Annotated in this window: 52 protein-coding genes (1 of these 52 cut by a window edge); 28 read left to right on the forward strand and 24 right to left on the reverse strand. The window is 64.3% G+C overall.

Features of this window, described 5'->3' with window-relative positions; all coding sequences use genetic code 11:
* Both D769_RS09165 and D769_RS09170 read left to right on the forward strand, forming a co-directional pair.
* A partial coding sequence (locus D769_RS09165) for a tripartite tricarboxylate transporter substrate binding protein (RefSeq protein WP_152414950.1) occupies positions 1-987 on the forward strand: 987 nt, incomplete at its 5' end.
* Between the two features lie 45 nt (positions 988-1,032).
* The gene (locus tag D769_RS09170) at positions 1,033-1,809 is read left to right on the forward strand and encodes an aldolase (protein WP_008644268.1); all 777 of its coding nucleotides are present in this window, start codon (positions 1,033-1,035) and stop codon (positions 1,807-1,809) included.
* A gap of 58 nt (positions 1,810-1,867) precedes the next feature.
* Here the strand turns inward: D769_RS09170 and D769_RS09175 are convergent, their stop codons facing one another.
* Entirely contained in the window at positions 1,868-2,665 is a 798-nt protein-coding gene (locus D769_RS09175) for a GntR family transcriptional regulator (RefSeq protein ID WP_008644269.1), read from the reverse strand.
* Positions 2,666-2,808: 143 nt separating this feature from the next.
* Here D769_RS09175 and D769_RS09180 point away from each other — a divergent pair, with 143 nt between their 5' ends.
* The 6 genes from D769_RS09180 to D769_RS09205 are packed head-to-tail and all read left to right on the forward strand — an operon-like array spanning position 2,809 to position 9,203.
* The gene (locus D769_RS09180) at positions 2,809-4,233 is read left to right on the forward strand and encodes an MFS transporter (protein WP_008644270.1); all 1,425 of its coding nucleotides are present in this window, start codon (positions 2,809-2,811) and stop codon (positions 4,231-4,233) included.
* A 43-nt stretch (positions 4,234-4,276) separates the two neighbouring features.
* Entirely contained in the window at positions 4,277-5,146 is an 870-nt protein-coding gene (locus tag D769_RS09185; protein ID WP_008644271.1) for an isocitrate lyase/PEP mutase family protein, read from the forward strand.
* Positions 5,147-5,149: 3 nt separating this feature from the next.
* Positions 5,150-6,547: a 3-isopropylmalate dehydratase large subunit gene (gene leuC / locus D769_RS09190; RefSeq protein WP_008644272.1), complete on the forward strand. Its 1,398-nt coding sequence runs from the start codon at positions 5,150-5,152 to the stop codon at positions 6,545-6,547.
* A 1-nt stretch (position 6,548) separates the two neighbouring features.
* Complete coding sequence (gene leuD, locus D769_RS09195; protein ID WP_008644273.1) at positions 6,549-7,196, forward strand: 3-isopropylmalate dehydratase small subunit; 648 nt, start codon at positions 6,549-6,551, stop codon at positions 7,194-7,196.
* A complete protein-coding gene (locus tag D769_RS09200; protein ID WP_008644275.1) occupies positions 7,190-7,756 on the forward strand; it encodes a YbhB/YbcL family Raf kinase inhibitor-like protein in 567 nt (188 codons plus the stop codon). The genes leuD and D769_RS09200 overlap by 7 nt, the downstream gene beginning before the upstream one ends.
* Positions 7,757-7,772: 16 nt before the next feature.
* A complete protein-coding gene (locus tag D769_RS09205) occupies positions 7,773-9,203 on the forward strand; it encodes an MmgE/PrpD family protein (RefSeq protein WP_008644277.1) in 1,431 nt (476 codons plus the stop codon).
* 8 nt (positions 9,204-9,211) lie between these two features.
* Here the strand turns inward: D769_RS09205 and D769_RS09210 are convergent, their stop codons facing one another.
* On the reverse strand, positions 9,212-10,972 hold the full coding sequence (locus D769_RS09210) for a tetratricopeptide repeat protein (RefSeq protein WP_008644279.1): 1,761 nt from the start codon (positions 10,970-10,972) through the stop codon (positions 9,212-9,214).
* A gap of 200 nt (positions 10,973-11,172) precedes the next feature.
* On the opposite strand from D769_RS09210, the gene D769_RS09215 reads away from it, so the two are divergent.
* Complete coding sequence (locus tag D769_RS09215; protein ID WP_008644280.1) at positions 11,173-12,942, forward strand: hypothetical protein; 1,770 nt, start codon at positions 11,173-11,175, stop codon at positions 12,940-12,942.
* Between the two features lie 101 nt (positions 12,943-13,043).
* Here D769_RS09215 and D769_RS09220 read toward each other — a convergent pair whose 3' ends face one another.
* Genes D769_RS09220 through D769_RS09230 form a run of 3 tightly spaced genes read right to left on the reverse strand, consistent with a single transcriptional unit; the run spans position 13,044 to position 18,057 of the window.
* Positions 13,044-13,553, reverse strand: coding sequence for an acetone carboxylase subunit gamma (locus D769_RS09220; protein WP_008644281.1), 510 nt, complete (start codon positions 13,551-13,553; stop codon positions 13,044-13,046).
* Positions 13,554-13,576: 23 nt separating this feature from the next.
* Positions 13,577-15,901: a hydantoinase B/oxoprolinase family protein gene (locus D769_RS09225; protein WP_008644283.1), complete on the reverse strand. Its 2,325-nt coding sequence runs from the start codon at positions 15,899-15,901 to the stop codon at positions 13,577-13,579.
* 11 nt (positions 15,902-15,912) lie between these two features.
* Entirely contained in the window at positions 15,913-18,057 is a 2,145-nt protein-coding gene (locus tag D769_RS09230; RefSeq protein ID WP_008644287.1) for a hydantoinase/oxoprolinase family protein, read from the reverse strand.
* A 325-nt stretch (positions 18,058-18,382) separates the two neighbouring features.
* On the opposite strand from D769_RS09230, the gene D769_RS09235 reads away from it, so the two are divergent.
* Complete coding sequence (locus D769_RS09235) at positions 18,383-20,368, forward strand: sigma-54-dependent Fis family transcriptional regulator (protein ID WP_008644289.1); 1,986 nt, start codon at positions 18,383-18,385, stop codon at positions 20,366-20,368.
* Between the two features lie 50 nt (positions 20,369-20,418).
* On the opposite strand, the gene D769_RS09240 is transcribed toward D769_RS09235, so the two are convergent.
* The 4 genes from D769_RS09240 to D769_RS09255 form a co-directional block, all read right to left on the reverse strand.
* Positions 20,419-21,528 carry an alkene reductase gene (locus D769_RS09240; RefSeq protein ID WP_008644290.1) on the reverse strand — a complete coding sequence of 370 codons (1,110 nt, stop codon included), beginning with the start codon at positions 21,526-21,528 and terminating at the stop codon, positions 20,419-20,421.
* 7 nt (positions 21,529-21,535) lie between these two features.
* Entirely contained in the window at positions 21,536-22,171 is a 636-nt protein-coding gene (locus tag D769_RS09245; RefSeq protein ID WP_008644292.1) for a TetR/AcrR family transcriptional regulator, read from the reverse strand.
* A gap of 99 nt (positions 22,172-22,270) precedes the next feature.
* On the reverse strand, positions 22,271-23,257 hold the full coding sequence (locus tag D769_RS09250; protein ID WP_008644294.1) for a tripartite tricarboxylate transporter substrate binding protein: 987 nt from the start codon (positions 23,255-23,257) through the stop codon (positions 22,271-22,273).
* A gap of 47 nt (positions 23,258-23,304) precedes the next feature.
* Entirely contained in the window at positions 23,305-24,063 is a 759-nt protein-coding gene (locus D769_RS09255; RefSeq protein WP_008644296.1) for an enoyl-CoA hydratase/isomerase family protein, read from the reverse strand.
* Between the two features lie 189 nt (positions 24,064-24,252).
* Between D769_RS09255 and D769_RS09260 the strand changes: the two genes are divergently transcribed.
* On the forward strand, positions 24,253-24,936 hold the full coding sequence (locus tag D769_RS09260; protein ID WP_008644299.1) for a GntR family transcriptional regulator: 684 nt from the start codon (positions 24,253-24,255) through the stop codon (positions 24,934-24,936).
* A gap of 14 nt (positions 24,937-24,950) precedes the next feature.
* On the opposite strand, the gene D769_RS09265 is transcribed toward D769_RS09260, so the two are convergent.
* On the reverse strand, positions 24,951-26,186 hold the full coding sequence (locus D769_RS09265; RefSeq protein ID WP_040010962.1) for a CoA transferase: 1,236 nt from the start codon (positions 26,184-26,186) through the stop codon (positions 24,951-24,953).
* Positions 26,187-26,272: 86 nt separating this feature from the next.
* Entirely contained in the window at positions 26,273-26,983 is a 711-nt protein-coding gene (locus D769_RS09270) for a YoaK family protein (RefSeq protein ID WP_008644301.1), read from the reverse strand.
* 95 nt (positions 26,984-27,078) lie between these two features.
* Between D769_RS09270 and D769_RS09275 the strand changes: the two genes are divergently transcribed.
* The gene (locus D769_RS09275; RefSeq protein ID WP_008644302.1) at positions 27,079-28,203 is read left to right on the forward strand and encodes a porin; all 1,125 of its coding nucleotides are present in this window, start codon (positions 27,079-27,081) and stop codon (positions 28,201-28,203) included.
* A gap of 108 nt (positions 28,204-28,311) precedes the next feature.
* On the opposite strand, the gene wrbA is transcribed toward D769_RS09275, so the two are convergent.
* From wrbA to D769_RS09295, 4 genes are all read right to left on the reverse strand, one after another.
* Positions 28,312-28,911 carry an NAD(P)H:quinone oxidoreductase gene (gene wrbA, locus D769_RS09280; RefSeq protein ID WP_008644303.1) on the reverse strand — a complete coding sequence of 200 codons (600 nt, stop codon included), beginning with the start codon at positions 28,909-28,911 and terminating at the stop codon, positions 28,312-28,314.
* A gap of 87 nt (positions 28,912-28,998) precedes the next feature.
* Entirely contained in the window at positions 28,999-29,364 is a 366-nt protein-coding gene (locus D769_RS09285) for a nuclear transport factor 2 family protein (RefSeq protein WP_008644304.1), read from the reverse strand.
* A 50-nt stretch (positions 29,365-29,414) separates the two neighbouring features.
* Positions 29,415-29,837: a DoxX family protein gene (locus tag D769_RS09290; protein WP_008644305.1), complete on the reverse strand. Its 423-nt coding sequence runs from the start codon at positions 29,835-29,837 to the stop codon at positions 29,415-29,417.
* Positions 29,838-29,889: 52 nt separating this feature from the next.
* Complete coding sequence (locus D769_RS09295; RefSeq protein ID WP_040010965.1) at positions 29,890-30,588, reverse strand: pirin family protein; 699 nt, start codon at positions 30,586-30,588, stop codon at positions 29,890-29,892.
* A gap of 179 nt (positions 30,589-30,767) precedes the next feature.
* Here D769_RS09295 and D769_RS09300 point away from each other — a divergent pair, with 179 nt between their 5' ends.
* Positions 30,768-31,685 carry a LysR substrate-binding domain-containing protein gene (locus D769_RS09300; protein ID WP_008644309.1) on the forward strand — a complete coding sequence of 306 codons (918 nt, stop codon included), beginning with the start codon at positions 30,768-30,770 and terminating at the stop codon, positions 31,683-31,685.
* A 28-nt stretch (positions 31,686-31,713) separates the two neighbouring features.
* Here D769_RS09300 and D769_RS09305 read toward each other — a convergent pair whose 3' ends face one another.
* Complete coding sequence (locus D769_RS09305; RefSeq protein ID WP_008644310.1) at positions 31,714-32,949, reverse strand: NADH:flavin oxidoreductase/NADH oxidase family protein; 1,236 nt, start codon at positions 32,947-32,949, stop codon at positions 31,714-31,716.
* A gap of 96 nt (positions 32,950-33,045) precedes the next feature.
* Here D769_RS09305 and D769_RS09310 point away from each other — a divergent pair, with 96 nt between their 5' ends.
* From D769_RS09310 to D769_RS09325, 4 genes are all read left to right on the forward strand, one after another.
* Entirely contained in the window at positions 33,046-33,459 is a 414-nt protein-coding gene (locus D769_RS09310; protein WP_008644311.1) for a MerR family transcriptional regulator, read from the forward strand.
* 250 nt (positions 33,460-33,709) lie between these two features.
* Positions 33,710-34,981 carry a paraquat-inducible protein A gene (locus D769_RS09315; protein WP_008644312.1) on the forward strand — a complete coding sequence of 424 codons (1,272 nt, stop codon included), beginning with the start codon at positions 33,710-33,712 and terminating at the stop codon, positions 34,979-34,981.
* A complete protein-coding gene (locus D769_RS09320; protein WP_008644314.1) occupies positions 34,978-36,603 on the forward strand; it encodes an MlaD family protein in 1,626 nt (541 codons plus the stop codon). The genes D769_RS09315 and D769_RS09320 overlap by 4 nt, the downstream gene beginning before the upstream one ends.
* Positions 36,600-37,202 carry a PqiC family protein gene (locus tag D769_RS09325; protein WP_008644315.1) on the forward strand — a complete coding sequence of 201 codons (603 nt, stop codon included), beginning with the start codon at positions 36,600-36,602 and terminating at the stop codon, positions 37,200-37,202. Before D769_RS09320 ends, D769_RS09325 begins: the two co-directional genes overlap by 4 nt.
* A 60-nt stretch (positions 37,203-37,262) precedes the next feature.
* Here D769_RS09325 and D769_RS09330 read toward each other — a convergent pair whose 3' ends face one another.
* From D769_RS09330 to D769_RS09340, 3 genes are all read right to left on the reverse strand, one after another.
* Positions 37,263-37,997, reverse strand: coding sequence for a hypothetical protein (locus tag D769_RS09330; protein WP_008644318.1), 735 nt, complete (start codon positions 37,995-37,997; stop codon positions 37,263-37,265).
* Between the two features lie 99 nt (positions 37,998-38,096).
* Positions 38,097-39,476: an alkaline phosphatase gene (locus D769_RS09335; RefSeq protein ID WP_234707035.1), complete on the reverse strand. Its 1,380-nt coding sequence runs from the start codon at positions 39,474-39,476 to the stop codon at positions 38,097-38,099.
* A 59-nt stretch (positions 39,477-39,535) separates the two neighbouring features.
* Positions 39,536-41,020 (reverse strand): alkaline phosphatase, encoded by a 1,485-nt coding sequence (locus tag D769_RS09340; protein WP_040010963.1) that lies wholly within the window; start codon positions 41,018-41,020, stop codon positions 39,536-39,538.
* Positions 41,021-41,252: 232 nt separating this feature from the next.
* Between D769_RS09340 and D769_RS32285 the strand changes: the two genes are divergently transcribed.
* From D769_RS32285 to D769_RS09375, 9 genes are all read left to right on the forward strand, one after another.
* Entirely contained in the window at positions 41,253-41,408 is a 156-nt protein-coding gene (locus D769_RS32285) for a hypothetical protein (RefSeq protein ID WP_160172199.1), read from the forward strand.
* A 95-nt stretch (positions 41,409-41,503) separates the two neighbouring features.
* Positions 41,504-41,797: a GYD domain-containing protein gene (locus D769_RS09345; RefSeq protein WP_008644323.1), complete on the forward strand. Its 294-nt coding sequence runs from the start codon at positions 41,504-41,506 to the stop codon at positions 41,795-41,797.
* A gap of 164 nt (positions 41,798-41,961) precedes the next feature.
* The gene (locus D769_RS32290; RefSeq protein ID WP_160172198.1) at positions 41,962-42,105 is read left to right on the forward strand and encodes a hypothetical protein; all 144 of its coding nucleotides are present in this window, start codon (positions 41,962-41,964) and stop codon (positions 42,103-42,105) included.
* Positions 42,106-42,272: 167 nt separating this feature from the next.
* Positions 42,273-42,488, forward strand: a complete 216-nt coding sequence (locus tag D769_RS09350; RefSeq protein WP_008644324.1) for a hypothetical protein — start codon at positions 42,273-42,275, stop codon at positions 42,486-42,488.
* 473 nt (positions 42,489-42,961) lie between these two features.
* On the forward strand, positions 42,962-44,116 hold the full coding sequence (locus tag D769_RS09355) for a BamA/TamA family outer membrane protein (protein WP_008644326.1): 1,155 nt from the start codon (positions 42,962-42,964) through the stop codon (positions 44,114-44,116).
* A 759-nt stretch (positions 44,117-44,875) separates the two neighbouring features.
* Positions 44,876-46,303, forward strand: coding sequence for an OFA family MFS transporter (locus D769_RS09360; RefSeq protein WP_008644327.1), 1,428 nt, complete (start codon positions 44,876-44,878; stop codon positions 46,301-46,303).
* A 21-nt stretch (positions 46,304-46,324) separates the two neighbouring features.
* Positions 46,325-46,456, forward strand: coding sequence for a hypothetical protein (locus tag D769_RS09365; protein ID WP_008644328.1), 132 nt, complete (start codon positions 46,325-46,327; stop codon positions 46,454-46,456).
* Between the two features lie 245 nt (positions 46,457-46,701).
* Positions 46,702-48,000, forward strand: a complete 1,299-nt coding sequence (locus tag D769_RS09370; protein WP_008644330.1) for a TAXI family TRAP transporter solute-binding subunit — start codon at positions 46,702-46,704, stop codon at positions 47,998-48,000.
* A 201-nt stretch (positions 48,001-48,201) separates the two neighbouring features.
* Entirely contained in the window at positions 48,202-48,996 is a 795-nt protein-coding gene (locus tag D769_RS09375; protein ID WP_008644332.1) for an SDR family oxidoreductase, read from the forward strand.
* A gap of 62 nt (positions 48,997-49,058) precedes the next feature.
* On the opposite strand, the gene D769_RS09380 is transcribed toward D769_RS09375, so the two are convergent.
* The 5 genes from D769_RS09380 to D769_RS09400 form a co-directional block, all read right to left on the reverse strand.
* The gene (locus D769_RS09380; protein WP_008644334.1) at positions 49,059-50,033 is read right to left on the reverse strand and encodes an acyl-CoA dehydrogenase family protein; all 975 of its coding nucleotides are present in this window, start codon (positions 50,031-50,033) and stop codon (positions 49,059-49,061) included.
* 179 nt (positions 50,034-50,212) lie between these two features.
* A complete protein-coding gene (locus tag D769_RS09385) occupies positions 50,213-51,373 on the reverse strand; it encodes an acyl-CoA dehydrogenase family protein (protein ID WP_008644342.1) in 1,161 nt (386 codons plus the stop codon).
* Positions 51,374-51,415: 42 nt separating this feature from the next.
* Positions 51,416-52,426: a tripartite tricarboxylate transporter substrate binding protein gene (locus D769_RS09390; protein ID WP_008644343.1), complete on the reverse strand. Its 1,011-nt coding sequence runs from the start codon at positions 52,424-52,426 to the stop codon at positions 51,416-51,418.
* A 67-nt stretch (positions 52,427-52,493) separates the two neighbouring features.
* On the reverse strand, positions 52,494-52,955 hold the full coding sequence (locus D769_RS09395; protein ID WP_008644344.1) for a MaoC family dehydratase: 462 nt from the start codon (positions 52,953-52,955) through the stop codon (positions 52,494-52,496).
* A 36-nt stretch (positions 52,956-52,991) separates the two neighbouring features.
* On the reverse strand, positions 52,992-54,167 hold the full coding sequence (locus D769_RS09400) for a CoA transferase (protein WP_008644345.1): 1,176 nt from the start codon (positions 54,165-54,167) through the stop codon (positions 52,992-52,994).
* Positions 54,168-54,279: 112 nt separating this feature from the next.
* Here D769_RS09400 and D769_RS09405 point away from each other — a divergent pair, with 112 nt between their 5' ends.
* Positions 54,280-55,173, forward strand: a complete 894-nt coding sequence (locus tag D769_RS09405; protein ID WP_008644346.1) for a LysR family transcriptional regulator — start codon at positions 54,280-54,282, stop codon at positions 55,171-55,173.
* A 186-nt stretch (positions 55,174-55,359) separates the two neighbouring features.
* Positions 55,360-57,049 carry the 5' portion of a carboxyl transferase domain-containing protein gene (locus D769_RS09410; RefSeq protein WP_008644347.1) on the forward strand. Its footprint extends 1,619 nt past the window's final position, so the window shows 1,690 of its 3,309 coding nt (coding positions 1-1,690); it begins with the start codon at positions 55,360-55,362; its stop codon lies beyond the right edge, outside the window.

The following is a 57,049-nucleotide window of genomic DNA, read 5'->3' on the forward strand; positions in this document are numbered from 1 at the left end:
CGCCCTACCCGCCCCCACCGCCGCCGTAGCCTGTCATCCATGGCCAGCCTGGCTGCCGCCATGCTGCTGAGTATCCCGTTCACCGCCAATGCCACCGGATACCCCGACAAGCCAATCACCCTGGTCGTGCCGTTCGGCGCCGGTGGCATTACCGACCTTATCGCGCGAGCGACGGGCAAGGCGCTCTCCGAGCAGCTTGGCCAGTCGGTGGTGGTAGAGAATCGGCCCGGCGCCGGCGGCAACATCGCGGCCGACTTCGTGCGGCGCGCGCGCCCCGATGGCTACACGCTGATGTTTGCCACCGTTGGCGTGCTGGCCGTCAATCCGCATACGGACGTCAAGGTCAACTTTGATAGCGCGAAGGATTTCACCTACATCTCGCTTGTGGGGTCCACGCCATTCCTCGTCGTGGTTGGCGCGGATGTTCCGGCTAACACTCTGCCCGCACTGATCAAGCTCGCTCAGCGCAAGCCCGATGCCATCAGCGTCGGCACCGCCGGCGTGGGGAGCGCGCCCTATCAGGGAATGCGCATTTTCCAGGACGTGGCGAAGGTCGAATTCCTGCATGTGCCATTCAAGAGCGGCGCGGAATCCGTCACCAACGTCGTATCGGGCCAGGTCAACATGACATTCGAGGCCACGCCCCAGGTGATGCCGTTCGTGACGTCCGGCAAGCTCCGCGCGCTGGCCGTGGCAAGCCCGCACCGGCTCTCCACCGCGCCGCAGGTACCCTCCACAGCAGAGCTTGGCTTTCCATCACTGGTATCCGGCTCCGTGGCCGGCCTGATCGGACCCGCGGGACTTGATCCGGCCATCGTGAAAAAACTCAATGCCGCCGTGGCGAAGGTGGCTGCCGATCCGAAGTTCAAGGCAACGCTTACCGCGCAAGGGACCGAGCCCGCCGCGTCATCACCCGAACAATTCCGCAAGCTGATCAGCGACGAGAATCAGCGATGGTCTGCCCTGCTTGGCGCAGGCAACAAGTAAAGCCACCTCCTATCCCGACTCCAGCACATCCCTGAAGGACACAACATGGCCAATACCATGCAGTTGAGCAAGAGCGAAATCGTCGCGTCTTCGCTCGAAAAAATGCAGACCGAACTCCGCGCGGACAGGATGCCGCTGCGCGAAGCTGTCGCCGAGACCTGCCGGATCCTGTTCACGTTCGGGCACGATTCCGTGCTCTCCGGCCAGATCACGGCGCGGGCGGAACAACCGGGCACGTACTACACGCAACGCCTGGGTCTTGGCTTCGACGAAATCACGGCGGACAACCTCCTGCTCGTCAATGAGGATCTCGAAGTGATTTCGGGAAACGGGATGCCAAACCCCGCCAATCGCTTCCATTCATGGCTCTATCGCGCGCGTCCCGATCTGAACTGCATCGTGCACTCTCACGCGCCGCACGCTTCCGCACTTGCCATGCTGGAAGTGCCGCTGACGATCTCGCATATGGACACGTGCGTGCTGTACGACCAGACCGCGTTCCTGGAAAAATGGCCAGGCATTCCAGTCGGCAATGAAGAGGGCGAACTCATCGCGGGCGCACTGGGCGGCAAGAAAGCGATTCTGCTGTCGCACCACGGCCTGCTGGTGGCGGGCGCGTCGGTGGAAGAAGCCTGCGTGCTGGGCGTGATGTTCGAGCGCGCCGCTCGCCTGCAACTGCTGGCGATGGCCGCCGGGGAGATCCAGCCGATCCCGCCCGAACTCGGTCGCGAGGCTCAACGCTGGGTCAGCACGCAGAAGCGATTCGAAGCGACCTTCGCCTACTATTCGCGCCGCGCGCGCCGCCAGCTCGACGCGCAGTAAGGTTGGCGTAGTCCCCTCGACTGCCACAACGCCGCAGCCCGACCAGGCGGCCAGGCGGCTAGGCGGCGGCGTCGTGGACGATGCTTCCGGTCGCCGGCGTATTCATGGCCCCGACCGCGATATCCATCAGCACCCTGCTGCGCTCCGGCGACATCACGACCACAAGGTATTGCACGGGGTGCTGCTGATCGTCATAGATCAACCGGTTGATACCGATCAGCGGCTGGCCCGGGGGTACCTGCAGCAGCCGCGCCTGCGCCGGCGATGCAGCGATCGCGGTGAACTCCTGCGCCACGCGCCCAAACCGGATGCCCCGCTTCATCAGCAGCTCGAACAGCGGCTCCGTTTCCAGATCCGACTGGTTGATCTCTCCGATATACGCCTCCGGCACCCATGTCTCGGTAATCATCACGGGCACTGCGGCCTTGCGGCGCAGACGCGTCACGTGCAGCAGCGGCGACGCCTCCTCGATCCCCAGTAGCTGCGCGATATCCCCTGCCGCCAGCAGCCGCTCGAAGTTCAGCACTTCGACCTGCGTTTCATCCGAAATCTGACGTAGCGATTCGAGATACCCAAGCGTGGCCATCGGGCGCATCGCCGGCAGTTCAAGGCGAACGAACGTGCCCTTGCCCTGGCGCTTTTCGACCAGCCCTTCCGCTTCCAGATCGGCCAATGCGCGCCGCACGGTGATGCGCGAAACGCCAAACATGGCGCAAAGCTCTTCCTCCTTCGGAATCATCGCGCCGGCGCGGTACTGGCCGCGCACGATCAGATCGCGCAGGACCGTGAACATCTGCCGGTGCAACGACGTGCCCGGGCTACGCTTTAGCGCGCTATGCATCACATCCGATGTCATTTGTGGCGAATCCCTCCTGTCAGTCCGGAGCTTATCTGAAATTCCCCTTGCTGTGCCGTATCTATGACATCATAATAATATAACAACATTAATTGCGGACGAGGCAGCGCATGCCAAGTCCGTACAGATAAGACGGAGACAACATGACTGATCGGACGCTGTCCGCGGCATCGCAGGCCGCCCCCGCACGCATCAGTGCCGGCGAACTGGCCGCACGGATAGACCGCCTTCCAGCCACGCGCAGCACCTGGAGCCTGGTCCTGCTGCTCTCGCTGGGGGCCTACTTCGAGTTCTATGAGCTCTTCTCCACGGCCTATGTGCTGCCCGGGATCATCCACAGCGGCGTGCTCAGCGCGACCACGGAAGGCTTCTTCGCCCTCGACGGCGCGGCGAGCTATATCGCCGCGACGTTCCTTGGCCTCCTGATCGGCGTACTGGCATTCGGGTCGATTGCCGATCGACTTGGGCGGCGCTCGGTATTCACCGTCGCCCTGCTCTGGTATTCGGCGTCGGCGGTATGCATGGCGTTCCAGCACGACGCGGCCTGGCTGAACTTCTGGCGGTTGATGACGGGCATCGGCCTTGGCGTGGAGTTGGTCACCATCGACGCCTACCTGAGCGAACTCGTGCCGGCGCGCATCCGTGGCCGCGCGTTCGCGGTGAGCGCGGTGATTTCCTACCTTGCCGTGCCGTCAGTCGCGCTGATGGCCTGGTGGTTCGTGCCGCGCACCGTGCTGGGTCTCGACGGCTGGCGCGTGGTGGTGCTTATGGGCGGCGTCGGGGCACTGTTCGTCTGGCTGTTGCGGCTGGGCCTGCCGGAAAGTCCTCGCTGGCTGGCCAGCCATGGCCGATTGCAGCAGGCCACGGCAGTGGTCGAGCAACTGGAAGCAAAAGCCCGCCAGCAGAGTGGCCGTCCCTTGCCGGCACCTCTTCCTCCGCGCGAGGTGCCCGTTGGCAAACCGGCCGCCTTCCGCGAGATCTGGCGCGCGCCGTACCGACGCCGGACAGTCATGCTCGTGCTGTTCCACGCCGCTCAGGCCATTGGTCTCTATGGATTTTCGAACTGGATGCCCACGTTCCTGGTGCAGCGTGGCGTGGGGCTTTCCTCGAGCCTCGAGTACGGCTTGATGGTCTCCCTCGTCGCACCGCTTGGCCCGCTGCTGGCAGTGGCCTTCGTCGATCGTGTCGAGCGCAAGACCCTGATCGTGGTCTCCGCGCTGGTAATGGCCGGCGCAGGCACGATGTTCGTGAACCTGAACAGCGGCGTCGCCATCCTGATGACCGGCGCGCTGCTGACACTCGGGGGAACCATGATTTCGCTGGGCTTCCACTCGTACCAGGCCGAGCTGTATCCGACGCGCCACCGCGCCAAGGCGATCGGCTTCGTCTATGCCGTGAGCCGTGTCTCGGGCGCATTGAGCGGATTCCTGATCGCCGCATCGCTGAAGCACGCTGGCGTGCCCGGCGCGGTGGGGCTGATCGTCGCCTGCATGCTGCTGGTCGCCCTGAGTATCGGCCTGCTCGGACCGCGTACCTCCGGCCTCTCGCTCGAGGAGATCAGTCAGTGACCCAACCCTTCGCATCATCCTCAAATCAAGCCAGGAGACCTCGATGAACGCTGCCACCCAGCTGCGCCAACTGCTCGCCCGACCGGAAATCGTGGTCGCACCGGGCGCTTATGACGGCCTCACCGCCCGCCTCGTTCAGCAGGCAGGATTCAGCGCCGTGTACATGACCGGTGCCGGCACCGCCGCTGCCCGCGGGTTCCCGGACTTCGGCCTGCTCGGCATGAGCGAAATGGTCGAGAACGCCGCCGTGCTCGCGCGTTCGGTGGACATCCCGCTGATTGCCGATGCCGACACCGGCTATGGCAACGAGCTCAACGTCACGCGCACCGTGCGCGAGTTCGAATCCCGCAACGTCGCGGCCATCCATATCGAGGACCAGGTCTTCTCCAAACGCTGCGGCCACCTGGACGGCAAGGAGATCGTGGAACGAAACGAGTTCCTCGCCAAGATCCGCGCCGCCGTGGCCGCGCGGCGGCATCCGGACTTCACGATCATCGCGCGGACCGATGCGCGCGCCGTGGTCAGCCTCGAAGAGGCCATCACCCGCGCGAACCTCGCACTCGAGGCCGGCGCCGATATGGCATTCGTGGAAGCGCCGCAAACCCGCGAAGAAGTCGCCACCATCCCGCGCGAAGTCGGCGGGCCTTGTTTGCTCAATCTGGTCCCCACCGGACGCACGCCGCTGCTGCCATTCGCAGAAGCGGGGGAACTCGGATATCGCATGGTCATCCTTCCCGGTCTTCTGCTCAAGGCCACCATCGAAGCCTGCGACGCCGCGCTGCAGGACGTGCAGCGCGAGGGGCAAATGCCCGCGCCCCGGATGGACGCGACCGTCGCCGCGCTGTTCCGCCGGCTGGGTGCCGACGAATGGAGCGCGCTCCGGCAGCACTTCCAGCAAAGCCATCAGGAGTGAAGCATGGGTCGAACGCTTTTTGACAAGGTCTGGGATGCGCATGTCATCAAGGACCTCGGTGACGGCTGGGCGCTACTGCACATTGACCGGCATCTGCTGCACGATCTCTCCGGCGCGCCGGCCCTGGGGGAGCTCGCCAAGCGCAAGCTGCCGCCGCACAACCCGGAACTGTGCTTTGCAACGCCCGATCACGTCGTCTCCAGCGCGCCCGGCCGCACGGAAACAACGTATCCACTTGGTGCCATGCTCTGGGCCGGGCTCAAGCAGGGGAGCGAGAAAGGCCGCATTCGTCTGTTCGATCTCGGCCAGCCGGGTCAGGGCATCGTTCACGTCATGGCGCCCGAACTGGGCATCGCGCTCCCCGGCACGACCCTGGTCTGCGGTGACAGCCATACGTGTACCAACGGCGGCCTTGGCGCGCTGGCCTTCGGTATCGGCTCGTCCGAAATCGTGCATGTGCTGGCTACACAGACGCTGCGCCAACAAAAGCCGCGGCGTATGCGCGTGCGTGTCGATGGACGACTGCCCAGGGGCGTGACACCGAAAGACCTGGCCCTGCATATCATCGCAACACTCGGGGCATCCGCCGGCGTCGGCCACGCCGTGGAGTTCGCCGGACCGGCGATCGAATCCATGCCGATCGAGGGCCGGCTGACCTTGTGCAACCTCGCGGTGGAGCTGGGCGCCAAATTCGCCATGGTCGCACCGGACGACGCGACGTTCGACTACCTGCGCGACCGGCCATTCGCACCAAAAGGCGAGTTGTTCGAACGTGCCGTCGAGACGTGGCGGTCCCTTGCCGGCGACGCGGACGCCGTGTTCGATCGAGAAGAACGCATCGTTGCCGAAGCCGTGCGTCCGGTGATTACGTGGGGCACCAGTCCGGACCAGGCAGTCGCCATCGACCAGTGCGTTCCCCACCCGGACAGTGCCCCAAGCCCGGCCGTAGCGGAGGAATGGCGCGCAGCGCAGGCGTACATGGGGCTCGAGGCCGGACAGGCATTGGCAGGCACGCCCGTCGACTGGGTTTTCATCGGCTCTTGCGCCAACTCCCGGCTGTCGGATCTGCGCGATGCCGCGCACGTCGTGCGTGGCCGCAGCGTAGCCGCCGGCGTGACAGCCTGGGTGGTGCCCGGCTCCGAGCTGGTCAAGCGCGCCGCCGAGGCCGAAGGGCTGGATCGCGTCTTCGAAGATGCTGGATTCCAGTGGCGGGAGCCCGGCTGCAGCATGTGCGTGGCGGCGAACGGTGAACAGGTGCCTCCGGGCGCGCGAGCGGTCTCCACCTCGAACCGCAATTTCGTCGGCCGTCAGGGACCGGGCGCCCGCACGCATCTGGCCAGCCCGGCCATGGCAGCGGCTGCGGCGATCACTGGGGTGTTGACCGACATTCGGAGCTTCTGAGATGCAACCGTTCCATACACTTGCTGGCCTTGCGGCGCCGTTGCCCCGCGCCAACCTCGATACCGATGTCATCATCCGCATCGATCGCCTCACCACCGTACCCAGAGACCAACTTGGCGTGCACGCCTTCGAGGCGATTCGTTACCTGGCCGATGGCAGCCCCGATCCGGCATTCCTTCCGGCCCAGCCTGAGTTCTCCGGCGCGCCGATTCTTGTCAGCGGTGCCAATTTCGGCTGCGGCTCGTCGCGCGAGAGCGCCGTCTGGGCGCTGCAGTCGATGGGCTATCGGTGCATCATCGCGCCAAGCTTCGGCAGCATCTTCTACAACAACTGCTTCCAGAACGGCATCCTGCCCTTGATTCTCGACGAGGCGCTGGTCAGCGAACTGATGAACCTCGCGCGCCATGCCATCCCGTTCAAGGTGGATCTCCAGCACAAGGTGGTCGAAGCCGGCGATCGCCGCTGGAGCTTCGATATCGACCCACTCCGCCGGGAGATGCTCCTCCAGGGCCTCGACGAGATCGGGGGCACGCTGCTCGAAGACAACCAGATCCGTGCCTGGCAGGCCGCCGACCGTCAGCGCCGGCCCTGGGTATGGGACCTGTCCGAAGCCAATGCCGATAGCGGAAGCGGAGTCAAATCATGCTGAGCCGCCTGCTGGGACGTCTCCTGAAAGGACGAAGGGCCGGAGAGCAACGCCTTGCCTGGCATCACCCGGCCGTTGCCTCTGCCCCCGCTCTGCTGGAACTCAGCAGCGGCAGCTTCGGCGCCGGGCAAACGATTCCGGTCGCGCACGCCGGCAAGGGCGTCGGCGAGAATCGCTCGCCCGCACTCGCCTGGCGCGGCTTGCCTTCGGAGACCGAGGAACTGGTGCTGATCATCGAAGATGCCGATGCGCCCTTGCCACGCCCATTCGTGCACATGATCGCCACCGGCATCGACCCCAACCTGCCCGGCCTGCCGGAGGCCGCCTTCAATCCACCGGCAAGCATCCATGCCGTGCTGGGCCGCAACAGCTTCGGCAAAACCGCCTATGCCGGCCCGAGAGCCCTGCCCGGCCACGGCCCCCATCGCTACTCCTTCCAGTTGCTGGCACTCAACGGGAAACTGCATTTCGACAAACCGCCGACGCTGCCCGAAGTGCTGGCGCAGCTTGACCGATCGGTCCTCGCTCGGGGCCGTCTGGATGGCATTTTCGAACGTATCTGAAAACATGGAGAACAGCATGAGCGAACAGGCTCGACGACAGGCCAGCGATCCCTCGGGCCCGACCGGCCAACTGGCTACCTGGCTGGCCAACTTCGACTTGAGCGCGGTGCCTGACACCGTGCGCGAACGGGCCAGGTTGCTGCTGCTGGACGGCGTGGGTTGCGCGCTGGTTGGCGCCCAGTTGCCGTGGTCCCGCACCGCGGTTGAATCGGTCATGGCCCTCGAAGCCGAAGGGCCGTGCAGCATCATTGGATGGGGTCGCAAGGCGACTGCTCCGGTGGCCGCCTTGCTCAATGGCACCTTTATCCAGGGATTCGAGCTCGACGACTTCCACCCGCTGGCGCCGCTGCATAGCGCGTCACTGATCCTGCCTTCGCTGCTCGCCACGGCGGAAAGACTCGGCGGCATCCGTGGCGATCGGATGCTGGCGGCGGCGATCGCCGGCTTCGAGGTGGGTCCGCGCGTCGGCCTGGCCCTGCACGGTGGCCAAATGTTGTCGCGTGGATGGCATTCGGGTCCGGTGTTCGGCACGCACGCGGCGGCGGCGGCCGTGGGCTCGCTGCTGCAACTGGATGCCGCGGGCTTCGAAGACGCCCTTGGACTGGCGGCAACGCAGTCCGCCGGTCTGATGGCCGCGCAATATGAAGCGATGTCGAAGCGTATGCACCACGGCTTTGCCGCGCGTAACGGACTCTACGCCGCCCATCTGGCGGCCAGCGGCTACAGCGGTATCCAGCGCGTTTTCGAGCGCGAGTACGGTGGCTTTCTCTCGACCTTCGGCGAGGGGCACAACCCCGATGCCACACAGATCGCGCACGGACTCGGCGAGCACTGGGAGACGCCCCGCTTCGTGCTCAAGGCCCATGCGGCGATGGGCGGGCTGCACGCGGGCATCGACGCCCTCCTCGATCTCGTCGCCACGCACCGGTTCCGCGCCGAGGATGTGGAGCGCATCGACGTCGACCTTTCCCACGCCGTCTATCACCACGGCTGGTGGGACCTCGCGCGGCCAATCACGCCGATTGCCGCCCAGATGAACATCGCCTACGCGCTTGCGGTAACCCTGCTGGACGGCGAAGCCATGGTGCGACAGTTCGCGCCCGAGCGCATCGACCGCGATGACGTGTGGGCACTCATTCCACGGATTCGCGCGCACCACGACGCCGGATTCGACCAGGCCGGCGCGCTTGGCCGTGGCCGGACCCGCCTGCGCATTCGCCTGCGTGACGGCACCGAGTTGCAGGCCGAACAACCTGCCCCCAAGTCCGCCCTGCAACCGATGAGCCGCGAGCAGGTGGTGGCCAAGTACCGCCGACTCACCGACGGCCTGCTACCCGCGCAGCGCCAGCGCGCCATCGAGGATTGCCTGCTGTCGCTGGATGACCTGGAGGATTCGGGCACGCTCACCGAACTACTGGCGGGACCGGTAGGATCGGCGATGTCGTAGCGCCGATCTCACCCTGCCAAGACCACGTTCAAGGCCTCGTTCACCGCGGCGATCACGGGCAGCCAGTCGCCCGGCGTGGTCTGCCTGACCAGCCGTGCAGACGGATACCAGCGACTGTGCGTCGCATCCTGCCGCCAGCGCCAGTCAGCGGCCACGGCGAGCATCAGCCACAGTGGCTTGCCCATGGCACCGGCAAGATGCGCAATGGCGGTGTCGATCGACACAACGGCGTCGAGCGTTCCGATGATCGCCGCGGTGTCGGCCATGTCCTCGATGTGATGCCTGAAATCATGCAGCCGTCCGGTGCCGGCGTACATGGCAAGGTGTTGCGCATCATCGGCGGGGATGTCCCGCTGCAGCACAATCCAGTCGATGTCATCGCGCGCGAATAGCGGCGCGAGCAGATGCAGCGGGATGGCGCGGTTCTCGTTGGCGCGTATCCGTCCCGACCAGGCGATGCCGACGCGACGGCGCTTCAGGCCCGACAATCTGGCGCGCCACGTCTCGCGGCTGGCCTCGGGCACCGGCAGCGGCGCCGGCATGTCCGGAATGCTGTCCATCGACGTGCCAAGCATGAGCGGCAGACTCATCAGCGGGCACCACGCTTGCGCCTCGGGCGGCGCATCGTCCAGCGCGACGATTGAAACTCCCCACTGCAACGCCAGCGGCTTGAGCAGCCGCAGCAATGCCGATTGCACACGCAGGACCACCTTGCCCACACGGTCGCTTGCAAGTGGCACGAAGCGCAGGAAATGGAGCGTGTCGCCGAGGCCTTGTTCTGCGTCGACGACCAGGCAGCCGTCGAGCGGCGCGCCCGACCAGCGCGGCCACTGTGGCTCGCCAGCGTAGGCATCGAGCTTCAGGCGCCACTCGTATTCCGGCAGTCCACGCGCGAAATCTCCCGCCGACAACCAGTTCATCGCCCGGTGGAAATGGGCGACGGGCCAACCCGGCCGCAGTGCCAGCACGCGCTGGAACGCAGCTTCGGCTTGCACGTAGTGCCCGAGCGCGAGGTGTGCGATACCGAGGTTGAACCACGCGGGCGAGCATTGCGCATCGTGTTGCGTTGCCAGCCCCAGTTGCTCGATGGCCTGCGCGTACCGCTCGATCGCGCACAAGGTGGTGCCGGCACCCAGACGCGCCTCGACGGAGGTAGGATCGAGCATGATGGCGCGCAAGAACGCCTCCGCCGCAGGAACGCCATGCCCCGCCCCTTGCAACGCATGGCCAAGCAGCGTGTGGAGTCGCGCCTGACCCGGGGCAACTGCGATGGCCCGACGGGCAGCCACTACTGCCTCAGCATGAAGGCCGAGCGCCAACCTTGCCGAAGCGAGGTTGGCCAGCGCTGCCGCGTCCTGCGGCTGTAGCCGGATCACCGCCTCGAAACTCTCCACTGCCTCGGCGGCCTTGCCGGCGGCCATCCACGCTAGCCCAAGGTTGAAATGCGCTGCCGGCATGGCAGGTGCGAGTTGCGTCGCCCGGACGAGGCACGTCACCGCAGCGGCAAAATCGCCGGCTGCCTTGCAGGCGATGCCGAGGTTGACGATCACACCAGCATCGCCAGGGGCGAGCACGGCGGCGCGCCGCAATTGCGCCACGGCTTCGGCCGGTCGGCCCGCCTGGTGGCACAGCAGACCAAGATGGTGATACGCACCCGCGTGTCGAGGGTCCGATGCCAGCGCGACGCGATACAGGCGCTCCGCGCTTGCGAGGTCGCCGTGCCGGTGCGCATTCATGGCTTGCTCGAAGGCGGGTGTCTTGGCTTGCATGGACTGAAGGTGAATCCTGGCGATATCGGCATTTTTTGCCCATTTTGTAGTTCCAGTGCTCCTGTCGCACACCTGATCGCCGGGATTCCGGGCGAATTGTGGGTTCACCCGCGAAGGAGGGGTAGAAAAGCCGCCACGTCTTGCCGTCAGTGTCCGCGGACCATTCCGGTCGTATTTCCCCTCGCAGGAGACTTTCAGCAGTGAACAACATTCCACGCAAACCCACCGTCATTGCCGCCTTGTGCGCGACCATGCTGGCCGCATGCGGTGGCAGCGGTGACAGCAACAGCCCGAGCACCAGCACGCCTCCGACGACCACGCCCCCGGCCGTCACCACGCCGTCGATCACCGGCAAAGCCATCGACGGCTATCTGGTCGGCGCGACCGTCTGCCTGGACCTGAATGCGAACAACGTTTGCGATAGCGGCGAGCCGTCGGCCACGACCGACGCCAATGGCAATTTCACGCTGCCGTACACCGGCGACACCAGCGGCAAGCGCCTGCTGGTGCAGGTCACGCCTGCCACGAAGGACCTGTCCCGCCCGGCGGGCTTTACATTCCCGGCCAGCTACACGATGTCCGCCGTGCTCGAAGGCGGCACCACCGGCCAGCACGTGTCCCCGTTGACGACGCTGGTGACCGCGCAGATGGAAGCCGGCATGAGTCGCGATGAAGCGGTACGCGCGGTACAGGCACTGCTGGGCAGCAACGTCGATCCGACGGCCGACTTCGTGGCCAATGGCGACGCTGCCACCACCGCGAAGGCCATCGCCATCATCGACACGATCACCTCGCTGGCCAAGGACGGCAAGGCCGATGCCACGATCGTGCGCAACGTGCTGAACGCGATGGTCACCAAGGGCGACGTGGCTGTGACGCAGGCCGATGTCGATACCCAGGCCGCCAAGCCGCTGTACACGCTGGCCGATGCCTCCAAGGTATTGGCGGCGCCGGTGTACAGCTACATCGATTCGCTGATGACGAACCTGGGCTCCCCCACGCAAGCCGTCATCCAGATTCAGAACAATGCGCTGCGCAAGGACTACCAGGCACGCCAGACCGCCGGCGGCGCCTGGGAGGCGGCCGCCAGCGACTTCGTATCGCTGGGCGATCCGACGTCCGAGTTCGACATGAAGGCCGACGGCACCTGGACCAGGCTCCTCCAGCCCTCCGATCTGAAGGCACCGCTACCGCTGACCACCATCGGCCACCGGCTCGCCGGTACCGATCCGGTAACCGGCATTACGTTCCAGTACGAATCGCGCGACGTGGACATGAGCAACCTGCCGGCCTTTGACGCGGTAACAGGCGGCCGGTTCGGTCCCGACACCTCGCTGGCCCCGGCATTGCAGAATGCAAAGCTGCCGGCGGGCACCCAAGGCTACCTGGGCATCCAGTCATACGACACGGACCGTGTGGTGCTGCCGATCGACCTTGGCGGCTGCCCGGTCCCCTACCAGAGCAACAGCCAGTGCCCGATCGCCCCGGGACTGCCAACGGCCTACCCGTCGGCGGTCATCAACGACACGGCGCTGCCCAGCCCGCTCACGTCGATCCGTCAGCTCGTGGGCCGCACGATGATCGAGCCGGTGATGAGCCAGGTGAAGGTCCAGATCAACGCGGATGGCACGGCGCAGTTCTCGCTGCTGAACTCGGTGTTCGGTTCGCAGGTCAGCCCGGGCCAACCGCTCGGCATGACCGCTTACACCACGGTCACCGGCAAGTGGTCCATCTATGCGCGCAACGAAAACGTGATGGTTTTCGACATGTCGCGCGATGCCGCTGCCACCGTGGCAAGGCTGGGCTGGAACGCCTGGCCGGTGGGACAAGGCGCCAAGCTGGTATTCGCGCTACGCGATGGCCAGCTGCATAGCGGCGTGCTGTTCCCGGCGGGCTACACGGAACGTGCCTATCAGTTCCGTAATGGCCTGCCCAGCGTCCTGACTACTGCGGTCAATCAACCGCGCTGATGCATTAGGGCAGTGACGCACTGAGGGGCGCCGGACGGCGCGGAGCGGGCGGGCTGCGCCACCCGCTGCTTCGCACCGTCCGGCAAACCTGTCCTACCCGATCAGTCTGGTGCCCGCTCGGGCACCGGCAGGTGCACCCACTCCTTGTAGAACGCGTCGATATCCGGCTCGAAGTCGTGGATCACCGGATACCACGGGGTGGGCGCCTCCACGTCATGCATCGCGCCGCACGACGGACAGTAGTACTCGCGATACACCTGCCAACTCGTATCAGGCGCCATCAGCGTCGGATAGACCTCGGCCATGGCCTCCTCGGTATCACGCACATAGATGGAGGCATGGAGCTTCCAGTTCTCGCGGTAGTCGCAGAACTCGTGGCCGCAGTCGCACTTGACCACCCACTTCTTGCTGGCGGCCGATTGCACGATATACATGTGCGGGCTGAGCGGCAGCACGATGCGGTCCGGAAAACTCACCTTCGCCTGCAAGGCCGCCAGGTACTGCTCGAAGCGGCTTTCGTCCTTGGGCATCGACAGCATGCGGAACGTGGTTTCCCAGTCGAGCTTCCCCTCGACGAGGTGGTCGACTTGTTCGTTGGTATAAACAGACATGGTTCGACTCCTGAGTGCGGTGGTTACTCTTCGACCTGGACGACGGTGGTGACGTCCGGCATCAGCGACAGATCCATACGGTGCTTGGCGCCATAGGCCGGCACACCCAGTTCCTCCTCTTTCACGTGCCATGCCTCGGGCAGGTTCCAAAAGTCCTTGAAGCTCTGCGTGAACTTCTCCGACAACGCAAAGCTCGTGGCAAACATGTGCTGCACCTGGACCGATGCGTGCTTGTTGAGAATGCGCTCGCGCTCCTCCTTCATCCACTCGCGCGTCGGCACCGCGCGCGCCAGGCGCTCCTTGCGGATCTCCGCGCGACGCTTTCTGGTCTTGGCGGCATCCACCGCGAACACACCCCTGGCGTCCTGAGCGAACACAGCGCCATAGACCTTCTGCGCATACTCAGGCAGCAAGAACTTCTGGTTGAGGTCCGCCTCGATTGCCTTCGAGTCCCGATCGAGTGGATCGCCGAAGCCCGGGCCGCCGCGCAGGTAGTTCAGGTAGAGATCGTGGTTGGCATAGCAGTCCTCGGTCGTGATGCACTGCTTGTCGCGCTTGACCTCGGCGGTGGCGTCGATATGGCGCTCGTAGTCCGGATTGGCCGGGTCGATGTCGCCGCCAAGCGGCAATGAGTCGCCGCTGGCAATGCGCTGTTCCAGCCCGGTGCGGTGCGCTTCGAAGCGATACCCGGTGGCCGACGGATAGCCACCCATCATGCCCCAGTCGCTGTTCATGAAGCCGTTGCCCATGAAGAACATCGTCCAGTCCTGGGCGTTCCAGACCATGCGCAGGGTCTCGAAGCCGCAGCCGCCGCGATACTTGCCGTAGCCGCCGGAGTTGGCCTTGACGTTCCGGCCCAGGTAGAGCAATGGCTCGGCCATCTCCCAGATCTCGATGTCGCCCATGTCGCCTTCCGGGTTCCAGATGGCAGCGGCGTGGTTGAGACCGTCCTTGACTGCGCACGCGCCTGTGCCGCAGGAGCTGGCCTCGAAGCTGTTGACCGCGTGAATCTCGCCATCCTGGTTGATGCCGCCACCCTGCAGCCAGTTGGAAGTATTGGCGTTGCCCGCGTTCACTTCCTCCAGATAGCCACGGCTGAAGTACGACTGAGAGAGACCACGCCACAGCGCCGCCCAGCCGGACACCAGAAAATGCCAGGCATACGCATGGCCGGTGCGCCGGTCATCGGGATTGCACCATGTGCCCTTGGGCAGCCGGAACTCGGTGGCGAAGTAGGCGCCGTCGTTGATACGCTGGGTCGGCACCAGGGTCTGACACATCATCACCCAGATGCCCGAGGTGAAGGCCACCTGGTGGGCATTGAACGTGTGCCAACCCCAGCGGCTCGCGCCTTCGAAATCCAGGCGCCACTTGCCGTCCGGGCGGATCGTCATTTCCACCGGCGAATGCATGATGGAGTCGAGCTTGGCAAAGGCGTTGGAGACCTGCACGTCCGGATGCTTGTACGGCACGTCGACGAACGATACCTTGCGGTACTTGCCTGGCAGCGTCATGGCCTTGATGCGGCTCAGGAGCCCGCGGCGGCCTTCCTCGATGACTTCGTAGCCGAACTTCTCGTAGGCCTCGATGCCGTCGGCGCGGATCACCTCCTCCACCAGATCGCGAATCATGTGGCAGCCGGCGATGCGGGTCCGTTCGTCGAGAATCCAGTATTTCGGCGTGCGTACCGAGCGCTGCGACTCATGCAGCCAGTCGCGGAACGGCACATCGTTCGCGCCCGTCTTGCGGCACGTGATCATGTAGCCGTCGCCGAAGCGTTGCGTCTGGCCCGTGGACATGGAGCCTGGCGTTACGGAGCCCGTGTCGATGACATGCGTCACGCCGCCCACCCAGCCGATCAGCTTGCCTTCCCAGAAGATCGGCACGATCGTAGCGATGTCGCATGGGTGCACGTTGCCGATGGAGCAGTCGTTGTTCGTGAACATGTCGCCGGGATGGATGCCGGGGTTGGCCTCCCAGTTGTTCTCGATCATGTACTTGATCGCCGCACCCATCGTGCCCACGTGGATGATGATGCCGGTGGAGGTCAGCACACAGTCCCCGACCGCGTTATACAGCGTGAAGCAGAGCTCGCCCTCCTGCTCGACGATCGGGCTGGCGGCAATCTTCTTGGCGGTTTCACGTGCATGGACCAGTCCACCCCGCAGCTTGGAAAACAGCTTCTCGTATCCGATCGGGTCGCTGTCCCGGAAGTCCAGACTGGTAAGGCCGTTGTAGTGGCCAGATTCTTCGGTACGGGCGAGGATGGCGTCGCGAAATTCCTTGAGGGTCTGGCCGTTCTTCAACAGATCGGCGAACCCGACTTCCTTGTTGCTCATCATGTTCATGATGTGTCTCCTTATTTGACTTCCTTGAGATGGAACAGGCGGTGCTTGTCGATCGTGGTTTCGAAGCCGCCCGGCACCACGAACGTGGTGGCGTCGGATTCGATGATGGCGGGACCCACGATGTGGTTGCCGGCCTTGAGCGACTCCATCTTCCAGAGCGCGGCATCCATCCATTCCTTGTGGCGGTAGAAGGGCCTAACCCCCAGGTAGGCCTCCCCGGGTGGCGTTGGACCGGCGTCCGGGTCCTCTGGCAGCACGGGCTTCTGCGTGACCACCATGCCGCGCAGGATGGCTCCCGTGATCGAAAAGCCCAGTTCCGGCGAGCGGGCCGAACTGGCGTAGACGCGCCCGTAGGTATTCTCGAACGCGTCGACGATGCGGTCCCAGTCCTCGGCGGACGACGCGGTGGCTACCGGCGAGACGATCTCGAGATCATTGAGCTGCCCCATGTACTGCATCTTGTAGCCCGGGATCAACACGACGTCCCTGGCATCAAAGCCGTTGGTCCGGAACTCCTCGATCACCTTGACGGCCAGTTCCGACCACGCTTCCTGCAGGATCCGGCACGCGGTCTCCTTGCTGGCGTCCGGTGCGAATTGCCCGACACCGAGATCCACCGATTTGTCATAGCGATACTCGAAGTCCGCGCAGGCGCAGCCGAAGGCCGAGAAGCCAGCCGCCCAGGCCGGCACCACCACGTCCTTGAAGCCGACGCCGCCGGTGTATCCGTAGGTATGCACGGGGCCCGCGCCGCCGTAAGAAAAGCATGTGAACTCGGCAGGGTTGTAGCCCTTGGCGCTGATGTTGGCGCGCAGATACTCGGACAGCGTGAGGTCCAGCAATTCGATTACCCCTGCTGCCGCGTCCTCGACCGACAGCCCGAGCGGATCTGCGATCTGTACCTTGATGTGCTGGCGGGCGCGTTCCACATCGAGCTTGATCGCACCGCCAAGAAAGTTCTCCGGGTTCAGATAGCCCAGCACGACGTGGCAGTCGGAGACGGTGACCGTATCCAGCCCGCTCTCCGGCCAGCAGGTACCCACGCGGTAGCCGGCGCTGTCGGGCCCTAGCTTGATCGACTTGCTGTACGGGTCAAGCCGCACGAAGCTGCCAGCGCCCGCGCCCACGGAGTCCATCGCCACCAGCGGCAGCGACAGCACGAGGCGCGCCATGTCGGGGTCCGACTTGATCGCGAAGTTGCCCTTGGTGATCAGCGCCACGTCGAAGCTGGTGCCGCCGATGTCCGAGCATGCGATGTTCTCGTCGCCCAGCGCCTCGCCCAGGAGCTTCGATCCGATCACGCCACCAATCGGCCCCGACACGATCGTCCGCGCCAGTTCCTTCGCCTTCCAGCTGATCGTGCCGCCATGGGTGGCCATCACACGCAGATCGAACTTGGCACCGTGTTTCTTGAAGCGGTCGCTGACCTTCTTCAGCGTCTGCCGCGAGGGCTCCGCGCCGTAGGCCTCGAGGATTGTGGTGTTCATCCGGTGGCTTTCCTTGCGCGACGGGTAATAGTCCACCGACGCAAACACCGGGACATCGACCTTCAGCTTCGTCAGTTCATCCTGCACGATGTCGCGCGCACGTTGTTCGCTGGACTCGTTCTTGTGGGATTGCAGCAGACAGATGACGATCGCCTGCGACTTGGCCTCCACCAGTTCGCGCGTGGCCTGCCGGACTTCTTCCTCTCGCAGCGGAATGACGACCCTGCCCTGCACATCCGTGCGCTCGGTCACGCCACGCGTGCGCGAGACAGGCACCAGCGGTTCGTCGTAGCGATGCGTGTTCAGGTGAATGCGGTCCTCCAATGCGTAGCCCAGATAGCTCTGCAGCGCACGCCCCATCGAATGGATCTGCTCGAAACCGCGATTGCAGATAAGGCCGACGTCCAGGCCCTTGCGCATAAGAATGCGGTTGAGCATCGCCGTGCCGGAATACACGCAGGTCAGCAGTTCCGGGTAGACGTCATCCACGGTGCGCTCCCAGTGCGCCAGCGCATCCTCCGACGAGTTGTAGATGGCCAGCGATTCGTCGCCGGGGTTGCTCTGCGCCTTGCCGACCACGAACCGGCCGTCCGAGCGCACGAAGAATGTATCGGTCATCGTGCCGCCTGCATCGATGCCCATCACCTGTACGGTGGAGTGGGATTGCATGTTGTCTCCTGTCATTGGTGTCATCGTCGTGGGAGGTCCCACACACCCTTCATGGCAAGGGACATGCCAGGCGGCATTGGCACCTGCAGGAGCCGATCACATGTGATTGAAATCAATGCCTTGCCGTCACCGACTGGCCAGTTCGGGCATGGGGCAATCAACGCCCAACGTTGTGCAATTTCCGGACGTCTACGCGAAAGTGTCCGGATTCCGGACACTTTCGCGCCCCTGCTGCACAGCACAAACCCTTGATTGCAAAGAGAATTGTTGACTTGCGAAAAGCGTGGGGCTACGGTTGCCGGAATCAACTGAGAGTGATCGCTCCATGCCGTTCACCCACTACGGCACTCTGGTCCCCCGCATCAGCGACGAACCTGTCGTGGCCTCGGCCTGGGAACGCTTCCTGCGGGACCATCCCCATCATCCACATGAGGGGGATGGCGTACGCAGAGTTGTCCTCGCTTCCTGGCAGCGGTGTCGTTCCGAGGCTGTCGACCCGACCCTGCATTCGGCGCCGGGCGCCGCCGACGATCGCCTTCGCCAACTGCGCACCCAAAACCGTGACCTCTGCGACGCAGCGGGTCCGGCGCTCGAAGGCCTGCGCGACATCTTGCGCGAATGCGGCACGCTGATCATGCTCAGCGACACCGACGGCACCATCCTTCAGCTCAATGGCTCGACCCGCGTGCGCAGCGTCGGCGAGGAAGTCAACCTTGCCATGGGCGGATGCTGGAGTGAGGAAGTGATCGGCACCAATGCCATCGGCACCGCGATCGCCACCGTCGCGCCGGTGCAGATCCATGCCAGCGAGCATTTCTGCTGGGACGTCAAACGCTGGACCTGCGCCGCCGCGCCGATACTCGATCCGTTCGGACGTCACCTGCTTGGCGTCGTTGATGTATCGGGCGTGAAGGAGTCATTCCACGGGCACACCCTCGGTCTGGTGGTGGCGGCGGCCCGGCAGATCGAGAGCGAGCTGGCTCGGCGCGACGTGGCGATGCACGAGCGGCTGCTGGCCCGCTCCATCGACGATTTCGTGCGCTATGCCAGCGACTTCGTGGTCCTTGCCGATTTCCGCGGCCGTGTCGTTCGTATCAACGGCCACTCGCAGGCCGCCGGGGATGCCCATGGTGTACGTTTCGCGCTGGAGACCGGCAGCGCGATACCAGGGCTCGACCTCACACAGACGGAGGTCGATCAAATACGTCAGCGCCCGGGCTGGCTGCGGCCCGAATGGCTTCACACGGTCAAGGATCGCGAAGGACTGCTCGGCACGATGCTCGTGATTCCACTCGCGGCACGCCCGGGCCGGACCAGCATTTCACTCCCCGCCGCCCCGACTGCGGTGACAACGGATGACCCGTTCACCGAGATCATCGGCGAGAGCGAAATTCTCGCCGCCACCAAGGCACGCGCCCGCCGTATCGCGTCGCTCGATCTGCCCGTGCTGCTGGTCGGTGAGACCGGCGCGGGCAAGGAGCTGTTCGCACGCGCATTGCATCGGTCTGGCAAGCGGCCCGACGGTCCATTCGTTGCCGTGAATTGCGGCGCTCTGACGCGCGAATTGCTGGCCAGCGAGCTATTTGGCTACGCGGAAGGCGCCTTCACGGGGGCGCGTCGCGGCGGCCATCCCGGAAAATTCGAACAGGCCGCAGGCGGCACGCTGTTCCTCGACGAGATCGGCGAGATGCCGCTCGACATGCAGCCGCATCTATTGCGTGTGCTGCAGGATGGCGTGGTGGTTCGTCTGGGGGATACGAGGGAGCGGCAGGTATCGGTGCGACTTGTCGCCGCGACCAACCGCGATCTGCAGAAGGAAATTGCCGCCGGGCGCTTTCGCGAGGATCTGTACCACCGTCTCTGCGCGGTCAGTCTGCAGCTTCCGGCCTTGCGCGACCGGCCTGGCGATATCGAGTCCATCGTCAATCACCTCAACCACAAGCTCGCGCGCAAGTACGGGTGCCCGCCGAAGCGGATCGAACCGTCGGTCTATCAGACACTGGTGCGCTATCGCTGGCCCGGGAATATTCGTGAACTACAGAACGTGTTCGAGGTCATGTTCGCGCTCGGCGAGAACAATGGCATCGATGTGTCGATGTTGTCCTCCCTCGTCGAATCCGGGCCGGCCGGAGACGCGACGGCTCTGGCCCCGATACCGATATCGGCAGCGTCTGGCCGCCTCGACGATCTGGAGCGGCAGGCGATACTCGCCGCCATCAACGATGCGCGCGGCAACCTTTCAAGGGCCGCCAGAACGCTGGGGATTTCAAGAAGCACGCTCTACGTCAAGCTTGCCGCGATCCGGACCTAAGGACATAGGCCCGGATGCAAACCTGCCCGTAGAGCGCGCAATGCCGAAGATCAGGCCAATGCCGGATAGTCGACGTAGCCGTGCGGGCCAGTACCACCGTAGAGCGACGCGTCCTCGAACGGACTGTTCAGCGGCTGGTTCTCACGGAAGCGACGCGGCAGGTCGGGGTTGGTGATCATCTTGCGGCCGAACGAGACCATGTCGGCACGGCCGGCGCGGATCGCTTCTTCGGCCATTTCCTTGCTGTAGCCGTTATTGAGCATCCACACGCCCGAGTACAGGCGGTGCAGCGCCTCGTAGTCGAACGGCACGTTGTCGCGCGGGCCACCCGTGTAGCCTTCGACCACGTGGATGTACACCGGATGGAGTTTTTCCAGCTCACGCACGACGTATTCGAACAGCGGCTGCGGATTGCTTTCCACCGCATCGTTGACCGGCGACACCGGCGCCAGTCGGACACCCACGCGATCGGCACCGATTTCGGCAGTCACCGCCGCCATGACTTCAAGCAGGAAGCGGGCGCGGTTCTCGATACTGCCGCCGTAGGCGTCGGTACGCTTGTTCGTGCCATCGCGCAGGAAGGCATCGAGCAGATAGCCGTGCGCGCCATGCACTTCGACGCCATCGAAGCCAGCCTTGATCGCGTTGGCTGCGGCGACGCGGAAGTCATTCACGATCTCCGGAATTTCCGAAGCTTCCAGCGCGCGCGGCAGCGAGCATTCGACGTAGCCCTGGCCATTGATATACGTCTTGGCATTGGCCGCAATGGCCGAAGGCGCCACCGGTGCCTGATTGTCCGGCTGGAAATGCGAGTGCGACATGCGACCCGTATGCCAGATCTGCAGGAAGATCTTGCCGCCTTGCGCGTGCACGGCGTCGGTTACCGTCTTCCAGGCCGCGATCTGCTCGGGCGTGTAGACGCCGGGGGTGTTCGTGTAGCCCTGGGCAGTCTCCGAAACCTGCGTGGCTTCGGCGATGATCAGGCCGACGCTGGCGCGCTGGCGGTAGTACTCGACCACCATCTCGGTCGGCACCAGATCGTCATCGGCGCGGCTGCGCGTGAGCGGTGCCATGGCCATGCGGTTGGCGAGTTCGATACGGCCCAGCTTGATCGGCTGAAACAGGGCTTCGGTGAGGAATGCTTCGGTCTGTGCACCCATGAATGACTTACTCCAAGGTTGGACTGTGGTGGATGCCGGCCGCGGCGGCCGGCTGGAACAGGTGGTCGAACATCAGGTCGACGCTGCGGCGCAGCGGGGCCACCGAGCGTTCGATCTTCATACGCAGCAAGGCGCCCTCCCACGTATCCCAGACGAGCCCCGAAAGCTCGGCTGACGCGATATCGGCGCGGATCTCACCATGCGCCTGGGCAAGGCTGATCATGCCGGCCAGCCGTTCGCGCCAGGCGAACTGGGCGTCCTGCAGCACGGCCCGACAGGTATCGCTCGTCAGGGCGATCTCGGCAGCAAAGTTGCCGATCAGGCAACCCGCCTGCGTGGGACAGCATTCGTGATAGGTAATCATCCGCGTGAAGACATAGCGGATCGCCGCCATCGGCTCGGGCGGGGCGTCCTCCATCATGGCTTCCCATGAGCGGTGCAGATAATCGGCGTACTCCGCGATGATCGCTGCCGCGAACGCTTCCTTGCTTTCGAAGTGGTTGTAGAACGAGCCCTTCGGCACGCCAGCGTGATCGGTGATCTGCTGGATGCCGGTGGCGTTGTAGCCGTGGTGGGAGAACAGTTCGCGACCCGCCTTGGTCAGGCGGTTCGGAATGTCGGTCTTGTCTGATGTACGAGCCATGGCGGAAATAATATGACCAGTCGTCTTAAAAAGTCAAACGCCTGAATCGTCACTATTTCCGCCATTGGCCATGGGCCTGGCGGCCCTGCTCCGCCCAGCCTAGTCCAGATGTGCGCCAGACTGCTCAATCAATTGCTTGGACTTGGCCCCCTCCGCCAACGCCCATTTGCGGAATTCGTCCGGCGACGCAGAAGGCAGCGCCTCATTGCCTTGCGCCGCGAGCTTGCGCACCACCTCGGGATCGCTCAATGCCTTCTGGCTTGCGGTGAAGAGCTTGCGCACGACATCGGGCGGCAGATTGGCTGGGCCAAACAACCCGAACCAGAACGTGAAATCGTAGCCCTTGACGCCACCCTCCGACACCGTCGGCAGGTTCGGGAGCAACGGCGACCGCTTCTCCGACGTCACGGCCAGCGCCTTGAGCTTGCCGGTCTCCACCATCGGCAGCACCGACGGCGGCGTGGCGAAGATCATCTGCGCATCACCAGCAATCACGGCCGTCACCGCCGGCGCGCCACCCTTGAACGGCACGTGCTCCATCCGCGTGCCGCCGAGCTTGTTGAAGTAGACGCCAGCCATATGCGGCGCCCCGCCACTGCCGGACGACGCATAGAAGTACTTGCCGGGATTCTGCTTCGCCTTGGCGATCAGTTCCTGCACCGACTTCACACCGATATCGTTATTCACCGCCAGGACCATCGGCGCGATGGTCCAGCGCGAGATCGGCGTGAAGTCCTTCTGCCCGTCGTAGCGGATCGTCTTGTAGAGGATCTTGTCCGCGCCGAAGAGGTTCGCGCTACCCATGAAGACCGTATAGCCATCGGGCTCGGCGCGGGCTGCCGCTTCCGCCGCGATGGTCGTGCCGGCGCCGGGCTTGTTGTCGATGATGATGCTCTGCCCCAGGTCCCGGGACATTCTCTCCGCGACGATGCGCGCCACGGCATCCGCGCCGCCGCCCGGCGGGAAACCGACGATCAGCCGGATCGGTTTGGTTGGATACGCGGCAGGGCCCTGCGCCCACGCCAGCGTCATCGGCACCAGCAACGCGGCGGCGATGCATACCCTCGATGCCTTCGCTATCTTCATGCTTCTGTCTCCATTTCGGTTCTACTAATGAAAGCCGGCTCCCTGGACTAGTTGCCCTGGAACCTTGGTTTGCGCTTTTCCTTCCAGGCCAGCGCGCCCTCCTTGATGTCAGCCGATTGCGCGGCGCGTGCAACGTCGACAGCCAGTTCCTCGACATCGAGCACGCCCCGGGCAATCCGGTTGAGATGTTTTTTCATGCCAAGCACCGCGAGCGGCGCCATGCTGGCGACCGTTTCGCTCAGCGCATCGACGTTCGCGTCGAGGTCGGCGGCGTCGACCAGCGATGTCAAAAAGCCGCAGCGCAGCAGTTCGTCCGACTGGAGCCGGGCCGCGGTCAGGAAGAGCCGCTTGGCGGTGTCCAGGCCGAGCCTGGTCACGTATCGCTCCATGCCACGCTTGTAGAAATGCAGGCCGAGACGCGCGGCGGGCATGAACATGTCCGTTGTCGGTACGCCAACGCGGAAGTCGCACGCGAGCGCGAGATCGGTGCCGCCGCCATAGACGCCACCGTTTAGCGCGGCGATGGTGACAGGCCGGCAGTCCTCGACCGTGTTGACGAGTTCTTCAAAGCCCGACCCACGCTGCCCCGCCGCGAGCTTGCCGATATCGAAGCCGCTGCAGAAGTACTTCCCGGTGCCACGAATCCGCAGAACGAGCGCTTCGCTGGCGTTCACCGTTTCGATATGGCGATGAATCTCGTCGAGATCATCGGGCCCAAGGCGATTGGCGACGTCGGGGCGCTGGAATGTGATGGTGGCAACTCGCCCTTCGATGGCGAGCGAGGGCAGTCCGGATGTGTCGGTCATGGGAGGTTTGGGGATGAAGGTGTGTAAAGGCGTAGAGGCATAAAGGCGCTCACGCAGCAAATCTGTGCATGCGCAAGCTAACGTTATGTGTACATAAACGACGAAAAAGATCGAACTCCGGGCCGGAAGGCGGCCGGAAAGCGCCGGCAGCAGCGTAGAATCGCCACATCTACAGCGATGAACACAGGCATGTCGGAAGAAAAGAAGAGCCGCACCGAGACCATCAGGTCCGAGATAGAGCAGGAAATCCTGTCCGGGCACCTGCCGAGCGGCACCCAGATCGATGAACAGCAACTGATCGACCGTTTCGGCGTGTCCCGCACGCCCGCGCGCGAGGCGCTGATCCAGCTCGCCTCGGCGGGACTCGTCACCCTGGTGCCGCGCCAGGGCGCGATCGTGTCGTCGATTACATTGCGCGACTACGTCGCGCTGAGTGAGATCCTGGTCCAGCTGGAATCGCTTGCCGCCCGACTCGCCTCGCGCCGCATGACACCGGCGGAGCGGGACGCGCTGGAGACCGCGTACGAAGCGTGCGCGGCCGCGCAGGGAGATGCCGAGGCCTACCGCGCCGCCAACGACGAATTCCATGGCGTGCTCTACGAGGGCAGTCGCAACGACATCCTGGCCAAGCAGATCCGCACCATGCGCGCGCGGATGCGTGGCATGCGGGACTACCGCTTCGAGCACCCCGCGCGCGTTCGCGCATCGCTGGCCGAGCACAAGGCCGTGCTCGACGCGATCAAGGTTGGCGACGAGGATGCCGCCGCCGAAGCGATGGTCCGGCACATCTCCGCGGGCGGCAATGTCTATGCCGACATGATCGCGGCGATGCCCGACGATGGCGCGGCGGTCAGCCGCGGACGTCGCCCGTAAACACATCACGCGCATCACGCCGCGACCGGATGAGCGCAGTCGTGGACCACGGCGTTGCGTAGCAGGTCCTCGATCTCTCCCGCGGCAAATCCAAACTCCTGCAGCACCGAACTGGAATGCTCGCCCAGCGCGGGGGCCGGGCCGGTCAAGCTGGCGTTGCCCCCGTCGAACAGGACGGGTAGCCCCAGCGCGCGCGTCACGCCGCCGCCTGGCTTGCGGGCTTCCATGACCATCCCGACTGCCTTCGCCTGCGGATGCTCCAGTGCCTGCCCCACGTTCTGAACCGGGCCGACAGGCACCCCCACGGCATCGAATCGCTCCACCCACGTCGCCACGGGCGCGCCCCTCAGGACATCGGTGATCAACACTTCAAGTTCGGCACGGCGCGCGAGTCTTTCCGCCGCGCTGTCGAAACGCGGATCGGCCTTCCACTCCGGATGGCCCAGCACGTCGGCGATGCGCTCCCAGTTGGTCTGATTGGCGCCCCCGAGCGCGATACCGCCATCAGCGCATTGATACACCTGGTAAGGCGCGATGAGCGGATGCGCCGTGCCGACCGGCTTCGCAATCGCCCCGGTCGAGAAGTAGGCCGCCGCGTACCAGTAAAGCTGCTGCATCGACGCCTGCAGCAGCGAGGTCTCGACGCGCGAGCCCTCGCCCGTGCGTAGCCGGTTGATGTACGCGGCCAGGATACCGAATGCGGCCAGGATGCCAGCATTGACATCGGCGATCGACATGCCCGGCTTGACCGGGTCGCGGCCCGGCTCTCCCGTCACGCTGATGAGCCCCGAGAACGCCTGCAGAATCAGGTCGAAACCGCCCTTGCTGGCCAGCGGCCCCGTCCGTCCGTATCCGGTAATCGAGCAGTAGATCAGGGCCGGATTCACCTCGCGCAGCACGTCGTAGCCAAGGCCCAGTTTCTCCATCACTCCCAGACGGAAGTTCTCGGTCAGCACATCGGCCTGGGCAACCATCCGCTTGAGCACGGCCTTGCCCTCTTCCTTGCGCAGGTCAAGTCCGAGCGACCGCTTGCCGCGATTGACAATCAGGAAGGAAGGCGGCAATCCGCTGTCGCCCGGCCGACGGTACTTCCGCGCGTCATCCCCGGCAGGAAATCGCTCGATCTTGACCACGTCGGCCCCGAGATCGCCCAGCATCAGCCCACAGGTGGGGCCCGCCAGAATCTGTGACAACTCAAGCACTTTTACGCCAGCCAGCGGGCGAAACTCATTGGCTTCCATTTTTTGCATACTTTGACGCTGTTAATGTATGCGGATGGTACACCAAAATATTTCAAATCAAAAAGGCGAAATTTCGGCGGCTGGTGAACCTCGGTTCAGGCCAACGCCACCCGGCCGGGCCAACGCTGGCGACACACCGCCGCCAGCAGCAGCACCGGCAGAAAGACGCACCAGAAACTGACCGCCTGATAGGCAAGCGCGCCGAGCACCGCGCCGGCGGCAAACCCCACCACGGCTGGCAGCATCTTGCGCAGCCGCGTGACGATCGCCCCGGTCTGTTCCGGGCTGGCGGAAGTCAGATCGACGAGATCGATCACGACCTGGGTGGTATTGCCAGTCATGATGGTGGTCGGCCCCAGGTCGGCCAGCGCGGTACGGGACAACGCGTTCTGGATGCCCATGGCCACCACGGCCAGCATTCCCGCAAGCGTGGACGGCAACGCATTGGCAGTCAGGCCAGCGCCAGCCTTCGCCCAAAGCCCGGTGCCGATGAACAGCAGCAGGAACAGGCATTCGATGGCGAGCAGCAGCGCAACCACGGGACGCTGGCGTCGCGCGAAATTCGCTTCGAGCACACGTGTGGCGGCCACCGCGATGACAAAGGCCGGCAGTGCCAGCAGCTTGGTCGCCAGGCCGTCCGAGTTCCCGGTCAACTCCACGCCGATCATGATGAAGTTGCCGGTCACGTGGGCCGTGAACAGCCCGAACAGGGCGATAAAGCCAACCACGTCGACAAAGCCTGCGACAAACGACAGCACACAGCCGTGCATGCTGGCCGGAATAGGTTTCTGGTTCTCGAGCGCCATGATTCCCTTGTAGTGGTCCCTCTATCGATCAGCGTCGATTCCCGTCCGTGCGACGCTTCACTACTATAGGAATCAAACCAACGGGGGAGCGCGAGATGACAAGAGTTGGCGTGTGGCACTGGATGCGCCCCCTGGCGGCGTTGGCGACGTTATCGGCCTCGGCCACCTGCCTGGTCGGCACGGCCAACGCCCAGTCATCCGTTGTGATTTACGGGCGACTCAATACGGCCGTCGAATACGCGTCAGCCTCCACCGCGACCGACGGCACCCACCTGGGTGGCACTGCGCGGCTGACCAACAACCGGTCCGTCTTCGGTATTCGCGGCGAGGAAGCGCTCGGCTATGGGCTCAAGGCCATCTGGCAGGTCGAGAGCACGCTGTCGATCGACACCGGCGCGGGGCAGATCGCTGCACGCGACACGCGGCTCGGCATGGCCAGCCCGTACGGCACCGTATTCATGGGCAACTGGGATACGGCCTATACCACTTCGACCAAGACCCTCGACCCCTACTACCCGACCACCGCCGGCTATATGTCGATCATGGGCAATGGCGCGGCCGCCACCACGGACAACGTCCAGAACACCAACTCGTTCGACCGGCGCCAGCAGAACTCCCTGCATTACCAGTCGCCGCAATGGCACGGGTTAAGCGGCGCGATGACCTGGGGCCTGCCGGAAGAAAAGATCAGCGTGCCGCGTAATCCGGCGCTGTACTCGTTCGCGGGTGCGTACGAACGCGGCCCGCTCAGTGTGTCGATGGCCTACGAGATCCATCAGCACTATCAGACCGCCGGCCGTAACGACGATGGCATGAAGGTCGGCGTCTCCTACCAGTTCCCCACGACGACGATCGCCCTGGTGTACGAGCGATTGCACTATCGCACTGCCACCGGCGACCTGACGCGCAACAGCTATTACACCTCACTGGTCCAGAAGCTCGGACCCGGCAGCGTGAAGATCGGCTTCACGTTCGCCAGCAACGGCGCGGGCAATGCGACCGAGACGATTGGGTCATTCCATGCCGGCCCCGAGACCGGCGCCACGCAGATCACTGTTGGCTACGACTATCCGCTTTCCAAGCGCACGTCGATCTATACCTACTACAGCCGGATCAATAACAAGCGGAACGCCCTCTATGACTTCGCCATCAACGGTCTGGGCGTGAAGGCCGGCGCCGACCCGCAGACCTTTGCACTGGCCATGCGGCATAACTTCTAGCACCCGAGCGCGCCGTTCCGCCATGGGCGAAAGGAAGCGACGCCCAGGCAAGACGCCACTCCCTGCCCGACTGCCACCGGCAGGCCGCTCAGCTAGCGATACACAACTTCAGCCGAACAGCTTGTTCGCGGTCTTCGCGATCAGTTCGCCCTGGTGGCGCGCACCCGCGAGTTCGATGGCGCTCGGCTGACGCTGCCCTTGTCCACCAGCGATGGTCGTCGCGCCATACGGCGACCCGCCGACGATTTCATCCAGCGTCATCTGCCCTTGATGGCTGTACGGCAAGCCGACGATAGTCATGCCGAAGTGCAGCAGGTTGGCAATGATCGAGAACAGCGTGGCTTCCTGCCCGCCGTGCTGAGTGGCAGTAGACGTGAAAGCGCCACCGACCTTGCCGTTCAGCACGCCGCGCATCCACAGGCCACCGGCCTGATCGAGAAACGCGGCCATCTGCGAGGAAATGCGCCCGAAGCGCGTTGGCGTGCCGACCACGATGGCGTCGTAGTTAGCCAGATCCTCCACCGTGGCTACCGGCGCTTTCTGGTCGACCTTGAAGTGGGAGGCCTCGGCTACCGCCGCCGGCACCGTTTCCGGTACCCGCTTGACATCGACGGTAGCGCCGGTGGCGCGAGCGCCTTCAGCGACTGCCTCCGCCAGGGCTTCCACATGCCCGTAGGTGGAGTAATACAGCACTAGGACCTTGGACATTTGCAGACTCCTTCATGAGGATTCTATGGTTCCGGCAACGCCGGAGGGATTCGGCAGCGCCAGCCTTTGGGGCGGGCGCGCCACGACTCAAGGCAATTCGTCGAAGAAGAGATAAACGGCGACAATGCGGCCGTCCCTGGCAACGATGAAGTCGGTACCCGCATACGCAGGCGCTTCGCCAGGACGCCCCGATACCCATCGAATGCGCCCCCCGTCCCCCGCCACCTCGGGCTCGGCAATCGGCTGATACCGGAAGTCCGGATGCGACGCCTTGATAACACCTGCAATCCTGTCGATCGCGTCGCGGCCACGATGGACACCGCTGTTCGGATCGTAGAACACGCTGTCGTCAGTAAAGATATCGTCGATGGCGCGGCGCCTGCGCGCCGGATCGATTTCGCCGAAGACCTCTTCAAGATTGCGCCGCAACAGCGTTGGAATACTGTTCTGCATTGGTTGCCTCCTGCAGGCAATTCGTCATGCTTGCCAAGCAAGCGCCGATATCAGTTCGCCCGCAACGCCGTCTTGCGCGGCGCCGGCCCCGCAAGACGCGCGTCCAGGCTCCATGCGCCCGCGCCAAAGCTGGCGATCTGCAAAAGGCCGCCCGCGATCATCAGATTCTTCAGGAAGTGAATCATCTGATTCTGATCGGCGAAGTTGTGATGGAAGAAAACGGCTGTCGCCACACAGAATGCCGCCATCACTAGCGACGCCGCGCGCACCCGATAACCCGACAACAGCATCACGCCGCCGCCCACCTCGACCGCCACCGCGATCAGGTATGCCAGCGGCGCCGCCGGCAGGCCGACTGCGGAAATATAGCCAACGGTTCCGCCATATGCGGCCAGTTTGCCGAGACCGCTCATGAGAAATGGCGCACCGAGCAGGATGCGGCCGAGTAGCGGGAAGTACTTGTTGTGTTCCATGGTCATGTCCTTTCAGACGAAAGTGATTCGAGGTGGATGGATCAAGTGACTCTCAACGGGTTTCCACCATCACCAGTTCAGAGTGTTCAAGCGCCGCGACGTCGATGGATGCGGCATTCGTGATCGCCACCCCATCGCGCAGCCCGACGAACTCGCCATCCACGGCGATACGTCCCGAAGCCACCACGAGGTAGGCGTTGCTGTGCGGAGCGAATGAATGTGTGAGGCGATCGCCGGGCCCGAGCGTCGCGGCGAGAAGCCGAGCATTCGCACGGATCGGCAGTGCGTCGCCGTCGCCGGGAAATCCACTGGCCAGTACCGCGAAGCGTCCGGATCGGTCAGCCTCGGGAAAAGGCCGGGTCTCCCATCGCGGGTCACCGCCACGCTCGCGCGGCAGCAGCCAGATCTGATAGAGCCTGAGCGTCTCGCTGCCGCGGTTGGACTCGGCGTGACGAATGCCACGGCCGGCACTCATCACCTGAACCTGTCCCGCCCGGATCGTGCCGGTAGAGCCCAGCGTGTCGCGGTGTTCGAGCGTCCCCTGGCGGACATACGTGACGATCTCCATGTCGCGGTGCCCATGAAGCGGAAAGCCTCCATCGACCGCTATCTCGTCGTCATTCCAGACAATCAGCGAGCCAAGCGGGCGATGCGCGGGGTTGCCAGCGGCATCGACCTGGAAGTGGTGCTTCGCGCGGAGCCAGCCATGATCGGCTGCATCCAGTGATTCCCAACGCCGGTGTACGAGCATTTCCATCCCCTCGGTCAGGCCGTCCGCGATCGGCCGGCTCTCCCATCGACCCGCACGATTTAGCGTGGTCTCTGGTTGGGATGAATGCTAGACAAGCAACGACAACGGCGAAATATCCGCGTTTGCAAAGCATCGTTGCCACCAGTAGGATGATCCGATCATCCTGAAGGCCCCTCCACATGGATCAGATACCGGACCTCAACGACCTTCGGCTGTTCGCCGAAGTGGTGGATCGCGGCAGCTTCACTGCCGCCGCCCGTAGCCTTGGCCAGCAGACCTCGAAACTGAGCCGGCGCATCCGCGCGCTGGAGGAGGCGCTTGGCGTGCGCCTGCTGAACCGCACCAGCCGCAGCCTGTCGCTGACGGAGACCGGGCGGCACTTTCACCAGCACTGCCTTGCGGTGGTGGCCGAAGCCAGGGCCGCCAAGGAGATCGTCGACCAGACCCGCTCGCAGCCACAGGGCACCGTGCGGATCAGTTGCCCGGTTGCGCTTCTCAGCTCGGGTGTCGCCGAGACGGTTTCCCGTTACGTGCGCGACAACCCACAGGTGCAGGTTCTGATCGATGCCACCAATCGCCGCGTCGACGTCATCGAGGAAGGGCTGGACTTCGCGATCCGCGTCAGGCCCGCGCCGCTGGAGGACACCGACCTCGCGGTCCGGCAACTGGGCTTGTCCACGTTTGTCCTTGTCGCAAGTCCGGAACTGGCAAGGCTGCACGCCCCGCCAGCCTCGATCGAATCGCTACATGACTGGCCGACCATTGCCATGGCCAGCAACAACGAGCGATACATCTGGAATCTCGTCGATGCCGCCGGAAAGGAGCGTGCTTTCGCGCACCGCCCCCGACTCGCAACGGACGATATCGCTAGCCTGAGAATCGCCGCGATGCTCGGCGTCGGCGTGGCCATGCTGCCGAGGGAATTCATCGAAGAGGATCTGCAGTCAGGCCGGCTGCTGCATCTGCTGCCCGAACTGGCCTCGACGAGTGGGCTCGTGCACGCGATCTTTCCGACGCGGCGCGGCATGGTGCCCGCCGTGCGGCATTTGCTCGATGCCCTCGTCGCCGGATTCGAAGCCGCGAATCAGAAGCGATAGTGGGCCGGCCCCTTACCCTTTATTACCCTTAGCCCAACTCCCGTCCCATCATCCAGCGCTTGTAACGCCTTGTCTGGCAGGCGTTGGCCATTTGCTGCACGACCAGTGCCCTGAGCGGGGAGACCCGTGGATGCGTGCCGCGTCCCTGGCTGAGCCGCTTGAGCTGGAACTTGACCACGGCCATGTTGGCCAGCGAACCCAGCACCTTGTTCTTCCATGTGATCGGGCGGAGCGCGGGCGCGTTGTTCCTGCCCGCCAACCAGTCGCGCGGCAGGTTGGGATCGATGGACAGCGCGGTAGCGATGCCAACCATCGCAATGCCGCTATCGACCACCTGGTCGGCCACGGCGCGGCGACGGATACCACCCGTGACCATCAGTGGCATCTGCGCGATGGCAGCGATATCGCGCGCAAAGGCCAGAAAGTACGCCTCGCGCTCGAGCGTGCGGCCATCCCGCGCCTGCCCTTGCATGGCCGGGGCTTCGTAGCTGCCGCCCGACAGTTCCACCAGATCGACGCCGAGCGGATTGAGCAGTTCAACCACGCGCTTCGCGTCATCGGGGCTGAATCCCCCACGCTGGAAATCAGCCGAGTTCAGCTTGACGGACACCACGAAAGCTGGCGACACCGCCTGCCGCACCGCACGTACGATGTCGAGCAGCAGGCGCGCGCGGTTCTCGATCGGGCCGCCCCATTGGTCCTGTCGCCGGTTAGCCAGCGGCGACAGGAACTGACTGAGCAGATAGCCATGGGCCGCGTGGATCTGCACCCCAGTGAAGCCGCTCTGCTCGGCCAGTTGCGCGCTGCGGACGAAGCGCTCGCGCACATCGTCGATGTCGGCTGCCGTCATCTCCCTGGGAACGGGAAACTGCTTGGACAGCGCGCCCAGTTCCAGCGGAACCGCTGACGGCGCCAGCGTGGTCTGTCCCAGCGCGGCGGGCATCTGGCGGCCGGGGTGGTTGATCTGCATCCAGACGTGGGCGCCGTGCGCGCGCGCGATCCGCGCCCATTGCCGGAAGCGATCCAATTGGGCGTCGTTCTCCAGCACGACGCCATTCGGTCCGGTCATTGCCCGGTGATCGACCATGACATTGCCCGTAAGCATCAGGCCGGCGCCGCCCGCGGCCCAGGCTTCGTAGAGGCGCAACAATGCGTCGGATGGCGCATGGTCCGCATCGGCCATGTTCTCTTCCATGGCGGCCTTGGCCAGGCGGTTGGGAATGACTGCGCCGTTGGGCAGGGTGAGGGGCGTGAACAGTTTCATGGCTGGGGTTCGCAGGCATTTGCGCATTGCGTTGACGACTGCGTAACCCTAAGCTTAAAGTCAACTTTAATGTCAAGTCCCCCTGGAACACTGCAGATGAAGATTGGAGAACTGGCACGCCTGAGCGGCGTGGCCGCCTCGCGCATTCGGTTCTACGAGGCAAGTGGCCTGCTCCAGCCGGTACAGCGGCAGGCCAATGGCTACCGTGAGTACGCCCCGGAAACGCTGACACGGCTAGAAATCATCCTGCGAGCCCAGAACGCCGGCTTCTCGCTCGACGAAATCCGCGCCATCCTTCCGACCCATCTCAATGACTGGCCACGCGACAAGCTCATCGCGGTATTGCGGCGCAAGGCCGGCGAGATCGAGTTGTTGGAACAGCGGCTGGCAGGCACCCGGCGCGACCTGCTCACGCTCGCCCACGACATCGAGAACCTTGCCGACGACGAAGACTGCTCGGGACACGCGCAGCGCGTGCTGGGGCAGATGGATCAGCGCTCCGGGCGCTGATTCATGCAGTTTCATTCAACGGTTACGCCGATTACGCCGGGCATATCCCGTGCGTAGCACGGCGATGCTGGACCAAAGTCCCCTACCCGATCCAGGCGTCGATTGATAGGCTTAGCTGCAGTGGCTCCCACGAGCCGCGTGTGGCTTGACGCCTGTGCAAAGAGGAAAGGACCAGGAAGCCACTCCGGCATCGGCGATATCAACAGGCAAAGCACGATCGTCAAGGCCGAACACGTCACGGAGGTGGCGCATGACCCGCACCGATCTGATCGCCTGCCCCGAATGCGACCTGCTCCAGCGCGCATTGCCCGTGCCCGTCAAGGGCACGCTGCGATGCTGCCGCTGCGACGCTGAACTTGCCCGCAACCGCCCCGACGGCCAGGAGCAAGCGCTGGCCCTTGCGCTAGGCGCGCTGGTGCTGCTGGGCATCTCGAATCTCTATCCGATCGTCGGTCTCTCCGTCAGCGGCACGCTGGTGCAAACGACCCTCGCTGGCGCGGTGCGCGTGCTGTTTCACGGCGACATGTGGCCGCTGGCCATCCTGGTCCTTGTCACGACCATCGTGATGCCGGTGCTGCAGACCGTGGGCATGTTGTGGATCCTGCTGCCGCTGCGTCTGGGTCGCAAGCCCTGGTTTGCGCCTCAGGTGTTGCGGCTCTGCCATCAGGCCGAGTCCTGGGGAATGACCGAGGTGCTGATCCTTGGCCTGCTGGTGGCCCTGGTCAAGCTCGCGCACATCGCGTCGGTAGTGCCCGGCGTCGCACTTTGGTCGTTCGGCGCGCTGATGCTCGTGCTGGTCGGGGCCCACACGGCCTTCGACCCGCATTCGCTATGGGCACACTTCTCGGCAGTGCGCGCAACCGGCGGTGCACGCGCGCATCTGGAACAGCCAATCGTTTCGGGCCCCATCACGGCGGCGTATTGCGGCCTGCTTTCGTGCCACGATTGCGGACTGCTGACCAGCGCCCACACGCGTGACCATGCGCTGGCCTGCCCGCGATGTGGCGCGACACTGCATAGCCGCAAACCCGCGAGCCTGACACGCACCTGGGCATTGCTGATTTCCGCCATCGTGCTGTACATCCCCGCCAACGTACTGCCGGTCATGTACACGAGTTCGCTGTTCGGCGCGGAGAACGACACGATCCTGAGTGGTGTCGCATACCTGTGGACATCAGGCTCGTGGATGCTCGCGATCGTGGTGTTCATTGCCAGCATTGCGGTACCGATGCTCAAGATCCTCGCGCTCGGCTACCTCGCCTTCTCCACGCAGTTTCATTCCACCTCTGCGCCGAAGCGCCGCACGAAAATCTATCGCGTGGTGGAGTTCGTCGGCCGCTGGTCGATGCTGGATATCTACGTGATCACCGTGCTCGTCGCACTGGTGCAATTCAAGGCCCTGGCCACGATCCAGGCCGGCCCCGCCGCCATCGCCTTCGGCGCCGTGGTGGTACTGACCATGTTCGCCGCGATGACATTCGATCCGCGGCTGATCTGGGATGAAGCGGAGCATCAAACATGACCAGTCCAGGCCAGGACCCCGATACCCCGGACTTCCCCGAAGCCGTCGCCAAGGCGCCATCGCGCTCGCGCTGGCGCCTGCAGCTCATATGGCTCGTGCCGATCATCGCCGTGCTGATCGGCGGCTGGCTCGCGGTGAAGGCCGTGATCGAACAAGGACCGACGATCACCGTCAGCTTCAAGACCGGCGAGGGCCTGGAGGCCGGCAAGACCAAGATCAAGTTCAAGGACGTCGACATCGGCATAGTCAAGTCGGTGGCGCTCTCCCCCGATAGCAAGCGCGTGGTGGTGACCGCCGAGATCGCCAAGGACGCCGGACGCCTGCTTGTCGACAACACGCGTTTCTGGGTGGTGCGGCCGCGCATCTCGGGCGGGTCCGTTTCCGGCCTCGGCACACTGCTGTCCGGCTCGTATATCGCCACCGATACCGGCACGGCGACGGCGACGCGCCACGACTTTGTCGGGCTCGAGACGCCGCCCGCATTCACCAGCGACGTGCCGGGCCGCGAGTTCACGCTAAAGAGCGAGGACGTGGGCTCGCTCGATGTCGGCTCCCCGGTTTACTTCCGCCGCCTTCAGGTGGGACAGATCACCGCGTTCGACCTCGACTCCGACGGACGCGGCGTCACGCTCAAGGTGTTCGTGAACGCCCCGTACGACCGGTTTGTGCAGCAGGGCACACGCTTCTGGCACGCCAGCGGCGTTGACGTTTCGCTCGATACGAGCGGCTTGCGCGTGAACACCCAGTCCGTGGTGTCGATCCTGATCGGTGGCATCGGCTTCGAGACCCCGTATGAAGCGCAGGACCAGCCCGCTGCAGCGGCAGGATCGACCTTCGCGCTGTTCCATGACCGCGTCACCGCACTCAAGCGCCAGGACAGCGTCGTGCATCACTACGTGGTCAATTTCACGGACACGGTGCGCGGCCTGGCCGTCGGCGCTCCGATCGAGTTCCGGGGCATCGTGATCGGCGAGGTCACTGGTATCTACACGCGCTACGATCCGGCGACGCGCAAGTTCAGCATTCCGGTGGAAATAAACTTCTACCCGGGACGATTCACGTCGCGTTACCGCACCGGGGCCGCCTTGGGCCCGGTAGCCGAAAATCCCCGCGAGCTTGGCGACTTCCTGGTCTCCCAAGGGCTCCGAATGCAATTGCGGAACGGCAACCTGCTGACCGGGCAGCTTTATATCGCGCTGGATTTCTTCCCCAACGCACCCAAGGCCAAGATCAACTGGAACGAAAGCCCGCCGGAGTTTCCGTCCATCCAGGGCGATCTGCAGTCGCTGCAGCAATCCCTGACACGCGTTGTCGCGCAACTGAACAGCGTGCCCTTTGCGCAGATCGGCCAGAACACCAAGGACATGCTCCGCAACGCGACCTCGCTATTGACGCGGCTGGACTCGGAGCTCGTGCCGCAAGCACGCGACACGCTGGCATCGGCACGCTCCACGCTCGACTCCGCCAACACCGCGCTCGGCCCCGACTCGGCGCTGCAGCAGAACACGGCGGACGCCATGAAGGAACTCGCACGTACGGCCGCCGCGCTCCGCTCGCTTGCCGACTATCTGGAGCAACACCCCGAAGCGCTGATACGCGGAAAATCGGAGGACAAGCCATGAAACGCGTGACAAGGTCGATCGCCAGCGCAAGCGTGGCATTCGTGGCGCTCATCGGGCTGCTGGCCGGCTGCAGCTCGCCGAAAGCGCGGTTCTACACGCTTGATCCGGACAACACTGTGGAGCGTGCCTCCACCGCGACACCAGTCCGTGTCGTCGTCGGGCCGGTGACGATACCGGATCTGGTCGACCGGCCTCAGATCGTGACACGTGTCTCGGCCAACGAAGTCAAGGTCAACGAATTCGCACGCTGGGCCGAGCCGCTCAAGTCCGAAATCTCCCAGGTCATTGCCGCAGATCTGAGAACCATGCTGGGGTCCGATCAGGTGACTGTCGTCGATACGGGTTCGAATGCAATGCCGGCCTGGCGTGTCCGCGTGGATATCCTGAGTCTGGATACGGAGCCGGCCGTCGCCGTGTCGATGGATGCGCTATGGACCATCCAGCCGCCGGGGAAACAGCCGGCGATCGCCGGGCGCTCGGTGGTACGCGAGGCCGTTGCCGGCGATGGCTTCGAGGCGATCATCTCGGCGCATAACCGCGCCCTCGCCTCGGTGAGCCGCGATATCGCCACGTCGATTCGCACCCCGTCGGGCCGCTGAGCACCCAGAGCTGTCCGGCGCTGTCCGGCGGCTCAGCGGATAACCGAGTGAATCGGCGCGTCAGTCCAGCAGATCGGAGTAATCGCCCTGCGCGTAGCCGCGTGTGCGAGACCAGGGCGCGCTCGCCGGCGTCGCGACCGACGTGACACGCGTGATCTTCTTCTGTGTGCCGCTCGTGTTGAGCGACTGCACCAGGCGCGGATACTGCCCGGCCACATCCCATTGCACCGTCACGCGCTCGTCGCCGCGGCGGGCCGTGTATTCCTGCACGCCATCGCGTACGGGCCCGTTGGCCTTCATCGTCTTGAGCAGGGCGGGGTCGAGCAGATGGCTCGCCGCGGCCCAGGAACCATCGAAACCGATATTGCCGTAGTCACCCTGGCGCACCTCGAAGGTCTTGCGCATCTGATCGCTGACGAGCCGAACATTCAGTTCGCCGTTGGGCTTGCGTTCGATCCAGCGCGCCGCCGTGGAAACATCCATGTGCTTGTGGCCCTTGTCACCCGCCGCATGTTCTGCCTCGTCATGCGCATGCCGCACGCTCGCCGGCACTTCGCGCTCGATCCAGACCGAGTCACCGTTGCGATAGACACGCTCGCCGAACGACACATCACGCTTCACGCCATCCTTGCCGAGTGCCGACATTTCGTGCTGCACGCGCAGCGCGAGTGGCCTGCCCGAATCCGTAGCCGTGGCCGCGAGAGCCGTCGACGAGGCGCATACGCCGAGCGCCAGCAGAACGAACTGGCCGATTGCCTGCTTCACGCCGGCTTGTTTCATGCTGGCTTGCTTCATGTTGATCATTGCCGTGCTGAAAGTGGAAAGCGCACGCCGGCGAACCGGCGTGCGTCATGGCACGGGCACGTGAAGTGCCCGTGTCGGGTACGACTAGGATCAGAGACCCAGGGCCGACTTGACCACACCGAACACCTTGGTGTTGTCGAGGGTGCCCTTCAACGGCGCGCTGCCGGGGCCGGTGGAGAACAGCATCACATCGCCGCCACCGTGCGTTTCGGCACCCGGGGAACCCAGGTTCACGCCAACTTCCTGCAGATAGTCATTGGCGGTGGTGTCCACCAGCGACGGGTTGTCGCGGGTAGCCTTGCGCGGGGTGCCACCGTTGCCGAACACCAGCGTGGTGTAGGGCAGACCGTCGGCCGCCAGGGCGGTCTTCTTGGTCTTGTAGTCGGTGGCCGTGGCCAGGATCGGGTTGCCGCGGTGCGAGTAGCCGTTGATCGTCATCGTGTGATCGTGATCGGCGGTGACCACGATGATCGTGTTCGACAGATCGACCATCGACAGCGCGCGCTTGATGGCGTCGTCGAAGGCGATGGTGTCTTCCAGCGCGCGCTTGGCGTTGGTGCCATGCAGCGCGTGGTCGATACGGCCACCCTCGACCATCAGGAAGTAGCCATTGCCGTTCTTCGACAGCAGCTCGATCGCCTTGGCGGTCATGTCGGCCAGGCTCGGCTGGGTAGCGCCTTCGCCCTTGCCCGCCACGCGGTCGATCTCGTACTCGAGATGGCTCGTCGTGCTGAACAGACCAATCAGCTTGTTGCCGCTGGCCTGCATCATCTGGTCGCGCGTGGCGGCCACGGCGTAGCCCTTGGCGGAGAACTCCGTCAGCAGATTGCGGCCATCGGCACGGCCCTTCTTGTTGGTCGTGGCGTCAAACGGCGTCCAGTGGTTGCGTCCGCCGCCCATCAGCACGTCGACACCGTCACCCAGCGCCGTGTTGAAACCCGCGCCGCCCGGCACCGCTTGCGCGGCGATGTCGTACTGCGCATCGCGATGGCAGATGTGCGAGTACGTGGCGGCCGGCGTGGCGTGCGTCAGCTCGGTCGTGGTGATGGCGCCGGTCGCCTTGCCGCGCGCCTTGGCCAGTTCCAGCAGCGTCGGCACCGAAGTACCGTTGGTCGGCAGGCAGTTGTTGATGGTCTTGTTGCCGTTGCCGTCTGTGCCCGGCGCGGTCGCCTTCGTGTCCGGGGACATCGAGATGACCTCGTTGTTCATCTTCACGCCGGTCATGTAGGCAGCCATCGACGGTGCGCTGTCGGTGGTTTGCGCGTCGTTGGAGAACGTCTTGATGCGCGCGGTGCGCTTCAGCGATTCCATCGTCAGCTTGCCCGATTCGCCGTACTTGTAGATACGCGATGCGGTAACGGTGGCGGGGCCCATGCCGTCGCCCAGGAAGAAGATGACGTTCTTGGCCTCGCCAGCGGCGTGCGCCGCGGGCATCGTCAGGCAAGCGCTGGCCGCCGCGGCCGCCAGCATTCCGATACGGGTAGTGATTTTCATGTCGATATTCCGTTGTGCGGTGATGGCGGGTTGGCTCAGAGTCCGATTGCCTTCTTGATCAGGCCGAACACCTCGATGTTGTCCATCACACCGGTGAAGCTGGTGGCCCCGTTGCCCATGGCGCCGATGAACACATCGGTGCCACCGTGGGTTTCACCACCCGCGGGCATCGGAATCACAGCTTCCTGGTGATAGGTCTTGTCGAAGACCTGCACATCGGTCAGCGCGGTACGCGTGGCCGGACGGTTCTCGCCATTGCCGAAGCCGATGATCGAGAACGGGTTGCCGGTCGAATCGAGCTTGGCAGAGCCAGTCACGTAGTCCTTGACCAGACCCAGCACGCCGGGGTTGGCATCGCTGGTCTTGCCCGTACGCTTGGCGTAGCCGTTCAGGACCAGGGTGTGGTCATGGTCGGCGGTGACGACGATCAGCGTGTTCTTCAGGCCCGGGTCGATGACGTTGAGCTTGTCGATGGCAGCCTTGATCGCGTCGTCGAATGCGGCGGTGTCCTGCAGCGCCTTGCGAGCGGTGGTCTCGTGCAGCGCGTGGTCGATACGGCCGCCTTCCACCATCAGGAAGAAGCCCTTCTTCTTGGCAGCCAGCACGTCGATGGCCTTGCCGGTCATTTCTGCCAGGCTCGGCTCTTTCGCCGGATCGCGATCGAGGTCGTAATCCATGTGGCTCGCGTTGAACAGACCCACCACCTTGGCGGAGCTGGCCGTGATCTTGTCGAAGTCCGACTTGCTGGCAGCGTAGCTATAGCCGGCCGTCTTGAACTCGCCGACCAGATCGCGGCCGTCGGTACGCTTGCCGCCTGCGGTCGTGGCCAGGAAGTGCTGGCGGCCGCCGCCGAAGATCACGTCGACGCCATCGGTCAGCGCGCTGTTGAAGCCAGCGCCCTTCGGTACCAGTTGCGCAGCGATGGCGTTCTCGCCGTCGCGGTGGCAGATGTGGGCGTAGGTGGCCGCCGGCGTGGCGTGCGTGATGCGCGTGGTGGTGACCACGCCCGTGCCGTAGCCGGCAGCCTTCATCTGCTCGAGCAGCGTGGGCACGCTCTTGCCGTTGCCCGTCGCGGGGCAGGTGCTGTCAGCGCCCGACACGTAGGCCTTGCCATTGGCGTCCACGGCGCTCGTTTCCGGAGTCATCGAGATGACTTCGTTGTTCATTTTCACGCCGGTCATGTAGGCGGCCATTGACGGGGCGCTGTCCGTGACCTGGGCGTCGTTCGAGTACGTACGGACGAAGCCGCTTTCCGGCATCGTGTCGATCGTCAGATCGCCTTCCTCGCCCACCTTGTAGATACGCGCGGCGGTCAGCGTCGTCATGCCCATGCCGTCGCCAAGGAAAAACACGACGTTCTTGGTCGGCGTGGCGCCGCCTTGTGGCTGCTCGATCGGCGGCGTCGTGCCACCGTTGTTGCCGTTGTTGCCATTCGACGCCGCGGCGTTGTTGTCATCGCCGCCGCAGGCCGCGAGGGCGACCGACATGGCGGCTGCCGCGAGTACGGAAATCCTTCTCATTATGGTGTCCTCCCTGTTTGAGACGGACTGGAGGATGCATGAGAAATGTGGCAGGAAGATTACTACTTGATTCTTCTGAGAGACATTCTTGGCTGACCCAGAATGGCAGCCATGTTGCAGCGCATCCGTTACATGGCCGTGGCAACAGGCCGGGTTGCCGCGCGGAAGGCGCTTCATTTCTGCAACACCTCGCGCCACACCACGGGATCGCGCTCCCGGAAATGGGCATGGGATGACCACGAACCGCATCCGGTCGCCAGTGGTTCGCAAATTGCGTGCTTTTGGCATTGCTCAGGCTGTTTTGCCGAATCTTCCAGGCGAGCGTCGTCACCGCCATCGTCTTCGGGTGAACGACGAAGCGCCGCGCGAGTTCGCGCCGAATCCCTGAACCACCGTCCACACGCTCTCCCGGCCGGATAGGGTTCACGCCCACACCCGGCACGGCGCCGACGGCGCCCATCCACTTGTTGCCGGAGACTCACCATGACCCGCTACATCGTGCTGGCAAGCTTCACCGATCAGGGCATCCGCACTGTCAAGGAAACGACCAAACGCGCCGCCGCCGTGCGTGAACTGGGCGCGCAACTTGGCGTGCAAGTGAAGGATGTGTTCTGGACACTGGGCAAATACGACGTCGTGCTGACGCTGGAGGCACAGGATGACACCGTGGTGACGGCGTTCGGGCTGAGCGTCGGCGCGCTTGGCAACGTTCACACCCAGACGCTTCGGGCATTCGATGCCACCGAGATGCAGGCCATCCTCGGCAAGATGCGCTGAGCCGCGCAGTGCTCCGAGTCGGTGTTTGCCACGGTCATCGTCGGCGAACACCGCCGCCGATGCATCGCGACAACAAATGTAATGCGCTTGGCGAAATTGGAAACACAAGTTTACTCGCCGTAGGGCGCGTGCGTTCTTAGACTCTCCGACTTCTGGAGATTGATATGAACAACTGGCTGAAGGAACGATTCTCAGACCCCCATCGGGCGATGGACACGCTCTGCACGGTGGCGTTTTCGCTCTGCGGACTGCTATTCGTGTACTTCATGGTCCTTGTGATCGCCGCGCAAATCATGTTCCGGTCGTAGGTGCCAGCGGTAGCGGAAGTCCTTGGGCTGGCCCGCTGCGCAATGGTTGGCCTCATCGTCAACTATTGGCCCAGCCTATCGCCCGAATAACGATCCGGTCTTGGACGCTATGGCGGAAGGCGCGGATCATTCTGGGCATGGTTTTTCCCACCCGTCGGAGTTTTCTGATGAAGTCCGCCCTGCTCGCCCTGTGTGGCGCAGCCTCCCTCCTTGCCTCGCTGTCAGCCGTTGCCGGCCCCGACTTTGCCGTGATCGAGCGCGGTCGCGCCGAGGCCCGGCAGCGACAGCAAGTCACCCGCCCGGCCTGCGACACCGCCGCGGCCAGCACGCCGAAGGTTTCGGCCACTCCGGCCACCGCTACCACTCCTGCGCAGTCGAGCTGACTGACACCGATCAGCCCTAGTCCATCGCCCATCTGCGGCGATACAAGCGCCAATCCGCTTCGTGACTCAGGCTGCGGCCTGAACGCATGGTCGCAGCGCCGTCGGGTGCGGATTGGGATCTGGATTTCCTCATGTCGCCTATCGAAAACAATCACTTCGATCCAGGGCGGCATTCGGTAAAGATCGTGCATCTTGACCGGACCAAGGGAATGCGCACGCGATGGGAGTACGCGGCGGACGAATCGGCTGCCTGCCGCTTGCCGCCCACGGTTGGACCGCGGGCGGCGGCGGTGCGGCAGCGGCCAGACTACCCGCCTGAACTACCAGATGGCCGAGCAGGTCACTGGGCCCTGGAGCGGATCCGTGGGCGCGAGCTGGGCAATCAACCGCGGCGTCGGCTTACTGCTGGAGATCGGTTACGGGTATAACCGCAACTACGTGATTGCTACTGGCTTCCTCCGGTTCTGACGACGATGCGCACGCCCCTGGTTATCCCGCTCGCTCTTGCCCTGGCCGCCGCGAACGCGGCCGCGCAGTCGAGCGAGCCGGCGCAGGACCCGGAACACGTAAGCTGGATAGATAAGGTCCTTAACAAGCTCGGCGCCTCGAAGCAGGTGGACCTGAGCCACGGCATCGACTGGGGCGTGTTACCGGGTCCTTTTTATAACCCGGAGATGGGTTTCGGCATCGGCGCCGCGGCCATCGGCCTCTACAAACCGAAGAACGCCGAGGAAGATACACAGCTCTCCACCGTCAACATCCATGGCTTCGCCACCACCACGGGGGCCCTGGGTATCGGCGTGGACAACAACACGTTCTTCGCCGACGACAGTTACCGCTTCGTGTTTTCCGGCGCGCTGATCAATATACCCACGTCGTACTGGGGCATCGGATACGACAACGCGGTCAACGACGCCAACAAGGAGGGCTATACGCGTCGCGGCGTCGTGTTCAAGCCCCGGGTCATGATGCGCGTGCAGCCCAACACCTATATTGGCGGCGGCGTCGACGTCGAGTACGACGACGCAACGCACCTGGATCGCGGCGCGAACAGCGCGCTGGCCACCGACCCGCACGGCACTCGCGTGCTCAGCAGCGGCCTGACCGCCCATTTTTCGTACGACACGCGAGACTTCCTGCCCAATCCGTACAAGGGGCAAGCGCTGCTGCTGAACGGCACCGTCTACCGGCGCGCGCTGGGCAGCGACACCGATTTCGAATCGCTGGAACTCACCTACGACCGCTACTTCCGTATGCGTGAGCGGGACGTGCTGGCGTTCGACATCTACGGCAAGTTCAACTGGGGCGATGTGCCGTGGAGCATGATGTCGATTCTCGGTGACAACAAGCACATGCGCGGCTACTTCATGGGCCAGTATCGGGACAAGGCGATGCTGACCGCCCAGGTGGAATACCGCTGGCACATCGTGGGCCGGCAGGGCATGGTGTTCTGGCTCGCCACTGGCGCCATCGCCGGCAACCCCGGCGGGCTGACGTCGGCCCACTGGCTGCCGAATGGCGGCGTGGGCTACCGCTTCGAGTTCAAGCCGCGGGTCAATGTCCGGTTCGATGTCGGTGTCGGTCGCCAGACGAAGGGCGCCTACTTCCAGATCAACGAAGCCTTCTGACGTTCGGCTGACCTTCCCGGGCGCAAAAAAAATGCCGCGACCATTGGCCGGCCGCGGCGTGTCAATTCGCCGGTCCGTGCGACACCCACTTGTCGCCCGTTTGCACCCATCGCTGGTGACCGGCTTGTCTTTCCATGGCAGAGGAAAACCGCCACGGCACAGATCGTAGGCGTCGCACATGACGCATTCGTGACAATTTGTCCTATCAATAGGGCATCTATGGCCGTATATGCCGTCCACACATTATTCAACGCTGTCGCAAAAACCACACGGTGAATATCGTGCCGCGCCGACGTTTTTCATGCATCACATCGAAAGTGCCGTTGGTAGGGAATATGTCCTCGAAAACCTATTGAAGTCAGCGATCGACACGGCTAAGGTTCAGCGCACATAACATTTTCCACGGTAGTCATTGTTGGTCAGAACAATGACTGCTCGCCCCGACGGAAAAATAATGAGCCATTTCATCCCGGGACGCCTCGCGTCTCTCGCCACACCGACTGCCGGATCCGCCGGCACTCGCTCGCGCCAGTTGCCGCGGCGCCATTACCCGCAGCGCAATCCCATTTCCGATTTGTAGTGTGGTAGCAAGCGTCGACCAGTCCGGGCCATAAATATGTCCAACACCCGGTGCGTCGACACATCTGGGGGTAATCCGACCGCGGCGTGACGGGTCAACCGGCTGGGCCACCCAGACCCGCCGGCGCGCCATGCTGCAAGCGGAACGGTTGCCCAGGACCCTCGTCTGGAGAACGCTCGATGAGCAGTGTGATGAATCAAGGCAGCAGCCCGGCCTATGGCCCGGCCCCGTTCTTTTCCAAGGAAGCGACCTACGCCAAGCCGGGATTTTCCCGCTGGATGGTCCCGCCCGCCGCGCTGGCGGTTCACCTTTGCATCGGCCAGGCCTATGCATTCTCGGTATTCAACGTACCGCTATCGAGGGTAATCGGCATTACCGAGTCAGCGCCCGATGACTGGAAACTGACCACGCTTGGCTGGATCTTCTCGCTGGCGATCTTCTTCCTTGGCATTTCCGCTGCATTCGCCGGCAAATGGCTCGAGCGCGTGGGTCCGCGCCTGACGATGTTCACCGCCGCCTGCTGCTTTGGCAGCGGGTTCCTGGTCTCCGCATTGGGTATCTACACGCACCAGATCGCCCTGCTCTATCTCGGTTACGGCGTGCTGGGCGGCATCGGACTGGGCCTGGGCTATGTATCGCCCGTGTCCACGCTGATTCGCTGGTTCCCGGACCGTCGCGGCATGGCCACCGGCATGGCGATCATGGGCTTCGGCGGCGGCGCGATGATCGCCGCGCCGCTGTCCGTGGCGCTGATGAACACCTTCAAGACCGCTACGTCGGTCGGTGTGGCCCAGACTTTCGTGGTCATGGGCATCGGCTACTTCGTGTCGATGCTGATCGGCTCGCTGGCCATCCGTGTGCCCGCCCCGGGCTGGAAGCCGGCTGGCTGGACCCCGCCCACCACCGCCAGCAAGATGATCACGCGTAATCACGTGCACATCGACCAGGCCCTGAAGACGTCCCAGTTCTACCTGCTGTGGCTGGTGCTGTTCCTGAACGTGACGGCCGGCATCGGCGTGCTGGGCCAGGCATCGCTGATGATTCAGGAGAGCTTCAAGGGCAGCGTGACCGCCGCAGCAGCAGCCGGCTTCGTTGGCCTGCTGTCGCTGTTCAATATGGGCGGCCGCTTTTTCTGGGCTTCGTCCTCTGACTGGATCGGCCGCAAGAACACCTACTTCGTATTCTTCGCGCTGGGCGCTGTCCTGTACTGGCTGGTGCCACAGCTTGGCGCAAGCGGCAACATCGCGCTCTTCGTGCTGGCCTACTGCGTGATCATGTCGATGTACGGCGGCGGCTTCGCCACGATCCCGGCTTACCTGGCCGACATGTTCGGCACCGCCTTCGTGGGCGGCATCCACGGTCGCCTGCTGACGGCCTGGGCCGCCGCGGGTATCGCCGGCCCGGTGCTCGTGAACTACATCCGCGAGTACCAGGTCGCGCACGGCGTGACCGGCGCCGACGCATACACGATGACACTGCACATCATGGCGGCCCTGCTCGTGGTCGGCTTCATCTGCAATCTGCTGGTGGCGCGCGTCAGCGACAGGCACCACATGAGCGAAGCCGATGTATCCAGCCTTGCCGGCAATGCCAGCGCAGCCCACTGACCGCCCGACGGAGAGATGCACATGGACAATTCACAAGTGAAAGCCCACCCCACCAGCAAAGGCCTGCTGGCCATCTTCTGGCTGTATGTGCTGGTGCCGCTGGTCTGGGGCGTATCCAACACGATCACCCAGGCAATGAAGCTCTTCCACTGAGCGGCATCGCACGAAGAGAAGGCCGCATTCATGCGGCCTTTTTTCTTGCTCCCGGATCGAGCTGCCGAGTGAGGTCGTTTGAGCCGCGATACAACAATCTGGTATCGTAGAAAATCCAAAAATTACAAAACTCGCCATGTCATCAGCGATACTCGGCGTTGCTGCAGCGGGAGTGCTTTCTTTCTGTTATCGGGTGACCAATGTCTAGGCGCGATCCGGCGCTTCGCCGCAGTCAGAATCCGCCCATGTCGGCGGGCCGCCGGCGACTTCTTATTGCTGGAGGCTTACTGCTGCTGGTTGCACTTGGCTGGTCACTGGTAGCTGTCATCCGGCCCGCCATCCAGCATACGATCATCATCACCACCGGCGCGGACAAGGGCATCTATCAAGGTTTCGCGGATCGCTACGCGGCCATCCTGAAACGCGACGGCATCAAGCTCGAGATCCGCAGTTCTTCCGGTTCGATCGAGAACTACGAACGGCTGAAGAATCCGGATAGTGCGTACGAGGTGGGGTTCATCCAGTCGGGCACGGTCAGCCCGAGCGATACCGACGGGCTGCAGACCATTGCCGCCGTCGCCTATGAACCGATCTGGGTGTTCTATCGCGGCGCCGCCAGGATGGATCGGCTTTCCCAACTGCAAGGGAAGAAAGTCTCCATTGGCGTTCCGGGCAGCGGGCTACTCGAAGTCTCCCGGATCCTGCTCGCGCATAGCGGCATTACCGCTGCCAATACCACGCTGCTGCAAATGGACGCCAATGCGGCCTACCAGGGCCTCAAGGATGGGCAGGTGGACGCCGCGTTCTTCATCGGCAGGCCCGATGCGGAGATGCAGCAGACGCTATTGAACAGCGACCTGAAACTGATGAGCTTCGCCCAGGCTGATGCGCTGGTGCAGAAATTCCCTTCGCTCTCGAAGATTGTCTTCCCGCGTGCCTCGACCAGCATCGTCAACGATCTTCCGCAGGCCGACGTCACGTTGCTGGCCGCCAAGGCCCTGCTCGTATCCAAGGACACCATGCACCCCGCATTGGTGTACCTGCTGCTGGAAGCCGCCAAGACCGTCCACGGCGGCGAAGACTACTTCACGCCGCTCGGCACGTTTCCCAACCTGAACACCAACGAGTTCCCCGTTTCGGAGGAAAGCACGCGCTTCTTCAAGTCGGGGCGTCCTTTCCTGCAGCGATACCTGCCCTTCTGGCTGGCCAGCTTTGTCGAAAGACGGCTGCTGATCCTGCTCCCCTTCATGGCCCTGCTATTGGGCCTGTTGCAGGCCCTGCCGCGCTTCGCGGAGTCGCGGATCAAAGGCCGGCTCGTGGTCTGGTATCGGGAGATCAAGGCGCTGGAAGATGAAATCTGGAAAAGCGAGCGGCCGACGCGGCACCAGATTGCGCAGTGGCGCGAGGAAATCGAGCAGATCGATGCGCACGCCAGTCAGATACGGATGCCGCAGCGCTATTTTCAGGACGTCTACGCCCTCAAGCAGGCAATCGCCGTGGTGCGAAACCGGATTCTGCATGTGGCCGGCACGGTGAAGGAATAGCCGGCAAACAAGGGCTGGCCACGTCACCCGCCGGTGGCTCGCCTGACCCCGGCGCAGTTCCCGTTTCACTGCCGTTTCCTTTCACGGGCGGAACGCAGCATTCCACAGGCCCGGCTTGCAGTTCGCCGGCGGCTTCATACACTTGACGGGTTGCCCTGCCGTAGCGGCCAAGGGCTCACCTTCCAACGAAATGGAGTCGCCATGAACATCGATCTGTCGGGCAAGACCGCCCTGGTCACCGGTTCCACCGCCGGCATCGGCTTTGCCACGGCGCGCGGACTGGCCGAGTCTGGCGCCCACGTGATCGTCAACGGCCGTAGTCAGGCCTCGGTCGACAACGCGCTGGCATCGCTGAAGAAATCCTATCCCACCGCCCAGGCCACCGGATTCGCAGGCGACCTGACCGACGCTGCCGTCTGCGACACCCTCGTCAAGACCCACCCGGCTGTCGACATCCTCGTCAACAACCTCGGCATCTTCGAGCCAAAGGATTTCTTCGATATTCCGGACAGCGACTGGACACGCTTCTTCGACGTCAACGTGCTGTCCGGCGTACGCCTCTCGCGCGCCTATGCCAAGGGCATGGCCGAGCGCAAATGGGGCCGCATCGTGTTTATCGCCTCTGAGTCTGGCATCAACATTCCGGTCGAGATGATCCACTACGGCTTTACCAAGACCGCGCAGTTGGCGGTCTCGCGCGGTCTGGCCAAGCGGATGGCAGGCACCGGCGTCACGGTGAACGCCGTGCTGCCCGGCCCGACGCTATCCGAAGGCGTGACGGCCATGCTCAAGGATGAAATCGCGAAATCCGGCAAGAGCGCCGAGGAAGTGGCGGCCGAGTTCGTCAAGGCACACCGCAGCACGTCGATCATCCAGCGCGCGGCCAGTGTCGAGGAAGTGGCCAACATGATCGTCTACGTCTGCTCGCCACAGGCGTCCGCCACCACCGGCGCGGCCCTGCGCGTCGACGGCGGTGTGGTCGACACGATCGTGTAAAGCACACCAGGGATCGGCGGCGGCCTGCTCCCGCGGGGAGAGGGCCATCGCCGTCCCTGCGGCTACGCTGCCTCGCCGCTCCACTCGCGTATCAGGTCCACGGTCAGGCCGTCGGCCTCACAGGTCGCCTCGCCAAGTTCGCGCGCCCAGTACCGCTCCGACCCATCCGCCAACCGCCACGCGTGCAGCCGGCGCGTGCAGAGTTGCAGGTCGTACTCCGCCGTCACACCAATCGCGCCATGCACCGCGTGGGCGATCGACGTCACGGCCGTCACCGCATCGCTCGCATTGAACTTGCCGATGGCCGCACGCAGCCGGTCAGGTTGCCAGCCGTCGGCCGCGCAAGCGATCTGTGCCGCCATACGCACCGCCGCCACCTGCTCCGCCATCACGCTGATCTGATGCTGGATCGCCTGGAACTTGCCGATGTTGCGACCGAACTGCGCCCGGTCGTTGGCGTATTGCAGCGTCAAGTCGAATACGCTCGACATTGCACCCGCCATTTGCACCGCGTGCAGGCACGCGCCCACCGAACGCAACAGCCCAGCCGGTAATGGAAAGCGTGGCGCGGCACATCCCCCGAGCGACAGCGTCAGGTCATCCCTCACGCCAGTGGGCGAAAGCGCCACGGCATCGCGATGGACGAGCGCCGCCTGGGCGCCGTCCTGCACCAGAAACCACGTTGCCGTAGCGCCGCACGGCACGTGCGTGCGTTGCGCGCCGTCGAGATCGGCCAGCGCAATCGGTCCCTCCGGCACCTCCGGCACACCTACGCCCGCCATCCGCAGCACGGCACGCGCAAACATCGTCTGCGCCAACGGCACCGGGAGCACATGCCGGCCCATCACGAACAGCATCGGCGCGACGTCCGCCAGGCTCAATCCGGCTTCCGGCAGCAAGCTGTCCGCGAAACCACTGTCATCGAGCAAGCGCCAGAGATCTGCGCCGCTGCCGCCGGACTCGATCTGTCGCACGACAGCGGGCGTGCAGTGATCGCGTAGTAGCGCTTCCAGTGCTTCCGAGTATTCGTTGTACATGGTGCTTCCTTAATCCCTTAAGCGTCCCTCAGCATCACTAGCGTCCCAGCATCCCTGTGTCCCTTAGAGGCGCTATCAAAATGAAGCGAAGCGGTTCTGGCTAGACGCGCGGCCGCAGACAGTACAAGTGGATCGGCCAAGGCCGCGCAACGACGCCAGAATCTTTTTGATAGCGCCTCTTAGCGAAGGCCCAGGCCGCGAGCAATCATGCCGCGAAGGATCTCTCGCGTACCACCGCGCAGCGAATAGGTTGGCGAAATCTGGCTGACATAGGCAGCGGTGCGATACAGCTCCGCATCCATCGCCAGCTCCGGATCATCGCCCAGCGCCGCTTCGGCCAACGCGCCGATCGACTGCTCCAGGCCGGTGCCGAGATCCTTGACCAATGCGGCCTCCACCAACGGGCTTTCTCCGGCAGCCAGCCGCGCCGTCACGGCCACGGACATCGCCCGTAGCGTCGCCAGCCGGCCGACGATCCCGCCGATCGTGACCGCATCGCGGCGCACTGCGGGCAGACGACGGAGCGCAGCCACCCAGGCATCGAGCAGCACCACGCTCGAGTACAGCCGCTCGGGGCCGCTGCGCTCGAATGCCAGTTCCGCGTTGACCTGTTCCCAGCCCGCGCCTTCGTTGCCGATCAGCGCGTCGGCTGGCAGCAGCACGTCCTCGAAGCTGACCTCCGAGAAATGCGCATCACCGCTCAGATCATGGATCGGCCGAACCGTCACGCCCGGCAGGGACAGGTCAACGATCACCTGCGACAACCCCTTCTGCCGGTCTCCAGCCTCGCCCGACGTTCGCACCAGCGCGAGCATGTAGTGGCAGCGATCCGCGTTGGTCGTCCAGATCTTGCGGCCGTTCAGGCGCCAGCCGCCACCTGGCTGCGGCACCGCACGCGTGGCCACGCTGGCCAGATCGGACCCCGAATTGGGCTCGCTCATGCCGATGCAGAAGAACGCCTCGCCCCGGCAGATACGCGGCAGATAGAACTCGCGTTGGGCATCGCTGCCGTAGCGCAGGATCAACGGGCCACTCTGGCGATCGGCAATCCAGTGCGCGGAAACCGGCGCGCCGCAGGCGAGCAGTTCCTCCACCAGCACGAAGCGCGAGAACGCATCGAGCCCCGCACCGCCGAACCGCGCTGGCAGCGTGACGCCAACCCACCCACGTTGCGCAAGCGCGCGGCTGAACGCGGCGTCGAATCCCATCCACGATCGCGCGCGGACATCGGCGGGAAGATCCGGCAGATGCTCGGCCAGGAATGCCTTCACCTCGCGCCGGAACGCCAACGCCTCAGGCGGCAGGGATGTCAGCGAGAACGTGCCAAACAGTGAACTCAAAACGGTACCTCCGTAAGCGCCCGGTGAGCGCCTGATGCTGCTTCAATCCAGCGTCACGCCGGTGTCCTTGACCACCTTGTGCCAACGGTCGATTTCCGATGCCACGTACTTCGCATAGGCCTCCGGGCTCGACGCCCGCACCTCCGCGCCCTGCAGCGCCAGGCTGGCACGCACATCGGGCGCCGCAAGCGCCTTCAGCGCCGCGCTGTTGAGCTTCTTGATGATCTCCGGCGAGGTCTTCGCGGGCACCATCATGCCCTGCCACGCACCCACTTCAAAACCATGCATGCCAGACTCGGCCAGCGTCGGCACGTCCGGGAGTTGCGAACTGCGCGCGCTGCTGGTGACGGCAAGCGCGCGCATCCGCTTGTCGCGGATAAACGGCAGCGACGAGTTGATGGTGTCGGTCATGAACTGCACCTGCCCGCTGGCCAGATCGGTCAGTGCCGGGGCGCTGCCCTTGTACGGCGCATGGGCGGCGTCGAGCCCGTTGGCCTGCAGGAACAAGAAAGCCGCCAGATGCGTGACGTTGCCGTTGCCCGCCGAACCATAGGTCATCTTGCCCGGATTGGCCTTCAGCCAGGCAACGAACTCCGGCACGGTGCGCACCGGCACCTGCGCGTTGACTTCCAGCACGAGCGGCACCATCGCGGTCATCGCCACCGGCGCGAAGTCACGCTTCACGTCATAGGGCAGCTTCTTGTACAGCGCCGGGCTCAAAGCGATCGACGACGTGTTGTACAGCACCGTGTAGCCGTCAGCCGGGGACTTGGCCACCATCTCGCCGGCGATATTGCCGTTGGCGCCGGGCCGGTTGTCTACGATGACCTGTTGCCCGATCTCCTCGGACATCTTCCGCGCAATCACGCGCGACACCAGATCGGTAGGTCCGCCGGGCGGGAACGGCACGACGAGCCGGATCGGATGATCCGGAAACTCGCCCGCCATGGCCGGCTTAATGGCCAGCGCGACGGCCGCCGTCAGCGCGAAGGCGCAACCGGCAAGCAGAATCGAACGAATGGAATGCCCGGCTTTTTTGCTCTGTGTCGGCATGATGGTTGTCTCCTCCAGAAAGTACGGCAAGTACGGCAAGTACAGCGAAAGCGGCTACGCCACCGGATCAGCGGCCCGCCAGCAGGCGTCGCGCCGTGTACGTCATGACCAGCTCGTTACGCTGATTGAACACCTCGATCGACGAATCCACCACGGCGCGACCGCTCTTCGACGTCGGACGAATGCCAGTCACGGTGATCCTGGCATGGATCGTGTCACCCACCACCACCGGACCGAGGATCTTCTGCGTCAGCTCGAGCATCGCCAGCCCCGTGCCCTGGATCATCGTTTGCAGGATGAAGCCCTCGATCAGCGAGTACGTCAGCGCGGCGGGCACCGGACGTCCCTTGATGGCGCCAGCCTCGTAACCTTCTTCAATAAAGATCGCTTCGAGCATCCCGGTGACCGAGATGAAGTTGACCAGATCGGTCTCGGTAACGGTACGGCTAAAGGTCTCGAAAACCTGCCCTTCGCGGATGTCCTGCCAGTAGAAGCCCTGGCCCAGGCGTTGCGGTTGTGAAGTCGTCATGGTGTCTCCTCGGGAATTCGGTGATGGATGCGGGGCCTACTGATTCGATTGCAGCCGGTCGATCTCGTCGTCGCCAAGTCCGGCGGCGGCAAGAATCTCGCGCGTGTGCTCGCCAAGCCTGGGCGGCACGGCCGCGCGCGCGCGTTCGCCATCGAAGCGCACTGGCGCGCCGGGAAAACGCAGCGTGCCCATCGACGGATCTTCGATCTGGTCGAAGAAACCGGTCGCGCGCAGGTGCGGATCGTCAACGAGTTCGTGAAGGTCGTTCACGCGGGCCACCGGAATTTGCAGCCGCTCGCAGATGGCCAGCCAGTCCGCCGTGCTGCGCGCGCGCACGAGTTCGCCAGTGATTTCATAGAGCGTTTCGATATGGCGCGTGCGGGCGGCGATATCGGTAAAACGCGCGTCGGCAGCCAGGTCCTCGCGCCCCGACGCCTGGAAGAAGTCACGCCAGTGCGCGTCGGTGTACGGCATCATGCAGACGTAGCCGTCCGCGGTCTGGTACGGCCGGCGCAGCGGTGCCAGCACACGCGGATAGCCGGACGGCCCGCGCGGCGGCTCGAAGTGCTGCCCGTACAGATGCTCGACCATATTGAAGGCCACCATCGATTCGAACATCGGCACTTCGACCATCGAGCCCTTTCCGCCTTGTCGCGCCCGGCCCGCAATCGCAGCCGAGATCGACAGCGCGGCCACCAGACCACTGGTCTTGTCCGCCGAGATGGTCGGGAAATAGCGCACGGTGCCGGTCTGCGCGGCCATCAGCGCCGCGTTGCCACACAGGCCCTGGATGATGTCGTCATACGCGGGACGGCCACCGTACGGGCCGTCCTCGGCAAAACCGAGCAGGCTCACGAAGATCAGTTGCGGATGGCGCGCCATGACGCTGGCGGGATCGAGATCCAGCTTCGCCAGCTTTTGCGGCCGCATGCTGTGGACGAAAACATCGGCCGACGCCAGCAGCCGGTGCAGCGCCGCCTGCGCCTCCGGGCGCTTCAGGTTCAGCACCACGCTCTTCTTGCTGCGGTTCACGCCCAGGAAGATCGCGGACATGCCGTCTTCGGTCGCCGGGCCGGTACGGCGCGTGGAATCGCCTTCGGGCGTTTCCACCTTGATGACTTCCGCGCCAAGATCGGCCAACCACTGGCTGGCGTAAGGACCCATCACCACGGTCGACAGATCCACCACGCGGATGCCGGACAGAGGCAGCATACCGTGTCTCCTGTTGTATTGATTCGATGTATTGATCGGCCAAGATTAAGGCAGCCGGCCCCATTGCGTCTAATATTAGATTTTTAGCAACCGATATTCATTGGATATCATCATGGATCTACGTCAGCTCCAGCAATTCGTCGTGCTGGCCGAAACCGGCAACTTCCATCGCGCCGCCGAGCGCCTGCACATGGCGCAACCCCCGTTGTCGATTTCGATCCGCAAGCTGGAGGAATCACTGGGCACGCCGCTGTTTGTGCGCACCACGCGCGGCGTGCGGCTCACCCAGGCGGGCGAAGCGGCGCTCAACGATGCGCGCCGGGCCCTGTTCCATGCCGGCCAGGCGCGGGCCGCAGCGGTGTCTGCGGCGCTTGGGGAACGCGGCGCGCTGCGTATCGGCTTTGTCGGCTCCGCTACCTATGCGTTGCTTCCCCGTCTCATCCCGGCCTTCCGCTCGGCACACCCTGGCATCGACCTGATCCTTCACGAATCCACGTCGGCCGCGATTCTGGACCGCATCGAACACGGCCAGCTAGACGCCGGACTCGTACGCTTTCCGATCCTCAACAGCGGCCCCTATACGCTGACCCCGCTCGAGTCCGACGCCTTCGTGGCGGCCGTGCCGGCCGACGGGCGTTTTGCCGAGCAGGAGAGCATCGCGTTGAAGGCACTGGCCGACGAGCCCTTCATCATGCATCCCCGTGCCGATGTGCCGAACCTGCAGGCCGTGGCGATGCTGCTGTGCCAGCAGGCCGGTTTCGTACCGCGCATCGCGCAGGAAGCGGTGCAGGTCCAGACCATCGTCAGTCTGGTGGAAAGCGGATTAGGCGTGGCGCTGGTGCCGGGCGTGGCGGCGCGTTACACGAACCGGCGCGTGCGCTTTCTGCGCCTGTCCAGCCCGCGCCCCGCGGCACGTATCGGCATCGCACTGGCCACGCAGCAGGACACCGACGATCGCCATGTGCAACGCTTTATCGCTGCAGCGCAGCGAATCGCAGGCGACTAGGCGCGGCGGCCACAAGGCCGCTCCAGGCGGCTCCAGGCAGCAATTCCGCAGGGCGGCTGCGGCTATACAGCCGATGCATGGCCGCCATGAAACTTGCGCCATGGGTGCATGAAGCTTGACGCACGCGCCTTACATTCTGGCTTGCATCCGGGCGGTACCGCATCCATCCCTCACGGAATCGAGCCAGTGAAAAAGCTTCTGATTGCCAACCGCGGCGAAATCGCGCTGCGGGTTCAACGCGCCGCGCAGGATCTCGGCATTGCCACTGTCGCGGTGTACGCCACCGACGATGCTCAATCGCGCCATCGCCAGCTTGCCGATGAAGCCATCGCGCTACCCGGCAATGGTCCGGCCGCCTATCTCGATATCGACGCCATTCTCGGCGCGGCGCGCGCCGCTGGCTGCGATGCGATCCATCCCGGCTACGGCTTTCTGAGCGAGCGTGCCGACTTCGCGCAGGCATGCGCGGCAGCAGGTATCACGTTCGTCGGCCCCACGCCCGAGCAGCTTGCCCTGTTCGGCGACAAGGGCCGCGCGCTCGAACTGGCCGCGCAGTGCGATGTGCCGGTGATGCCGGCCACCCCCGGTGGCGCTTCGCTCGACGACGTCCGCGCGTTCTTCGCGGCGCAGCAAGGCAATGGCATCGTGCTGAAGGCCGTGGGCGGCGGCGGTGGACGCGGGATGCGCGTCGTCCGCGATGCCGAAGCGCTGCCCGAAGCCTACGCGCGCTGCCAGTCGGAAGCCCGCAGCGCCTTCGGCATCGAAGCGATCTATGCCGAGCGGCTGGTCGAACGCGCGCGCCATATTGAAGTGCAAATCATCGGCGATGGGACCGAGATCATCGCGCTCGGCGAACGCGACTGCACGCTACAGCGCCGCTTCCAGAAATTGGTGGAAATCGCGCCGAGCCCGGTGCTGACACCCACCCTGCGCGATCGCATCGTGCAGGCCGCCAGCAGAATCGCAAGGCACACCGGCTACCGCAGCCTGGGCACGTTCGAGTTCCTGGTGGAGACCGACGACGCCGGCACGCCCCACGGCTTCGTGTTCATCGAAGCCAATCCCCGTCTGCAGGTAGAGCACACCATCACGGAACAGGTGACGGGTCTCGATCTCGTTGCCCTCCAGCTTGGCCTTGCCGATGGCCGGAGCCTGCGCGACCTGGGTCTCGACCCCGCCGCGCCGCCGACAGCGCGGGGCTTCGCTGTTCAGCTACGCATCAATGCCGAGGCCACCGATGCGCAGGGCCAGGCGCGCCCGGCGCAGGGAAGGCTCGAACGCTTCGATCCGCCTACCGGGCCGGATGTTCGCGTCGACACCCACGGCTACACCGGTTACGCGCCGCCTGCAGGCTATGACTCGCTGCTGGCCAAACTGATCGTGAGCACCGCCTCGCCCCGTTTCGAAGACGTGGTGCGGCGCGTGCGGCGTGCGCTCGGTGAGTTCCGTGTTGACGGCGTGCCAAGCAACCTCGACCTGCTGCGCGCCCTGGTGGCACGCGAAGACTTCGCGACGCAGCACGTCCATACGCGTCACTTCGAGGCGATCCTTCCGGAACTGCTGACCGCCGCGCAACGCGTGGCGGCCAGTGACGCAGCGCGACAGGCTTCCATCGGTATCACGCAGACCGCCCCCGTGCCTGTGCCGGTGCCGACCGCTACTGCCGAGGCCATCGACGAAGGACTGGTTGCAGTGCGCGCGCCAATGAACGGGCGCGTGGTCGAGATGCGCGTTCAGGAAGACGACATTGTGCAACCGGGCCAGATCGTGGCGATCCTCGACGCGATGAAGATGGAGCACACCATCGCGGCCGAGTGCGCGGGGCGTGTGATCGATGTGCGCGTCGGTGCCACCGGGCAGACTGTCGAAGGGCAAA

It is taken from the genome of Cupriavidus sp. HMR-1, assembly GCF_000319775.1.
Taxonomy (GTDB): Bacteria; Pseudomonadota; Gammaproteobacteria; order Burkholderiales; family Burkholderiaceae; genus Cupriavidus; species Cupriavidus metallidurans.

What these genes read in the sequence shown, in the direction of transcription:
- D769_RS09170 (WP_008644268.1), top strand. Translation starts at nt 1,033, where the DNA reads ATGGCCAATACCATGCAGTTGAGCAAGAGCGAAATCGTCGCGTCTTCG.
- D769_RS09175 (WP_008644269.1), bottom strand. Translation starts at nt 2,665, where the DNA reads ATGACATCGGATGTGATGCATAGCGCGCTAAAGCGTAGCCCGGGCACG.
- D769_RS09180 (WP_008644270.1), top strand. Translation starts at nt 2,809, where the DNA reads ATGACTGATCGGACGCTGTCCGCGGCATCGCAGGCCGCCCCCGCACGC.
- D769_RS09185 (WP_008644271.1), top strand. Translation starts at nt 4,277, where the DNA reads ATGAACGCTGCCACCCAGCTGCGCCAACTGCTCGCCCGACCGGAAATC.
- leuC (WP_008644272.1), top strand. Translation starts at nt 5,150, where the DNA reads ATGGGTCGAACGCTTTTTGACAAGGTCTGGGATGCGCATGTCATCAAG.
- leuD (WP_008644273.1), top strand. Translation starts at nt 6,549, where the DNA reads ATGCAACCGTTCCATACACTTGCTGGCCTTGCGGCGCCGTTGCCCCGC.
- D769_RS09200 (WP_008644275.1), top strand. Translation starts at nt 7,190, where the DNA reads ATGCTGAGCCGCCTGCTGGGACGTCTCCTGAAAGGACGAAGGGCCGGA.
- D769_RS09205 (WP_008644277.1), top strand. Translation starts at nt 7,773, where the DNA reads ATGAGCGAACAGGCTCGACGACAGGCCAGCGATCCCTCGGGCCCGACC.
- D769_RS09210 (WP_008644279.1), bottom strand. Translation starts at nt 10,972, where the DNA reads ATGCAAGCCAAGACACCCGCCTTCGAGCAAGCCATGAATGCGCACCGG.
- D769_RS09220 (WP_008644281.1), bottom strand. Translation starts at nt 13,553, where the DNA reads ATGTCTGTTTATACCAACGAACAAGTCGACCACCTCGTCGAGGGGAAG.
- D769_RS09225 (WP_008644283.1), bottom strand. Translation starts at nt 15,901, where the DNA reads ATGAACATGATGAGCAACAAGGAAGTCGGGTTCGCCGATCTGTTGAAG.
- D769_RS09230 (WP_008644287.1), bottom strand. Translation starts at nt 18,057, where the DNA reads ATGCAATCCCACTCCACCGTACAGGTGATGGGCATCGATGCAGGCGGC.
- D769_RS09235 (WP_008644289.1), top strand. Translation starts at nt 18,383, where the DNA reads ATGCCGTTCACCCACTACGGCACTCTGGTCCCCCGCATCAGCGACGAA.
- D769_RS09240 (WP_008644290.1), bottom strand. Translation starts at nt 21,528, where the DNA reads ATGGGTGCACAGACCGAAGCATTCCTCACCGAAGCCCTGTTTCAGCCG.
- D769_RS09245 (WP_008644292.1), bottom strand. Translation starts at nt 22,171, where the DNA reads ATGGCTCGTACATCAGACAAGACCGACATTCCGAACCGCCTGACCAAG.
- D769_RS09250 (WP_008644294.1), bottom strand. Translation starts at nt 23,257, where the DNA reads ATGAAGATAGCGAAGGCATCGAGGGTATGCATCGCCGCCGCGTTGCTG.
- D769_RS09255 (WP_008644296.1), bottom strand. Translation starts at nt 24,063, where the DNA reads ATGACCGACACATCCGGACTGCCCTCGCTCGCCATCGAAGGGCGAGTT.
- D769_RS09260 (WP_008644299.1), top strand. Translation starts at nt 24,253, where the DNA reads ATGTCGGAAGAAAAGAAGAGCCGCACCGAGACCATCAGGTCCGAGATA.
- D769_RS09265 (WP_040010962.1), bottom strand. Translation starts at nt 26,186, where the DNA reads ATGCAAAAAATGGAAGCCAATGAGTTTCGCCCGCTGGCTGGCGTAAAA.
- D769_RS09270 (WP_008644301.1), bottom strand. Translation starts at nt 26,983, where the DNA reads ATGGCGCTCGAGAACCAGAAACCTATTCCGGCCAGCATGCACGGCTGT.
- D769_RS09275 (WP_008644302.1), top strand. Translation starts at nt 27,079, where the DNA reads ATGACAAGAGTTGGCGTGTGGCACTGGATGCGCCCCCTGGCGGCGTTG.
- wrbA (WP_008644303.1), bottom strand. Translation starts at nt 28,911, where the DNA reads ATGTCCAAGGTCCTAGTGCTGTATTACTCCACCTACGGGCATGTGGAA.
- D769_RS09285 (WP_008644304.1), bottom strand. Translation starts at nt 29,364, where the DNA reads ATGCAGAACAGTATTCCAACGCTGTTGCGGCGCAATCTTGAAGAGGTC.
- D769_RS09290 (WP_008644305.1), bottom strand. Translation starts at nt 29,837, where the DNA reads ATGGAACACAACAAGTACTTCCCGCTACTCGGCCGCATCCTGCTCGGT.
- D769_RS09295 (WP_040010965.1), bottom strand. Translation starts at nt 30,588, where the DNA reads ATGCTCGTACACCGGCGTTGGGAATCACTGGATGCAGCCGATCATGGC.
- D769_RS09300 (WP_008644309.1), top strand. Translation starts at nt 30,768, where the DNA reads ATGGATCAGATACCGGACCTCAACGACCTTCGGCTGTTCGCCGAAGTG.
- D769_RS09305 (WP_008644310.1), bottom strand. Translation starts at nt 32,949, where the DNA reads ATGAAACTGTTCACGCCCCTCACCCTGCCCAACGGCGCAGTCATTCCC.
- D769_RS09310 (WP_008644311.1), top strand. Translation starts at nt 33,046, where the DNA reads ATGAAGATTGGAGAACTGGCACGCCTGAGCGGCGTGGCCGCCTCGCGC.
- D769_RS09315 (WP_008644312.1), top strand. Translation starts at nt 33,710, where the DNA reads ATGACCCGCACCGATCTGATCGCCTGCCCCGAATGCGACCTGCTCCAG.
- D769_RS09320 (WP_008644314.1), top strand. Translation starts at nt 34,978, where the DNA reads ATGACCAGTCCAGGCCAGGACCCCGATACCCCGGACTTCCCCGAAGCC.
- D769_RS09325 (WP_008644315.1), top strand. Translation starts at nt 36,600, where the DNA reads ATGAAACGCGTGACAAGGTCGATCGCCAGCGCAAGCGTGGCATTCGTG.
- D769_RS09330 (WP_008644318.1), bottom strand. Translation starts at nt 37,997, where the DNA reads ATGAAGCAAGCCAGCATGAAACAAGCCGGCGTGAAGCAGGCAATCGGC.
- D769_RS09335 (WP_234707035.1), bottom strand. Translation starts at nt 39,476, where the DNA reads ATGCTGGCGGCCGCGGCGGCCAGCGCTTGCCTGACGATGCCCGCGGCG.
- D769_RS09340 (WP_040010963.1), bottom strand. Translation starts at nt 41,020, where the DNA reads ATGAGAAGGATTTCCGTACTCGCGGCAGCCGCCATGTCGGTCGCCCTC.
- D769_RS32285 (WP_160172199.1), top strand. Translation starts at nt 41,253, where the DNA reads ATGACCACGAACCGCATCCGGTCGCCAGTGGTTCGCAAATTGCGTGCT.
- D769_RS09345 (WP_008644323.1), top strand. Translation starts at nt 41,504, where the DNA reads ATGACCCGCTACATCGTGCTGGCAAGCTTCACCGATCAGGGCATCCGC.
- D769_RS32290 (WP_160172198.1), top strand. Translation starts at nt 41,962, where the DNA reads ATGAACAACTGGCTGAAGGAACGATTCTCAGACCCCCATCGGGCGATG.
- D769_RS09350 (WP_008644324.1), top strand. Translation starts at nt 42,273, where the DNA reads ATGAAGTCCGCCCTGCTCGCCCTGTGTGGCGCAGCCTCCCTCCTTGCC.
- D769_RS09355 (WP_008644326.1), top strand. Translation starts at nt 42,962, where the DNA reads ATGCGCACGCCCCTGGTTATCCCGCTCGCTCTTGCCCTGGCCGCCGCG.
- D769_RS09360 (WP_008644327.1), top strand. Translation starts at nt 44,876, where the DNA reads ATGAGCAGTGTGATGAATCAAGGCAGCAGCCCGGCCTATGGCCCGGCC.
- D769_RS09365 (WP_008644328.1), top strand. Translation starts at nt 46,325, where the DNA reads ATGGACAATTCACAAGTGAAAGCCCACCCCACCAGCAAAGGCCTGCTG.
- D769_RS09370 (WP_008644330.1), top strand. Translation starts at nt 46,702, where the DNA reads ATGTCGGCGGGCCGCCGGCGACTTCTTATTGCTGGAGGCTTACTGCTG.
- D769_RS09375 (WP_008644332.1), top strand. Translation starts at nt 48,202, where the DNA reads ATGAACATCGATCTGTCGGGCAAGACCGCCCTGGTCACCGGTTCCACC.
- D769_RS09380 (WP_008644334.1), bottom strand. Translation starts at nt 50,033, where the DNA reads ATGTACAACGAATACTCGGAAGCACTGGAAGCGCTACTACGCGATCAC.
- D769_RS09390 (WP_008644343.1), bottom strand. Translation starts at nt 52,426, where the DNA reads ATGCCGACACAGAGCAAAAAAGCCGGGCATTCCATTCGTTCGATTCTG.
- D769_RS09395 (WP_008644344.1), bottom strand. Translation starts at nt 52,955, where the DNA reads ATGACGACTTCACAACCGCAACGCCTGGGCCAGGGCTTCTACTGGCAG.
- D769_RS09400 (WP_008644345.1), bottom strand. Translation starts at nt 54,167, where the DNA reads ATGCTGCCTCTGTCCGGCATCCGCGTGGTGGATCTGTCGACCGTGGTG.
- D769_RS09405 (WP_008644346.1), top strand. Translation starts at nt 54,280, where the DNA reads ATGGATCTACGTCAGCTCCAGCAATTCGTCGTGCTGGCCGAAACCGGC.